At 47.7% G+C, this 57,671-nt stretch carries 48 protein-coding genes, 1 tRNA gene and 2 pseudogenes (1 of these 51 running past the window's edge); 28 read left to right on the forward strand and 23 right to left on the reverse strand.

Translation table 11 applies throughout. The features are described from left to right. Window positions 1-103: pseudogene (locus H6G45_RS17300) on the reverse strand (IS4 family transposase); the annotation flags it as partial. 90 nt (window positions 104-193) lie between these two features. Here H6G45_RS17300 and H6G45_RS17305 point away from each other — a divergent pair. Then, window positions 194-2,314 carry an AAA domain-containing protein gene (locus H6G45_RS17305; RefSeq protein ID WP_199309843.1) on the forward strand — a complete coding sequence of 707 codons (2,121 nt, stop codon included), beginning with the start codon at window positions 194-196 and terminating at the stop codon, window positions 2,312-2,314. Between the two features lie 322 nt (window positions 2,315-2,636). Continuing rightward, on the forward strand, window positions 2,637-4,157 hold the full coding sequence (locus H6G45_RS17310) for a bifunctional metallophosphatase/5'-nucleotidase (RefSeq protein WP_190599639.1): 1,521 nt from the start codon (window positions 2,637-2,639) through the stop codon (window positions 4,155-4,157). Between the two features lie 70 nt (window positions 4,158-4,227). Here the strand turns inward: H6G45_RS17310 and H6G45_RS17315 are convergent, their stop codons facing one another. The 5 genes from H6G45_RS17315 to H6G45_RS17335 all read right to left on the reverse strand — a co-directional run bounded on the left by H6G45_RS17315 (window position 4,228) and on the right by H6G45_RS17335 (window position 9,349). Further along, the gene (locus H6G45_RS17315; protein ID WP_190599640.1) at window positions 4,228-4,743 is read right to left on the reverse strand and encodes a GNAT family N-acetyltransferase; all 516 of its coding nucleotides are present in this window, start codon (window positions 4,741-4,743) and stop codon (window positions 4,228-4,230) included. Window positions 4,744-4,866: 123 nt separating this feature from the next. Next, complete coding sequence (locus H6G45_RS17320; RefSeq protein ID WP_190599641.1) at window positions 4,867-6,606, reverse strand: ATP-binding protein; 1,740 nt, start codon at window positions 6,604-6,606, stop codon at window positions 4,867-4,869. Window positions 6,607-6,740: 134 nt separating this feature from the next. Beyond that, window positions 6,741-8,114, reverse strand: coding sequence for an MlaD family protein (locus tag H6G45_RS17325; protein WP_190599642.1), 1,374 nt, complete (start codon window positions 8,112-8,114; stop codon window positions 6,741-6,743). A 162-nt stretch (window positions 8,115-8,276) separates the two neighbouring features. Next, a complete protein-coding gene (locus H6G45_RS17330) occupies window positions 8,277-9,059 on the reverse strand; it encodes an ABC transporter ATP-binding protein (protein ID WP_190599643.1) in 783 nt (260 codons plus the stop codon). Window positions 9,060-9,076: 17 nt separating this feature from the next. After that, window positions 9,077-9,349 carry a hypothetical protein gene (locus tag H6G45_RS17335; protein WP_041425911.1) on the reverse strand — a complete coding sequence of 91 codons (273 nt, stop codon included), beginning with the start codon at window positions 9,347-9,349 and terminating at the stop codon, window positions 9,077-9,079. A 268-nt stretch (window positions 9,350-9,617) separates the two neighbouring features. On the opposite strand from H6G45_RS17335, the gene H6G45_RS17340 reads away from it, so the two are divergent. Then, window positions 9,618-14,723: a CHAT domain-containing protein gene (locus H6G45_RS17340; RefSeq protein ID WP_347338292.1), complete on the forward strand. Its 5,106-nt coding sequence runs from the start codon at window positions 9,618-9,620 to the stop codon at window positions 14,721-14,723. 143 nt (window positions 14,724-14,866) lie between these two features. Beyond that, a complete protein-coding gene (locus H6G45_RS17345; RefSeq protein WP_190599644.1) occupies window positions 14,867-15,820 on the forward strand; it encodes an NAD(P)H-dependent glycerol-3-phosphate dehydrogenase in 954 nt (317 codons plus the stop codon). A 142-nt stretch (window positions 15,821-15,962) separates the two neighbouring features. Here H6G45_RS17345 and H6G45_RS17350 read toward each other — a convergent pair whose 3' ends face one another. Next, window positions 15,963-16,487, reverse strand: a complete 525-nt coding sequence (locus tag H6G45_RS17350) for a GNAT family N-acetyltransferase (protein WP_190599645.1) — start codon at window positions 16,485-16,487, stop codon at window positions 15,963-15,965. Between the two features lie 210 nt (window positions 16,488-16,697). On the opposite strand from H6G45_RS17350, the gene glnA reads away from it, so the two are divergent. The 4 genes from glnA (at window position 16,698) to H6G45_RS17370 (ending at window position 24,274) form a co-directional block, all read left to right on the forward strand. Continuing rightward, on the forward strand, window positions 16,698-18,119 hold the full coding sequence (glnA, locus tag H6G45_RS17355; protein ID WP_190599646.1) for a type I glutamate--ammonia ligase: 1,422 nt from the start codon (window positions 16,698-16,700) through the stop codon (window positions 18,117-18,119). Window positions 18,120-18,361: 242 nt separating this feature from the next. After that, window positions 18,362-22,723, forward strand: coding sequence for a high salinity-induced biofilm formation sensor histidine kinase Hik14 (gene hik14 / locus H6G45_RS17360; RefSeq protein ID WP_242018231.1), 4,362 nt, complete (start codon window positions 18,362-18,364; stop codon window positions 22,721-22,723). Window positions 22,724-22,725: 2 nt separating this feature from the next. Then, window positions 22,726-23,694, forward strand: a complete 969-nt coding sequence (locus H6G45_RS17365; RefSeq protein ID WP_190599648.1) for a PleD family two-component system response regulator — start codon at window positions 22,726-22,728, stop codon at window positions 23,692-23,694. A gap of 49 nt (window positions 23,695-23,743) precedes the next feature. Continuing rightward, window positions 23,744-24,274 (forward strand): FKBP-type peptidyl-prolyl cis-trans isomerase, encoded by a 531-nt coding sequence (locus H6G45_RS17370; RefSeq protein ID WP_228015925.1) that lies wholly within the window; start codon window positions 23,744-23,746, stop codon window positions 24,272-24,274. 7 nt (window positions 24,275-24,281) lie between these two features. On the opposite strand, the gene H6G45_RS17375 is transcribed toward H6G45_RS17370, so the two are convergent. Beyond that, the gene (locus H6G45_RS17375) at window positions 24,282-24,848 is read right to left on the reverse strand and encodes a 5-formyltetrahydrofolate cyclo-ligase (protein WP_190599650.1); all 567 of its coding nucleotides are present in this window, start codon (window positions 24,846-24,848) and stop codon (window positions 24,282-24,284) included. A 91-nt stretch (window positions 24,849-24,939) separates the two neighbouring features. On the opposite strand from H6G45_RS17375, the gene H6G45_RS17380 reads away from it, so the two are divergent. Together H6G45_RS17380 and H6G45_RS17385 are read left to right on the forward strand one after the other, a co-directional pair. Continuing rightward, window positions 24,940-25,767: an HAD family hydrolase gene (locus tag H6G45_RS17380; protein WP_190599651.1), complete on the forward strand. Its 828-nt coding sequence runs from the start codon at window positions 24,940-24,942 to the stop codon at window positions 25,765-25,767. Window positions 25,768-25,871: 104 nt separating this feature from the next. Then, on the forward strand, window positions 25,872-27,074 hold the full coding sequence (locus H6G45_RS17385) for a class I SAM-dependent methyltransferase (protein WP_190599652.1): 1,203 nt from the start codon (window positions 25,872-25,874) through the stop codon (window positions 27,072-27,074). Between the two features lie 12 nt (window positions 27,075-27,086). Here the strand turns inward: H6G45_RS17385 and H6G45_RS17390 are convergent, their stop codons facing one another. Continuing rightward, entirely contained in the window at window positions 27,087-28,490 is a 1,404-nt protein-coding gene (locus H6G45_RS17390) for a glutamate decarboxylase (RefSeq protein ID WP_190599653.1), read from the reverse strand. Between the two features lie 159 nt (window positions 28,491-28,649). Here H6G45_RS17390 and H6G45_RS17395 point away from each other — a divergent pair, with 159 nt between their 5' ends. Together H6G45_RS17395 and H6G45_RS17400 are read left to right on the forward strand one after the other, a co-directional pair. Further along, window positions 28,650-28,874, forward strand: coding sequence for a DUF433 domain-containing protein (locus H6G45_RS17395; RefSeq protein WP_190599654.1), 225 nt, complete (start codon window positions 28,650-28,652; stop codon window positions 28,872-28,874). Then, on the forward strand, window positions 28,871-29,209 hold the full coding sequence (locus H6G45_RS17400; protein ID WP_190599655.1) for a DUF5615 family PIN-like protein: 339 nt from the start codon (window positions 28,871-28,873) through the stop codon (window positions 29,207-29,209). The genes H6G45_RS17395 and H6G45_RS17400 overlap by 4 nt, the downstream gene beginning before the upstream one ends. Before the next feature lie 122 nt (window positions 29,210-29,331). On the opposite strand, the gene H6G45_RS17405 is transcribed toward H6G45_RS17400, so the two are convergent. The 3 genes from H6G45_RS17405 to psbQ all read right to left on the reverse strand — a co-directional run bounded on the left by H6G45_RS17405 (window position 29,332) and on the right by psbQ (window position 31,834). Beyond that, a complete protein-coding gene (locus tag H6G45_RS17405) occupies window positions 29,332-30,300 on the reverse strand; it encodes a carbon-nitrogen hydrolase family protein (protein WP_190599656.1) in 969 nt (322 codons plus the stop codon). 16 nt (window positions 30,301-30,316) lie between these two features. Further along, entirely contained in the window at window positions 30,317-31,123 is an 807-nt protein-coding gene (locus H6G45_RS17410) for an urease accessory protein UreD (RefSeq protein ID WP_190599657.1), read from the reverse strand. A 261-nt stretch (window positions 31,124-31,384) separates the two neighbouring features. After that, on the reverse strand, window positions 31,385-31,834 hold the full coding sequence (psbQ, locus tag H6G45_RS17415) for a photosystem II protein PsbQ (protein ID WP_190599658.1): 450 nt from the start codon (window positions 31,832-31,834) through the stop codon (window positions 31,385-31,387). Window positions 31,835-32,141: 307 nt separating this feature from the next. Here psbQ and H6G45_RS17420 point away from each other — a divergent pair, with 307 nt between their 5' ends. Next, entirely contained in the window at window positions 32,142-33,038 is an 897-nt protein-coding gene (locus H6G45_RS17420; protein ID WP_190599659.1) for a prohibitin family protein, read from the forward strand. 109 nt (window positions 33,039-33,147) lie between these two features. Here the strand turns inward: H6G45_RS17420 and H6G45_RS17425 are convergent, their stop codons facing one another. Further along, on the reverse strand, window positions 33,148-33,669 hold the full coding sequence (locus H6G45_RS17425; RefSeq protein ID WP_190599660.1) for a gamma carbonic anhydrase family protein: 522 nt from the start codon (window positions 33,667-33,669) through the stop codon (window positions 33,148-33,150). Between the two features lie 78 nt (window positions 33,670-33,747). Here H6G45_RS17425 and H6G45_RS17430 point away from each other — a divergent pair, with 78 nt between their 5' ends. Genes H6G45_RS17430 through trmB form a run of 3 tightly spaced genes read left to right on the forward strand, consistent with a single transcriptional unit; the run spans window position 33,748 to window position 36,420 of the window. Next, window positions 33,748-34,485 carry a dienelactone hydrolase family protein gene (locus H6G45_RS17430; RefSeq protein WP_190599661.1) on the forward strand — a complete coding sequence of 246 codons (738 nt, stop codon included), beginning with the start codon at window positions 33,748-33,750 and terminating at the stop codon, window positions 34,483-34,485. Beyond that, window positions 34,485-35,720 carry an acetate kinase gene (locus H6G45_RS17435; RefSeq protein WP_190599662.1) on the forward strand — a complete coding sequence of 412 codons (1,236 nt, stop codon included), beginning with the start codon at window positions 34,485-34,487 and terminating at the stop codon, window positions 35,718-35,720. The genes H6G45_RS17430 and H6G45_RS17435 overlap by 1 nt, the downstream gene beginning before the upstream one ends. A gap of 58 nt (window positions 35,721-35,778) precedes the next feature. Then, window positions 35,779-36,420 (forward strand): tRNA (guanosine(46)-N7)-methyltransferase TrmB, encoded by a 642-nt coding sequence (trmB, locus tag H6G45_RS17440; RefSeq protein ID WP_190599663.1) that lies wholly within the window; start codon window positions 35,779-35,781, stop codon window positions 36,418-36,420. Window positions 36,421-36,427: 7 nt separating this feature from the next. On the opposite strand, the gene H6G45_RS17445 is transcribed toward trmB, so the two are convergent. Continuing rightward, window positions 36,428-37,216, reverse strand: coding sequence for an Rpn family recombination-promoting nuclease/putative transposase (locus H6G45_RS17445; RefSeq protein WP_190599664.1), 789 nt, complete (start codon window positions 37,214-37,216; stop codon window positions 36,428-36,430). A gap of 8 nt (window positions 37,217-37,224) precedes the next feature. On the opposite strand from H6G45_RS17445, the pseudogene H6G45_RS17450 reads away from it, so the two are divergent. After that, window positions 37,225-37,477, forward strand: a pseudogene (locus H6G45_RS17450) (tRNA (guanosine(46)-N7)-methyltransferase TrmB); the annotation flags it as partial. Here H6G45_RS17450 and cydB read toward each other — a convergent pair. The 6 genes from cydB to H6G45_RS17480 all read right to left on the reverse strand — a co-directional run bounded on the left by cydB (window position 37,474) and on the right by H6G45_RS17480 (window position 42,704). Continuing rightward, complete coding sequence (gene cydB, locus H6G45_RS17455) at window positions 37,474-38,484, reverse strand: cytochrome d ubiquinol oxidase subunit II (protein WP_190599665.1); 1,011 nt, start codon at window positions 38,482-38,484, stop codon at window positions 37,474-37,476. The pseudogene H6G45_RS17450 and the gene cydB sit on opposite strands and share 4 nt — an antisense overlap. A 5-nt stretch (window positions 38,485-38,489) precedes the next feature. Continuing rightward, window positions 38,490-39,950 (reverse strand): cytochrome ubiquinol oxidase subunit I, encoded by a 1,461-nt coding sequence (locus H6G45_RS17460; RefSeq protein WP_190599666.1) that lies wholly within the window; start codon window positions 39,948-39,950, stop codon window positions 38,490-38,492. A gap of 159 nt (window positions 39,951-40,109) precedes the next feature. Next, on the reverse strand, window positions 40,110-40,724 hold the full coding sequence (locus H6G45_RS17465) for a Uma2 family endonuclease (protein ID WP_190599667.1): 615 nt from the start codon (window positions 40,722-40,724) through the stop codon (window positions 40,110-40,112). Window positions 40,725-40,771: 47 nt separating this feature from the next. Then, window positions 40,772-41,428, reverse strand: coding sequence for a signal peptidase I (gene lepB / locus H6G45_RS17470; RefSeq protein WP_190599668.1), 657 nt, complete (start codon window positions 41,426-41,428; stop codon window positions 40,772-40,774). A gap of 45 nt (window positions 41,429-41,473) precedes the next feature. Continuing rightward, window positions 41,474-41,806: a DUF6679 family protein gene (locus tag H6G45_RS17475; protein ID WP_010871811.1), complete on the reverse strand. Its 333-nt coding sequence runs from the start codon at window positions 41,804-41,806 to the stop codon at window positions 41,474-41,476. Window positions 41,807-42,002: 196 nt separating this feature from the next. Then, window positions 42,003-42,704, reverse strand: coding sequence for a class I SAM-dependent methyltransferase (locus H6G45_RS17480; RefSeq protein WP_190599669.1), 702 nt, complete (start codon window positions 42,702-42,704; stop codon window positions 42,003-42,005). Window positions 42,705-42,760: 56 nt separating this feature from the next. Between H6G45_RS17480 and H6G45_RS17485 the strand changes: the two genes are divergently transcribed. The 4 genes from H6G45_RS17485 to H6G45_RS17500 all read left to right on the forward strand — a co-directional run bounded on the left by H6G45_RS17485 (window position 42,761) and on the right by H6G45_RS17500 (window position 45,830). Continuing rightward, window positions 42,761-43,930: a reverse transcriptase-like protein gene (locus H6G45_RS17485; protein ID WP_190599670.1), complete on the forward strand. Its 1,170-nt coding sequence runs from the start codon at window positions 42,761-42,763 to the stop codon at window positions 43,928-43,930. Between the two features lie 7 nt (window positions 43,931-43,937). Next, window positions 43,938-44,435, forward strand: coding sequence for a hypothetical protein (locus tag H6G45_RS17490; RefSeq protein ID WP_190599671.1), 498 nt, complete (start codon window positions 43,938-43,940; stop codon window positions 44,433-44,435). Between the two features lie 90 nt (window positions 44,436-44,525). Then, complete coding sequence (locus tag H6G45_RS17495) at window positions 44,526-44,912, forward strand: thylakoid-associated protein (protein ID WP_190599672.1); 387 nt, start codon at window positions 44,526-44,528, stop codon at window positions 44,910-44,912. 3 nt (window positions 44,913-44,915) lie between these two features. After that, window positions 44,916-45,830 carry a tRNA (5-methylaminomethyl-2-thiouridine)(34)-methyltransferase MnmD gene (locus tag H6G45_RS17500; RefSeq protein ID WP_242018232.1) on the forward strand — a complete coding sequence of 305 codons (915 nt, stop codon included), beginning with the start codon at window positions 44,916-44,918 and terminating at the stop codon, window positions 45,828-45,830. A gap of 23 nt (window positions 45,831-45,853) precedes the next feature. Here the strand turns inward: H6G45_RS17500 and H6G45_RS17505 are convergent, their stop codons facing one another. Further along, window positions 45,854-46,246 carry a response regulator gene (locus tag H6G45_RS17505; protein ID WP_190599673.1) on the reverse strand — a complete coding sequence of 131 codons (393 nt, stop codon included), beginning with the start codon at window positions 46,244-46,246 and terminating at the stop codon, window positions 45,854-45,856. A 71-nt stretch (window positions 46,247-46,317) separates the two neighbouring features. On the opposite strand from H6G45_RS17505, the gene H6G45_RS17510 reads away from it, so the two are divergent. Together H6G45_RS17510 and H6G45_RS17515 are read left to right on the forward strand one after the other, a co-directional pair. Next, window positions 46,318-46,761 (forward strand): VOC family protein, encoded by a 444-nt coding sequence (locus tag H6G45_RS17510; RefSeq protein ID WP_190599674.1) that lies wholly within the window; start codon window positions 46,318-46,320, stop codon window positions 46,759-46,761. Beyond that, window positions 46,688-48,769: a mechanosensitive ion channel family protein gene (locus H6G45_RS17515; RefSeq protein ID WP_199309844.1), complete on the forward strand. Its 2,082-nt coding sequence runs from the start codon at window positions 46,688-46,690 to the stop codon at window positions 48,767-48,769. Before H6G45_RS17510 ends, H6G45_RS17515 begins: the two co-directional genes overlap by 74 nt. Before the next feature lie 179 nt (window positions 48,770-48,948). Here the strand turns inward: H6G45_RS17515 and H6G45_RS17520 are convergent. Beyond that, window positions 48,949-49,021, reverse strand: a tRNA-Phe gene (locus tag H6G45_RS17520). A 157-nt stretch (window positions 49,022-49,178) separates the two neighbouring features. Between H6G45_RS17520 and H6G45_RS17525 the strand changes: the two genes are divergently transcribed. The 5 genes from H6G45_RS17525 to H6G45_RS17545 all read left to right on the forward strand — a co-directional run bounded on the left by H6G45_RS17525 (window position 49,179) and on the right by H6G45_RS17545 (window position 55,529). After that, complete coding sequence (locus tag H6G45_RS17525) at window positions 49,179-50,657, forward strand: leucyl aminopeptidase (RefSeq protein WP_190599676.1); 1,479 nt, start codon at window positions 49,179-49,181, stop codon at window positions 50,655-50,657. A gap of 30 nt (window positions 50,658-50,687) precedes the next feature. Continuing rightward, window positions 50,688-50,978 (forward strand): nucleotidyltransferase family protein, encoded by a 291-nt coding sequence (locus H6G45_RS17530; RefSeq protein ID WP_190599677.1) that lies wholly within the window; start codon window positions 50,688-50,690, stop codon window positions 50,976-50,978. Further along, window positions 50,971-51,339, forward strand: coding sequence for a DUF86 domain-containing protein (locus H6G45_RS17535; protein ID WP_190599678.1), 369 nt, complete (start codon window positions 50,971-50,973; stop codon window positions 51,337-51,339). The genes H6G45_RS17530 and H6G45_RS17535 overlap by 8 nt, the downstream gene beginning before the upstream one ends. 315 nt (window positions 51,340-51,654) lie before the next feature. Then, window positions 51,655-53,418, forward strand: coding sequence for an AAA family ATPase (locus H6G45_RS17540; RefSeq protein ID WP_190599679.1), 1,764 nt, complete (start codon window positions 51,655-51,657; stop codon window positions 53,416-53,418). After that, entirely contained in the window at window positions 53,415-55,529 is a 2,115-nt protein-coding gene (locus H6G45_RS17545; RefSeq protein WP_190599680.1) for a nuclease domain-containing protein, read from the forward strand. Before H6G45_RS17540 ends, H6G45_RS17545 begins: the two co-directional genes overlap by 4 nt. A 237-nt stretch (window positions 55,530-55,766) precedes the next feature. Here H6G45_RS17545 and H6G45_RS17550 read toward each other — a convergent pair whose 3' ends face one another. Continuing rightward, window positions 55,767-57,671, reverse strand: partial view of a Na-K-Cl cotransporter gene (locus H6G45_RS17550; RefSeq protein ID WP_190599681.1) — the 3' portion only. 381 nt of this gene lie beyond the right edge of the window; the window shows 1,905 of its 2,286 coding nt (coding positions 382-2,286); its start codon lies beyond the right edge, outside the window; its stop codon occupies window positions 55,767-55,769.

Genomic DNA, 57,671 nt, shown 5'->3' on the forward strand with positions numbered 1-57,671 from the left:
CTAACCAGATACTCACAAACTTAAATGTGTCTAACACTGGGTAGTCATCTTTAGGAAAATTAGATAGATGAGTTTTGACAATATGTCCAAAATTTGATATCATTGCTTCAATTATTTTAATGTTTCTGCCCTTTATTCTATCATTTTAAAGGGCTTTTTCCTTCTTTATAACTATCGTTCAATACTTCTGCCTTTGACTATTGCTGAATTACCTAATTTTAATTTAGGGGTGGACGATGCTGCCCAGTCAGCAATTGATTTTCTTCGTTTGGATCAACACGTTAAGGTAACAGATTGGATTGCAAATCATTTAATCCCACCTATCTACCGTGTTACTTTAGGGCGAACAATACCTGTAAGAAATGTAAGGTCACAGGGTAATAATCAACTAACAGCAGAAATTAATCTTGATGGTTACAATATTACAACTGAAGTTTTACAAGCTAACTGCACGATTGATATAAACTCTTTCATTAGGCTTATTCCCAGTTCTGAAGATTCACATCAAGGTCAAACTATTAGCCAACTTTTTTCTGGTGGAAGTACTTGTGTTGTAGAAGCAATTAACTGGAATAGTGGAACAATAAATCTTGCAGTTAGACAAACAAATAGCCCAAACCATTATCAACTTCGTGGTCGTTTTCATAGGACACAAGAAGATGTTTATCCTTTTGCCACTATTGATGAAAGTCCTTCAGATTTTGTTGCGGGAAGAGTTGATCAGAAACTACAAAATACTCAAGAAAATCATATTTTTCAATGGTTAGCCCCGCAAAATCCTCAAATCCCAGAACAAATCACGATTTCTAATGATGATCACAACAAATATGGACAATTAATCAGGACTTTACAAATCCCCAAAAAAGAAACACAAGATGATCGTTATCAACTAGATGATAATCAAGTAAAAGCAATAATCAACGGGTTAAACACAAGAGTTCAACTGCTACAAGGGCCACCAGGAACTGGAAAAACAGAGACAACGGCGATAGCTACTTTTCTGAGAATTTTAGCACGTCGCACTAATGGTGACATTGTTCTGATTACAGCTCATACGCACACAGCTGTAGACAATTTACTTTTGCGTTTAGATAGCCTTTTGCCAATTTTGCAACAACACGCTCTTAATTTGAACCTAAATGTTCCATCAATTCAACTTAGTCGAGTTGATTCTAGAAATAATGAAGCTTTTGTAAATACACAGATTACGACTTTTGGTTCTAAACCTTGTGTTACTCAAGTTAATCAAATGCGTTCAAATAGTGTTTTGATAATCGCTGGAACGACTAGCGCAATTTTAAAAATGGTTAATGAACTAAATACAAGGCAAAAATTTTTGAGAGATTACCCCCAAGGTTTTGTAACAACAACTCTGATAGTTGATGAAGCAAGTATGATGGTCTTTCCTCACTTTTTAGCTCTAGCTACATTAGTTGAAAATGATGGTGAGATTATGTTAGCAGGGGACCATAGACAACTTGCTCCTATTATTACTCATGATTGGGACAATGAAGATCGCCCCCCTGTTTTACTTTACCAGCCTTATGTTAGTGCTTATCAAGCCATACAAAACCTTAAAGAAAATTCAGATGTTGAAATACCGAATGAATCAATACTGCGTTCTGCTTTAAATTATACTTTTCGTTTGCCACCTATTATTCGTGAACTGATTGCTCGCCTTTACCGCAAAGATAATATTGAATTACAAGGAAAGGAAAAAGATAGAGATATAGAGAACAATGAAATTACAGGAGCTTGGGAAAGACTTTTACAAGGTAGTGGTGGGCTTTATCTTATTATTCATAATGAACGTGAATCAAAACGTAGTAATCAAATTGAAGTAGACATAATAAAAAAAATCTTGGAAGCTGGGGGAGAACTTCCCGATAGCTCTACTGCTATTCTTACACCCCATCGTGCTCAAAGATCACTGCTCAAAACTGAATTAGCAAATTATTACGAACACTCTGTTGATGTGATTGACACTGTGGAAAAAGTTCAAGGAGGTGAACGAGATAATGTGATTGTTTCTGCAACGGCAAGTAATCCATCAGCAATTGGCAAGAATGTAGAGTTCATCCTTAGTTTAAATCGCTCAAACGTTGCTTTTTCAAGGGTTAAAAAACGTTTGATAGTAGTTTGTTCAAAAACTTTATTGGACTATATTCCTGCAGAAATTGAAAACTATGAAGAAGCTATACTTTGGAAGTCATTAAGATCAGTTTGTTCCGAATTTATTTTTGAAGATATGTTTCAAAATGCAAAAATAGAGGTCTATGCTCCCAAACAAGACTTAGAAAATAAAAGACAATAAAGAAATTTTACTCATGTCATAGTTTATACTAAGATTTTTATGAAAAACAAAACTTTGCCTAAATTTTCTATTGTCTAAATAATGACTTACCACGTAGCTGAATTATCGGCGATCGCCGTCCTATTTCAAAGAAACTTTCTTACATCTAATATTGGTAAATATAGCAGGGTTGAGTGGAGAAAATCTATGTACTTTGTCCTCATTTAATGCTTTTTTCATTGGTCTTTCAAGTCCTGTCAGTGAAAAATTGGGGCGGCATTGAAGACTTTTTGCTTCACAATGGAGGGGTTAAGGCTATGTTGATAAAATTCTTTTCACGATCATGGTTAAAAATCAAAGGGTTTGGCTAACTCGGGGACTGGGGGGCTTACTAATCTGGGGGGCCATGGCCACGGTCTGCCGAGCAGAAACCATTCCCTTTACCCTGCTCCAGCTCAACGATGTGTATGAAATTGCCCCCATAGATAACGGCCGTTGGGGCGGCTTAGCTCGGGTGGCTAATTTACGCCGGCAGTTGGAACAAGCTAATCCCCACACCTACACCGTGTTAGCAGGGGATTTTCTCAGTCCTTCCGCCTTGGGCACAGCCCTCTACAACGGCGATCGCCTGGCGGGGAGGCAAATGGTGGCGGTGTTGAATGCCATGGGGTTGGACTATGCCGCCGTGGGCAACCATGAATTTGACGTTAGTGCCCAGCAATTTAGGCAACGGATTGCAGAGTCGGATTTCCAGTGGTTATCAGCCAATATTGCCGACGGTGCGGGCAATCAGTTTACAGGCATCAAACCCTACGAAATCTTGACCATCCCCGGAGCGGAAGGGGGAGAAGTGAAGGTGGGCATTTTAGCCCTGACCATTGACAGCAATGCGGCTGAATATGTCACCTATAGTGATCCCATTGCCACGGCCCGCCGCTACATAGAAAGTCTGGAGGGAGAAGTGGATGTGTGGGTGGCTCTGACCCATCTTTCCCTAGCCCAGGATTTAGCTTTAGCTCAAGCCATTCCCGAATTAGATCTGATTTTAGGGGGCCATGAACACGAAAATATCCAGCGCAACCATTTAATTATTAAGCCCGACAGTTCGGCAAGTTGTCCCCAGGCCCAAACGCCGATTTTTAAGGCCGATGCCAATGCCCGCACTGTTTATATCCACCAACTGACCTACGACACGGACCGGCAATGTTTAGAAATTGATTCCCAACTCCAACCCATCACTGCGGCGATCGCCGAGGACCCAGCCACAGCCCAAGTTGTTGACCAATGGCAAGAAATTGGCTTTACAGCTTTTCGTCAAGCAGGATTTGAGCCCATGGCGGTGGTAGTTAAAGCCCCCATGGCCCTGGATGCCCTCGATGCCCATGTGCGTAGCAGATCCACCAATCTCACCCGACTAATTACCCGGGCGATGCAGTACGAATATCCAGCAGCGGCCATGGTGATGTTCAACGGTGGCATGGTGCGCCTTGATGACCTACTTAGTGCTGGTTCCATCACCCAATACGATATTATTCGCATCTTACCCTTTGGCGGCCGGGTGGTAACGGTGGATATAAGGGGGGATTTGTTACAAAAAGTTTTGACCCAGGGGGAAAAAAATCGGGGCACTGGTGGCTATCTCCAGCTAGCGGGCTTGGCTCCCGCTGACATTGAGCCAGACAAGGTCTATCGGCTGGCATTGATGGAATATTTGTTAACCGGACAGGAAGTGGGCTTGGATTACCTGACAGAAAATACCCCTGGATTAAAAGTGATTGGCTACGGTCGGGATATTCGTTCCATCTTGGTGGATTATCTACAAAATAATGCCCACCAAGCCTTTACTGATTTGGGAGAACCCTAGGTGGGAGGTCGTGGTCGTGAAGTAATTCCCATTCCAGTTGATCAATACACTAAAACCATCATCCAAGGAACTAGTCTGGGTACCAAAACATGCCCTTAATGCCTTCGGGATCCAGCACAAAGCCCAAACGTCGATAAAAATCCACCACCTGGGGATCGGCGAACAGGGTGATATTACTAATGTCGTAATGGCGTAATTTGCGGATGATATATTGCATTAGGGCCTTACCCAAACCCTTGCTCTGCAGACTGGGGTGAATGACCACGTCCCATACGGTGGCGTTGAAAGCATGGTCAGAAGTGGCCCGGGCAAACCCCACCAGTCGCCGTCGATTGCCCCGCACTTCCCACATGGTAACCACCAAAAAACTGCACTCTACGGCTTTTTTAACTTTGCGAATGGGACGTCGGGCCCAGCCCACCGCATCACATAACTCCTCCAACTCGTAGAGGTCAATGTCCCGGTCAGTGGTGAAAAATATCCGGCCTTTATCACTGTCATCGGTGGGAAATTCTTCTGCCCCCGTTGGGCCCAGGGATGGTGAACTAGTTGAATCGGGATTGAAAAAGCGTTTCCAAAAAACCATGCCGTTGGGCGTTCAAGAACAAGCTGGGGTGGACAAAGGAAAAAGCAGTGGGGGGGATGGAAATGGTGATAATTACTTTCAAACCTTAAGTATAAGCTTTGATCGCATCCCCCTGGTGAATCTCTAAAAGCCTAGATCCTCCCTGGCGATCGCCGCTTCAGCCAATACTTCAGCATCGGTCATGCTCGGCCAATCTTGGCAACCAATTTCACTGTAAAACTGCTGGTCATAGGGCCGGGTACGCACCACCACCGGCATGGGCACCGCATGGCCCAACACCAACGCCTGTTGTTTGGAATCTAGCTTGGCCAAGACGGAACGCAAATTTTGTCCCCCTGCCACCCCGGTAAAAATTGCTTCAATGTCCTTTTCGTCGTTGAGCAAGCAGGTAATGCGGGTACCAATTTGGGACATAACTTCGTTGTCAATGCCCGATGGCCGTTGATCCACCACCAACAGGGTGACAAAGTATTTACGCATTTCCCTGGCAATGGTACCAAAAATGGTCTGATGGACGATGGCGGAGTCTAAAAAGCGGTGGGCTTCTTCAATGGTGATCACCAATTGCCTCGGGCGATCGCCAACGTGTTTAGTTTGGAGAAATTTTTCGGCTTTTTTAACGTAAATGCCATGGATACGTCTGGTGATCATATTGGTGGCTAACATATAGGAAAGCAAATTGGATTGAGAACCAAATTCAATCACCACATGTTTACCTGCTTCCAAACATTGCAAAAGTTGGTCAATGTAGTTGTGGGCGCTAACCTGTTTGAGATACTTTAAATTTTCTAGTCGTTTCAACTTCCGTTGCAAAGACATAATGGAGCCGGGATGGCCCTGTTTTTCTTCACAAAAAACCTTAATTTCTTCATTGGTCATCACCAGTAAACGGGAAATCCAACCAGAGCCAAATTCAGAAAATAAAATATTGGCATTGTCCAACGCCGCCTCCGACAAACCCAACTCAAAACCTACTAAACGAATATCTTCAATTTCAATTTGATCAAAGCTTAAATAGAGTTCCTGGGCTCCCCTCACCCCCCGCCGTTTGGTGGATTCCGCATCGAGGGTAAAAATTTCCACTTCCCCCGGAAATAGTTGCCGTAACCCCTTCACAGTGGAAACAGTTTTGCCTTCCCTCATCGCTTCCCAGCCGTATTCTGAGTGCATGTCAAACATCAAATTGACTGCCGCTTGCTTGTGGATAATGCCAGAAATAAGTAAGCGGGTTAAAAAGGATTTTCCGGTGCCCGATTTACCAAAAACCCCATTACTTCGTTCCACAAAACGGTCTAAATCTAAGCAGACTGGCACCGCCATGTCCAACGGTTCTCCAATGGCAAAATTGCGCCGAAATGGATCATCTTCCCAACCAAACACTAAACGAAAATCCCTTTCACTGGCTTCAAATACCTGGCTAAAGTGGGCAGGAATAGTTTTTACCGGCAACAATTCCACCTCGGCATTACTATTAGCTTGGTAGGAGGCCAGACCATTGCCATTACTCTGGCGATCGCCATGGCCGTTACTTTGTTCAGTTAAACTTTCGCCATAACCTGGTTCCGTGGCTGACTCCGTTAACATCAACATGGGCGCCAATTCTAACGTGCCGTAGGTACCACTGCCGGCCAAGACATCAATTAAAAAATCATCATTAATATGGGGGGGATTGGCCAAAATTCGGGGGTTGGCAGTGCCCAAGGAAACATCGGTAAGCAAACAAAAAAAGCGCGACCGCCTACCCTGAATAACTAAAAATTTGCCCACCCGCATTTCTTCCACAGAAACATCCGCATGAAGACGTACTTCCAAGCCCTTACTAAGGGAACCTTGGGTAACGGAGCCGAGGGCGTGGTCTGGCATAAATTCTGGGGCGGGTCAAAAATGGGGTGCAATTGTTGCCATCGGTTAATACTCAAACCTCAGCGTTGGTACTATTTTGCCACACTGACAACGGAGCGTGGAGAGGAAAAAATGACCAATTTGCCCTGTAAACCTCATTGTTTCCCCTGATTTTCTTGGGGTTGGGAAGACTGAATCTTAGTTGGTTGAGCAAGGGGGTTTGCTGAGGTGGAAACGGGGGTGGGGTTAAGGGTCCCCCATTGTTGATAGTAGGACGCCAATTGCTGTTGATGATCAAGCTGAAAGCGTAATTGTTGACCACTGCGCTCGAGGGTGTGGGCGGTGTAAACCTGGTCTTGGAAATTTTCCGTGGAGGACACCAATTGCCCCAGGCCATCCACCAATTTTCTCAGGTTGTTACGAAAGGCTGGATCGCCAGTTAATTGCTCCACATCGCTGGTGATTTTTTGGGCATTTTCAAAGGTGAGTCGGGCCGCATCCAGGGTTTGCTGGAGGGTCAGCATCAGGGTGGGGTCATTGAGGTCGGCGGAAATTTGCCGGATATTATTGCTGGTGACAGCCGCATTTTCCATCAGCAGGGCCAAGTCGTTGGTTACTTTTTGGGCATCGATCGCCGCTAGGCCATGGTTGACGGTGGCGACGGCGGTTTGGATTTCTCGACCGATGGCCTGGAGGTCCCGGTTGGTGGTTTCAATGCTTTTCAGGGTGAGATTGACCTGGGCCCGATTTTCCCCCACCAGTTGATTGAGGTTAACCATTAACAGGGAAGCTTCTTCGATGGTGCGGTTGATGTGGTCTTGGTTGGTCAGGACCACTTGATTAACTCGACTGGTTAACAGGGAAGCGTTATCGGCGGCCTTGGCGATCGCCTCGGAAGTACGGCCAAAACCCCGCACCTGTTGATTAGCGGTTTTGCTGAGGGCCGTAATTTCAGCGCTCATGGTGGCAATGCGAGCAGCGGCCAGGTTGGCACTTTTCACGGTGGCGTTAATGTCGGCCACAAATTGCGGCTCACTATAGGCCTGGGCTAAACGAGCCATGCTGTTGGTTAATTGAGTCCCCGCTTGCCCCTTCAACTCGTCGCCATTGCAAAGAATTTTGCCACTTTCGGGACAGTCGGCGCTAAGGGGGTCTAAGGCCAGGGCCGCATCGGACAATTGGCGATCGGGAATCATATCAATGGCCGCTTCCCCCAATAAACCGTAGCGACTGATTTCCACCTGCACATCGGCGGGGATACGCAATTGGGTGGAACTAATCTCCAACTGGGCCAAAATTCCGTTACTGCCGGGGATTAATTTGGCCACCCGACCCACGGGCACTCCCCGATAACGCACTGCCCCCCCCACCTGGAGCCCACTGGCATCGCCAAATTGTACCAACACTTCATAGCCTGGATTGCCAAAACCGCCCCCCCGTAACCATAGGACAATACCACCAATAATAAATAGTCCCAACAGGGCAAACAGACCAACGGATCCTTCTTTGATGGTGCGGGGTCTGAGCATACGCAAGGTCTCAATAGGGCCGAAAAATAAAGCGATTTGCCTAGGGGGGGAGGAGTTCCTTGCCGGGAGGAACGTTCAAAAAGTTAGACCAGCCCACCATCGCCTCTTTTTCTAGGAAACGGTCAGGGGCCAACGGGTTCCCCTATCTTACCGCCGTATTGGTTAATCCAAAATGCGAATGGGACCATCCACTTTGGCTTCAAAGAATTGCCGCACCAAGGGGTTATCGGTCTGGTCGATGGCACTGACTGGCCCCTGCCATTGGATTTTGCCATCGTAGAGCAACACCACCCGATCCGCTGTCCGGCGAATGGTACTTTCCTGATGGCTAACCATAATATAGGTTCCACAACCTTCCGGAGATTTTTGTAAGCGCCGCACTAAGTCTTCAATGACGGTGGAGGCGATCGGGTCTAAACCGGCGGTGGGTTCATCGTACAAAATCACCTCTGGATTGTCCTCCGGTTGATGGGGATTGGACATGATCGCCCGGGCAAAGCTAACCCGTTTACGCATCCCCCCCGATAGTTGGGCTGGATAGTAGTCTTCAATGCCCGTTAACCCCACCAGGGCTAGTTTGTGGGCCACCTGCTCCCGGATGACTTCCCTGGATAGGGAGGAATGCTCCAGCAAGAAAAAGCCGACATTTTCCGCCACTGTCAGGGAATCAAACAGGGCTGACTGTTGAAACACCAGGGCGATGCGGATGCGCTCATTGTCGTCCTCCACCAAGCCCCGCCGGGGTTCCGCTTTGATTAGCACCTGCCCATTATCCGGTGGCAATAGTCCGGCGATGATCCGCAAAATGGTTGATTTCCCGGTGCCCGACGGGCCAATCACCACCAATGCTTCCCCCGGATAGAGGTCTAAATCCACATTGTCCAAAATTTGGCGATCGCCAAAGGATTTACTAATGCCCCGGAGTTGAATAAGGGGTTCCGTCATTTTGGATAATCCCGCCCCTAATCCACCCGCTCCAACTGCCAGAGAATTTGGTTCCCTTCCCTTCTCACTCTGGAAACAACCCAGTTGCGCCATGACCAATGATCCCCCCGGCTGGTGACGGCACTGGGGTTAATATCCATCAAATCTGCCAACTCTGAACTGGTGATTAAATACCCCTGCTTGGCAATTTCTTCGGCAGCCCGGAGGGTTTCTACTAAATTACGCACCTGGAGAATGCGTTCTTCCCTCGATAACAGATACTCTTCCACATTGTTGACAATATTTTCCATAGCAATGCCTGTAAATAACACTCCAAGAGCGATCTAGAACCATATTCAGGGGAATTTTCCCTTCCACATCTTAACTAGTTTCCCGAAAACAGATGCTCAAATAAAACACTTTTCGCTTTTCTTGGCTGAACCCAGCGAAAATCAGGGGTTTCATTAGAAGGAGGACAAACAAAAATAATTTACTTTTATTCATAGTTTCCCATGGTCAACTCCACCTAAGGGATGGCTATAATGGACAGGCCAAAAAGTCCCTACCCTGGGCTTTGTCGTGGAAATATCGTTCATTTCGCCCCTAATTGCTGTGTTGCACCATAATTTCCGCCTCTTTTGCCTAACTTTACTAGCCTGTTTGTCTGGTTTTGCCCCCCATGCCCTAGCCCAAAATGTCACTGCGGCGAACGATGGCACTGGCACCACCGTTGATACCCAGGGTAATCAATTCAATATTGGCGGCGGTAGTTTGTCAGGAGATGGGCAAAATTTATTCCACAGTTTGCAACAATTTGGTTTGGATCAAAATCAGATTGCCAATTTTTTATCCAACCCCGATATTCGCAATATTCTCACCAGGATAGTGGGGGGCGACGTTTCGATTATTAATGGTCTCATTCAGGTAAGCGGGGGCAATGCCAATCTATTTTTGATGAATCCGGCCGGCATGATTTTTGGGCCCAATGCCAGCATCAATGTGCCCGGAGACTTTGTGGTTACCACCGGTTCGGCGATCGGTTTTGGCAATGACCAATGGTTCCAGGCGATCGCCGACAATAACTATGGGGCGCTGGTGGGTAGTCCGACCCAATTTGCCTTTGATTTAGCGAACCCCGGTTTAATTATTAATGCGGGGGATTTGTCGGTAACGGAGGGCAAAAATCTCGCCTTTTTGGCGGGCAATGTGGTTAACACTGGTTCTTTGACAGCCCCTGGGGGCAATATTACTGTCGCCGCAGTACCAGGACAAAATCGTATTCGCATTTCCCAGCCTGGTAGTTTGTTGAGCTTGGAAGTGGAAGTTTCTCCCCAGATGAATCAGGGGGGATCTTTTTCCGTGTTGGATCTGCCCACCCTATTAACCCAGGGAGCAGGCAATCTCGATTTGGGTTTAGCAGTACAAGCTGATGGTACCGTGACCCAAAATTCCACGGACACGATGGTTTCCCCCCTACCCGGTTCCGTCACTGTGTCGGGCACCATTGATGCTAGTAATACAAATTCTGTTCTCACCCCTGGTGGGCAAGTGGCGATCGTTGGTAATCAAATAGCACTACAAGGAGCGGCGATCGATGTTTCTGGTAATGGTGGTGGCGGCACGGTGCGCATTGGTGGAGACTTCCAAGGACAACCTTCCCTCCCTACCGCAATCCAAACAGTGGTGGATAAAAATTCGGTAATTAAAGCCGATGGTCTACTCACAGGGGATGGGGGCACCGTAATTGTCTGGGCCGATGACTCTACCCGTTTTGGCGGTGCCATTTCAGCCCAGGGGGGAACCATGGGAGGAGACGGTGGCTTGGTGGAAACCTCCGGTGCCAAAAATTTAAGGGTGGATGACACTGCTAGGGTGAACACCTTATCCACCATGGGGGAAACCGGCACTTGGTTGTTGGATCCGGAGGAATTGATTGTTGGTCTTGTCAATAACCCCGGTGCTGAACCAAGCTTAATTTCTGCTTCAACCGTTCAAGGCAATCTAGTCTCAAGCAATGTTGTTCTCCAGGCAGATAAATCCATAGCTGTTATTCAGCGAATATTTCCCACAGGTTCGTCAAATAATCTTACTTTTGATTCACCCTTAATAACCTTAGATGAACGGGTCTCTATCGGAGACGGTTCAATCACTTTTACTAATACTGGCCCTATTAATACTGGCAATACACTAGTTACCTCATCTATCAACGATTTAAATTTTGAGGACAATGTTGAGCTGAATGCCAACACAACGTTTAGCGCACCAGGCTACGAAGTTGTTTTCTTTGACCCTGTAAATGGCAACTTTGACTTATTAGTCGAAGCAGATGGCATCATTTTTTTTGACGGAGCCGGCACCACTACTCCCCTGAAAAGTATTGGTGTTACCATCACCGCTACCACAGGTTTCAATTCTGGTAAAGCCATCTTTGTACAGGATGATATCCTTACCCAGGGAGATCAAGTTTTCGACGGGCAATTCTTTGCATCTGGATTGAACATGGAGTTTAATCCGATGATTAATTTGACGAGTAGTGCAGGCTCAGTGATTTTCACCGGGGATATTACTCTGACAGATGTAGCATTTAAAGTACAGGCCGCCCAAAATATAATTAGTCCCTCCACTTCTGACCTCCGGTTTTCTAGCCTTACAACAGTATCTGAAGTACTGCTTGATGCCGGGCAAAATGTTTCTTTCGGGAATATCAATACCAGTGGTGGAAATTTAGATATACAAGCTTTGGGCAATATTTCTACCGGATCAATAGTTACATCTTCATTTGCCGTACCTGGAGGAGAAATATTTCTCAATGCTGGTGGAAATCTTACGACTGGTTACCTAGAAACAGTAGGAACTGATGGAGGGAACGTCACTCTATTGTCAGGCGGCGATACCAATACCAGTTACATCGATGCTCGGGGAATTGGAGATGATGCGGGAGTAGGAAGCCTAAGCCTGGGGGGAATCATAGGGAGCCTAAACCTGGGGGGAGAAGTTGTAATCAAAAGTAAAGGAGATATTACCACTGCTTTTATTGATACTGGAGCTTATTCAGAGGAAATTCCAAATGAAGGTACAGGGGGAAATGTTTTTCTCACAGCGGACGGTAATATCACAACAAATTATATATTTACCGCTGGTAAAAATGGGGGTGATATTTTCTTTCAAGCCGGTGAAAATGTAGATATTATCGATTATTTAGATACCTTTGGAAGTGAAACTAGTGGAGATGTATATGTTGAGACACCGCTGGATATTTCAATTGGTTCCTACATATTCACTGGAGGGAATGGGGTACCCGGGAATGTGTTCCTGCAGGCGGGGGGAGATATTTCCACTAGCTACATAGATACTTCAGCGGCCAATGGTGGTGATATTTTTATTCAGTCAGGGGGAGACATTGAAGTTAGTTATTTATTCACCCAAGGGAATGAGGGAACAGGAGGGGACATCTATATTGAGGCTGCTCGTTATTTTCGGGCGATCGATGGCTTCTTTATTGGCCCAGAAGGGCCTTTTAGTATCTACACCGCTGGCGCCACAGCTGATGGAGGTGGAGATGTCTACATTCAATTTGGCGGAACTGAACCTTTCATCGTCGGTAATCCCATTACCAATGGAACCCTGGGGGCAATTAGTTCGGGAGACGACAATACTGTGCAAATTGGCACACCGCCAATTTTTGATACCTTTACTCTGGGCAATATAACTATAACTACTGATTCTGAGCCGGAACCTGAACCCGAGCCGGAACCCGAACCCGAGCCGGAACCCGAACCCGAACCCGAGCCGGAACCTGAACCCGAGCCGGAACCCGAGCCGGAACCTGAACCCGAGCCGGAACCCGAGCCGGAACCTGAACCCGAGCCGGAACCCGAGCCGGAACCTGAACCCGAGCCGGAACCTGAACCCGAGCCGGAACCTGAACCCGAGCCGGAACCTGAACCCGAGCCGGAACCCGAACCCGAGCCGGAACCCGAACCCGAGCCGGAACCCGAACCCGAGCCGGAACCCGAACCCGAACCCGAGCCGGAACCCGAACCCGAACCCGAGCCGGAACCCGAACCCGAACCCGAGCCGGAACCCGAACCCGAGCCGGAACCCGAACCCGAGCCGCCAACTCCTCCCATCCCCGTCGAGCCTCCAACTTCTCCAGATGTTGAAGAAATCGATGATGAGAGGCAGATATCGTTTGACATTGAGAGGTCTACCGTTACTAATACCCCCAGTCTGGAAATCCAGACTCAAGACATAGCTCCGGGTATTAATCTTTTCAATACCAACGTTGGCGTTAACTTCCCTACCAATCAGGTTGTTTTGCAACAACAATTAAATCAAAATGTAGAGGAAGGAATTTCTGCACAGTTCACTACTCACCTTAATTTGAATATTGATATTGAGCTGGTCAGCCCCGTTGATGTTTTACAGGAGTTAAATCTCAATACTGGGGTAAACTCTGCCTTGGTTTATATCTATTTTTATCCTCCGGGAACCGCAGGAGAAAATCTTCCCGAATGGCAATTTTCTTCTAATAGTGGGCTGACCATTCCCCCCTTAGCTTCCTATCCCAAAATAAATCATTGGCAAGTAGCCTCCACTGAGCAACTGGTCATTCCCCCCAATAATGATCCGCAACCGGATGATCAGTTAGTAATCGTGCTAGTGACGGCAGATGGTATTGCTAAGCCAATTCCCCTCAATGTCAGCCGCCGGGAAGTGGTTCGTCAGGTGGAAATTTTGAACCGGAACTTAACTGCTCCAGGGCGGGGAGATGACTACCAAGCTCAAGCTTCCCAGTTGTACGACTGGTTTATCAGGCCAATTAAGCCAATTTTGGAGGATAGGAAAATTGAGAATATCAGCTTTATTCTCGACCGGGGATTACGTTCTTTGCCCATGGCGACAATGTATGATCGCCAATTGGAGAGGTATTTGGTTGAGGATTATAGCGTGGGGCTTATGCCTAGCTTGGCTCTGACCAATCGAGAATACACCCCCGTCCAAGGTTCCCAAGTATTGGCTATGGGGGCAGAAACCTTTGCCAGCCAAAATCCATTGCCAGCGGCGGCGGTGGAAGTGGATACCATTACCAATCAATTGTGGCGGGGTAGTGCTTTCCTCAATGACCGGTTCACGGTGGATAATTTTGTCCAGTCCTTGGCGACCAAAGAATATAGCTTAGTACACTTGGCTACCCATGGTGAATTTTTACCCGGCAATCGCAACAATTCCTTTGTGGTTTTCAGTGATCGGTCTTTAGATTTGGACGAATTTGCCAACGTTGGCTTGGATAAACCCATTGATTTGATGGTGTTATCGGCCTGTCGCACTGCGGTGGGAGATTTCGACGCTGAATTGGGCTTTGCTGGCCTAGCCGTGAAAACCGGAGTCAAAACGGCGATCGGTAGTCTGTGGTACGTCAGCGATGAAGGAACTTTTGCCCTGATGACCAGTTTCTACGATCAACTCCAACCAGCCCCCATTAAGGCCAAAGCCCTACAGCAAGCCCAATTAAGTCTGCTCAAGGGAGAAATTCGAGTTGTGGGGGACAATCTGATCCTTGGGGATGGCACAAATATTTCCCTTGTAGATTTACCATCGGATATCCGGCAACGCTTAGCAACGCAGGATTTAACTCATCCCTATTTCTGGAGCGGTTTCACCCTGGTGGGGAGTCCCTGGTAACAAGAACAGAACTTGGTCGGGCCAGTGCTCCCATTTCCTTTGCTTTGCCGTTAACCCATATCGCCATTTGTAATCGCTAAGGCCACTGGGGGTGCCGATCCGTGGCCATAATGGAGGCGAAGACGAATTACAGAAAAACTACCATGTCCTTTGCCAATGCCAATACTCCCCCCCAAGTTGTTGTGTTGGGGGCCGGAGCCTGGGGCTCTAGTCTTGCCTATGTGTTGAACAATAATGACATTCCTACCCAAGTTTGGTCTCGTCGATCGCCGCAGAGCCTGGAATCCATGGTGGCGGGGGCTGATGTAATTGTCTCGGCGGTTTCCATCAAGGGGGTACCATCGGTGGCGGCCCGATTAGAGGCCATGGACCTCCAGAAGCGGACTATTTTGGTAACGGCCACCAAGGGTTTAGACCCTGAAACCATGGCTACCCCTTCCCAAATTTGGCAAGCCTCCCTACCTTCCCAGCCGATCGCCGTTTTGTCGGGGCCGAATTTATCGAAGGAAATTGACCAGGGTTTGCCGGCGGCAACGGTGGTGGCCAGTAGTGACCAAGCCGCAGCGGAAGAAATCCAAACCATTTTTGCAGCGGACAACTTTCGGGTGTACACCAACAACGATCCCCTAGGCACAGAATTGGGCGGTACCCTAAAAAATGTCATGGCGATCGCCGTGGGAGTATGCGAAGGTTTGGGGCTGGGAACCAATGCCAAATCCGCCCTGATCACCAGGGCCTTGCCGGAAATCACTAGGGTGGGACTGCATTTTGGGGCCCAACCAGACACCTTTTGGGGCCTAGCGGGGTTAGGGGATTTATTGGCTACCTGCTCCAGTATGCTCAGCCGTAATTATCGGGTGGGTTATGGTTTATCCAAAGGCCAACCCCTGGAGGAGATTTTAGCCAACCTAGGGGGCACCGCCGAAGGGGTTAACACCACCGACGTACTAATAAAAATTGCCAATCGAGAAAAAATTGCTGTGCCCATCACTAGACAGGTTTATCGTTTGCTCCACGGAAAAATTACTCCGCCCCAGGCAGTGGAAGCATTGATGGAAAGGGAATTGAAAGCAGAATTTGAAGACTTTGATCTTTGATATGGTCCTGTTCTCCCATCATGATCATGATTCAGGCCGAGTTAGGGGTCTAAACAAGGCGATTTTTTCATTGGGAGCAAAATCAGCTCAAAGCTTCCCCATTGCTAAAGTTGAAGCGGCTCCATGGCGACGGGAGCAACAGTTACCCCGATGAACAACTTTTGAGGCGTAATCCCAAAATCAACAAATCCCGTTCCTGGCCCCCCAACTCCGCCACCTTGGGCAATAGGCCCCACTGCTCAAAACCGTGGCGTTGAAACAAACGAATACTGGGCTGATTGTGGGCAAAAATGTATCCCAGCAACGTTTTTAGCCCCAACTGGGGGGCCTTGGCGATCGCCGTTTTGAGTAAATACTGCCCCAAACCTCGGTGATGCCAGAGGGGGTCAAGGTAAATACTCAACTCCGCAGTGCGATGGTAGGCAGGGCGACCATAAAACCGCTGAAAACCCAACCACCCCACTATTTGCTTGTGCTCCGTTACCAACACCCAGAGGGGATAGGTGTCTGGCCCATGGTCCGCAAACCACTGACGACGGCTTTCCACCGTAATTGCATCGGTATCACCGGTGGCTACATTTTGGGGAATGTTGGCATTGTAAATAGCAACAATAGAATCTAAATCCGTAATGATGGCATCCCGTAGGAAAAGGTCAGATGGGATCACAGCAATATTTTAGTACTTGCGGGGTTGATATAGGCACTAGTCTAAATGTTAATGGGAATTGCGATAGTTTCCGTCATTTCTAGGCGATCGCCAGAACGGAGTCGCAAAAATTGGTAGCGAAAAATACATTTTCTAACTACTTGACTCTTTACGATGGATACTCGACGCAGCGCAAAATTGTAATCTATCTGACTGCACTAAGGAGAAAAAATGGCTAAAACCCCCCAGGAAGTCCTCAAGTGGATCCAAGACGAAAAAATTAAGATTATCGACCTTAAGTTTATTGATACGCCGGGAATTTGGCAGCATTGCTCCTTCTATTACGACCAACTTGATGAAAACTCCTTCACCGAAGGTATTCCCTTTGATGGCTCCAGTATCCGGGGGTGGAAAGCCATTAATGAATCCGACATGTGCATGGTGCCCGACCCAAACACCGCCACCATCGATCCCTTCTGCAAAGAACCGACCTTGACCATGATTTGCAGTATCAAGGAGCCCCGCACTGGGGAATGGTATAACCGGGATCCCCGCACCATTGCTGCCAAAGCCGCCGAATATCTCCGTGGCACTGGCATTGCCGACACAGTTTACTTTGGTCCCGAAGCTGAATTTTTCCTCTTCGATGACATTCGCTTTGGCCAAACGGAAAATTCTAGCTTCTACTTTGCCGACAGCGTGGAAGGGCGTTGGAACACCGGTCGGGAAGAGGAAGGGGGCAACCTCGGTTACAAACCAGGCTACAAACAGGGTTATTTTCCCGTGGCTCCCACCGACACCGCCCAGGATATCCGCACAGAAATGTTGCTCACCATGGCGGCCTTTGGCGTTCCCATTGAAAAGCATCACCATGAAGTGGCTTCCGGTGGTCAGAACGAATTGGGCATCAAGTTCGACAAGTTGGTCAATTCCGCTGACAACTTGATGATCTATAAATATGTGATCAAAAACGTGGCTAAGAAGTACGGCAAAACCGTTACCTTTATGCCCAAGCCCATCTTCAACGATAATGGTTCTGGCATGCACGTGCACCAGTCCCTCTGGAAAGATGGCCAGCCCCTCTTTGCCGGGGACAAATATGCCGGCTTTAGCCAAATGGGTCTCTGGTACATCGGCGGTATTTTGAAACATGCCCCCGCCCTGTTAGCCTTCACCAACCCCACCACCAACTCCTACAAACGACTGGTGCCCGGTTTTGAAGCCCCCGTTAACTTGGCCTACTCCCAAGGTAACCGTTCCGCCTCCGTGCGGATTCCCCTCTCCGGTGGTAACCCCAAAGCCAAGCGTCTGGAATTCCGTTGCCCCGACGCCACCTCCAACCCCTATCTCGCTTTTGCCGCCATGCTCTGTGCCGGTATTGATGGGATTAAAAATCAGATTGACCCAGGTGAACCCTTGGATGTGGACATCTATGACCTCAGCCCCGAGGAATTAGCCAAGATCCCTTCCACCCCTGGTTCCCTAGAGGCGGCATTGGAAGCGTTGGAGAAAGACCATGAGTTTTTGACTGGTACCGGCGTTTTCTCCGCTGATTTTGTGGAAAGTTGGATTGAGTACAAACTCGACAACGAAGTTAACCCCATGCGTCTGCGTCCCCACCCCTACGAGTTCTCTTTGTACTACGACTGCTAAGCCAGTCCATCTCAGCGGGTTTTAGGTAGTAACCAAAATCTGTGTCAACGGCCGGCCCCATGCACCGATGGTGGTACTAACTGGGTTGGCCTAGGACTGATGAAAACCAAATGGCGATCGCCAACCGGAAACTTTCTTTATGGGAAATTCTGGGGGGCGATTTTTCTTTTAGAAAGATTTGTTGAGTCCAATCAATGGTCTGACCAGGGATTTATCATGGTTATAGTGCCACCGTGATGCGAATGAAATCTCCCCTGCGTCGTCTACTACTTTCCCCTCTACTACCACTTCTCATCGGGGCAGGGCTATCGGTAATGACCGTTAATACTTGGTTTTTTCTCCACAACCAAGTTCAACAGCGACTCAAACAAGTTTTGACCAATCGTCTGATTAATATTCACGAACAAATTGAAAATCAACTCAATATTCACATCCGTCAACTGGAGCAAATGGCCGGACGTTGGGAACGATCGCCAACGGGAACGGAGCAAACAGATTGGGCGTTAGATGCTAGGGCCCAGGCGGAAAGTTTCAGTGGTTATCAGGTGATCCAATGGGTGGATTCAAAATTTGTGGTGCGGTGGGTTGAACCATTGCCCGGTAATGAAGAGGAGATTGGCTATGCGAACCACTATCCCCGCCAAATCCAATCCTTAGAATTAGCAGCAAGGCAAAAAACTACCATCCTCAGCAGAGTGGTGGATTTAGATGAGGGAGAGAAGGGGTTTTTGGTGTATGTGCCCCTATTTATCGAAAATAGATTTGACGGTTTTGTGGTGGGGGTTTTCCAACTCAATCAGTTTATCGATGCCGTTCGCCCCCTATCCAGTGAAAAACCAGGCCCAGATGGTAGTCTACGGAGCTTTGGCCTACGTATTTTTGAAGACAATCAACTCATATATGACGATATCCCTGCCCATTGGCGCCAGGATATTGTGGTTAACCAAGAATTAGAGTGGGCCGACTCCTTGCCCCAAGCGGAAGCCATGACTAGCCATTGGCAACTGCAATTAGTGCCGGGGCCAGTTCTGCTAGACCAGTACGGTTCCTTTTGGTCGGAATGGACTTTACTGAGCGGTTTGCTCATGGCCTGGGCGGTGGCGATCGCCGTTCATTATCTGCAAAAAAGCCGTAAACATAGTGAGGAGCTGGGGGAACTAATCAAACAACAGCAAAAAGCTGAAGAGTTTTTACAGTCTACCCTCCAGGAATTAGCTGTCCAAAAAACCGCCCTGGATGAGGCGGCCATTGTGGCCATCACCGATACCGAAGGAGTCATCACCTACGTTAACGATAAATTTGTGGAAGTATCTGGCTATAGTCGGGAAGAACTGATTGGCAACACCCACCGTTTAGTTAATTCCGGTTACCATTCCCGGGAATTCTTTCAGCAGTTTTGGCAGACCATCAGAGCCGGAGAAGTATGGCACGGACAAATCAACAATAGGACTAAAGCCGACAACACCTATTGGGTCGACAGCACCGTTGTCCCCTTTTTAGATGAAGAAGGCAACCCCTATCAATACCTGGCCATCCGCTTTGAAATCACCTCTAGCAAACAGGCTGAAAAAAGTTTGCGCGAAAGTGAAGCCCGGTTTCGGATGATGGCGGACACCTCCCCCATTATGCTGTGGGTGGCGGATCAGGATAAGAAAATGACCTTTGTCAATCAGTCCTGGTTAGAATTCCGGGGGTCTACCCTGGCGGAGGAATTGGACAATGGTTATCTAGAAGGCATTCACCCCGACGATAAAGGCCATTACCTGGGGGTTTATTACCAAGCCTTTGGCGATCGCCGACGTTTTGAATTGGAATATCGTTACCGTAGGGTGGACCAACAATACCGCTGGATTGTCAATGTGGGGGTGCCCCGTTACCTAGAAGACGGCAAATTTATGGGCTACGTGGGCTCTTGTCTGGACATTACTGACCGTAAACAGGCCCAGGAAATTTTGCAGAAAAAGCTCAATCAAATCCTGTTAATGCGGAAAATTAGCCAGGAAATCCGCCGGAGCTTACAACCAACTTTAATTTTCCAAACCGCCGCCCGCCAAGTGGGCAATGTCTTTGCCGTGAGCCGTTGCCTGATCCACAACTACTCGGAAGCTACGACCGTACAGGTGCCCGTGGTAGCGGAGTATTTGGGAGGACAATTTACTTCCCTGCTGGCCGGAGAAATTGCGGTGGAACACGCCTATGACCGGATTATCATCCAAGGTGATCGGGCCATGGCGGTGGTGGATCTAGACCGGGATTTAAACTCCACTGCAAGCAAAGAATTTTACCAACGGTTCCAAGTAAAATCCCTTTTGGCACTGCGGACTTCCTACCAAGGTAAAGCCAACGGCATCATTGCCCTACACCAGTGTGACCGACAGCGGGTTTGGACAGCGGACGAAATTGAGTTGCTAGAGGCGATCGCCGAACAAATGGGCATAGCCCTGGCCCAAGCCTCCCTGTTGGAAAAGGAACGGGAACGTCGTCGGGAATTGGCCCAGAAAAACCTGGAATTGGAAAAGGCTAAATGGGCCGCCGAAGCCGCCAACCGGGCTAAAAGTGAATTTTTGGCCATGATGAGCCATGAAATCCGTACCCCCATGAACGGGGTCATTGGCATGACGGAATTGTTAATGATGACCGATTTGAATTTACAGCAACTGGATTATGTCCAAACCATCCGCCAAAGTGGAGAAACCCTGCTGACCATCATCAATGATATTCTCGACTTTTCTAAAATTGAAGCCGATAAACTGGTGCTGGAAACCCAAGCATTTGAACTAAGACCCCTAATTGAAATGGTGTTGGAAATGTTTGGTCCCATTGCCCGGGCCAAAAATCTGGAATTGACCTATGGCATTGACCCCCAAACCCCCGCCCGCATTCTGGGAGACCAGGTCCGGTTGCGGCAAATTCTCTCTAACTTGATCGGCAATGCTCTCAAATTCACCGAAAAAGGGGAAGTGGTGTTAACGGTAAAAGTGCAGCCCTTTGACCCAGAAGAGCCATACCACACGATTTTGAATTTACCCCACCCCAGCCATCGCATCTGTTTCAGCCTCAGGGATACGGGCATTGGCATACCGCTGGAGCGCCAAGACCGTTTATTCAAATCCTTTAGCCAAGTGGATTCTTCCACCACCCGGAAATATGGTGGCACTGGATTAGGTTTAGTGATTAGCCAACGCCTCACCCAGATGATGGGAGGAGTGCTGACGGTGACCAGTGAACCAGGGGTGGGCTCCAATTTTCATTTCTGCATCCTCACCACGGCCCAGGCCCCCGCCTTGGCCGAAGCCGATTCGGTGCAACAGATGAAGGGCAAACAGGTGTTAATTGTGGATGACAACGAAACTAACCGGCGGATTTTGCAAGAGCAATGCCAGACTTGGGGGTTAGTGTGCCATTGTTTTACCAGCGGGGAATCGGCCCTGGATTGGTTTGCCCGTTGTTCGGACTTGGATGCGGCTATTTTAGATTTACAAATGCCCCAAATGGATGGCATCACCCTGGCTTACCATCTGCGGCAATTTGCCCAGGGCAAGAATTTGCCCATGATCCTGCTTTCTTCTGGGTTGGTGGCTGGTATAGATGACTTATCCCTCTTTCAAACGGTGCTCAATAAACCGGTGCGCCAATCCTTGATATTTGAAAGTTTAGTCAACCTTTTCCAGGGGTCGGTGGATCTGGCGGACTACCCCCTACAGTTTGAGCGGTTGGATTTACCGGAATTTATCCTGGACGGAGATAAGCCCCCCACAGAAGACAACGTCACCAGTCTGCAACCGGCCCTACAAATTCTCTTAGCAGAAGATAATCTGGTTAACCAAAAAGTAGCCCACCAGATGCTCAATAATTTGGGTTACCCAGTGGCGATCGCCAACAATGGCCAGGAAGTGATCCATGCCTTGGAGGAAAAGTTTTATGACTTAATTTTGATGGATATGCAAATGCCGGTGATGGATGGCCTGACCGCCTGCCGTCACATCCGTCAAACCTTACCGCCGGAACGTCAACCCCGCATTGTGGCTATGACTGCCAATGCCATGCCCAGCGATCGCCAAGACTGCTTGAATGCCGGCATGGACGGCTACATTAGTAAACCAGTTTCCATTGCCCAACTACGAAAAGTATTACAAGATACTCCGGTCTTGATGGCTTCCCCCCAAGCTGGGGGAGATGCTGTTACCCCAGAGGTCGATATTATGACCCTAGAAGAACAAACCATCGTCAAACCCACCGCTATGACTGTGTCTCCCCTGGACCCCACGGCGATCGCCTTTTTGCGGGATGAACTCTGTGGCGGCGACTTGGGCCTGTTTAGGGAAATGGTGGTGTGTTACTGCCAGGAAAGCCAAAAGTTAATACAGGAATTGCTGCAAGGGTTGGAGACAGGGAATTTAGATGTGGTCAAACGCGCTGCCCATTCTCTCAAATCCAGTAGTGCCTCCCTCGGGGCCCAGCAATTGTCTGCTTTCTGCCAACAACTAGAAAAGGATGCTGGATCAGGTAAACTAAGTTCAGAGTCTCCCACCCAGTTGGCTGACCATTGTCAACAATTACACACCGCTGTGGTGGAGGCCCTCACTCCCTTCGCTGTTCCCTAGCTATGAATCTGCCTAAGCCAACGGAAACCCCCGCTGCAACCATTTTAGTGGTGGACGATGATGGTTTTATGCGGATGCAACTGCGGGTTTACCTACAAAAAGAAGGACACCGGGTAGAACTGGCCGAAAATGGGGAAGAGGCCCTGGCCAAATTTGCTGAAATCAAGCCAGAAGTGGTGTTAATGGATGCCCTGATGCCCGTCATGGACGGCTTTGCCTGCTGTCAGGCCCTGATGAAAAATTATCAAAACCCTTCTCCATTAGTGCTAATGATTACAGGGCTAGACGATGAAGCTTCGGTGGATCGAGCCTTTGAGGCGGGGGCAATCGACTATGTAACTAAACCAATCCATTGGGCAGTACTGCGGCAGAGGGTAAAACGTTTGCTCTATCAAAGTCGTCTGCAACACCAACTGGAATCCGCCAACCAAATGTTGGAACGGTTAGCCAAAATCGACCAACTAACTCAGTTAGCGAACCGTCACCAGTTGGACTTATTTTTGAATACGGAATGGCCCGAGGCAATCCGAGAACAGTATCCTTTTTCTATTTTGCTCTGTGACATAGATTATTTCAAAAACTATAACGACCATTACGGTCACCAGGGAGGGGATGACTGTTTACAACAGGTGGCCAAGGCCTTAAGCAGAGTGGTGCACCGTCCCAAGGATTTGGCTGCCCGCTATGGTGGGGAGGAATTTTTGATGGCCCTACCCAACACAGACCTCGAAGGAGCTATTCACATCGGGGAAAACATCCAAGCTGAGATTACCAGTCTTGCAATTCCCCACGCTCGATCGGCGATCGCCAACCATGTCACCCTGAGTATTGGTTGTGCCAGCACCATTCCCTGCCTAGGTAGCAGTTGGGAACAGTTGGTGGCGGCGGCGGATAAATATTTGTACGAAGCCAAGGCCCAGGGGCGTAATCGTTTGGTCAGTGGTCGATGGGGGGAAGAAGCCATGGGATAATCAGGCCAACGCTACTCTGAGCTGTTTTTTGATGAAATTTTTTACCGCTATGCGTGACGTTCTCATTAGTCTCACTGTTGTTGCTTTTTTTAGTTTGGTGTTAGTTTCCGTGGCCATTTTTGGTAAATCGTCCCCTCCGGCGATCGCCGCTCCCCAGGAAGTTAACCCAGTCCAAATTGCCCAAGCTTCTGCCCTCCAAACTCCAGAACCATCTCCTATGACTGCCGAAAATTCCGCCAATATTGTCACCACCGAATCTGGATTGCAATACATCGATGAAGTGGTAGGGGAAGGCCCCAGCCCCACTAAGGGCCAAAAGGTAGAAGTACACTACACTGGTCGCCTCACCGACGGCACTAAGTTTGATAGCTCCGTTGACCGCAATAAACCCTTTACCTTCACCATCGGCGTCGGCCAGGTGATTAAAGGTTGGGATGAAGGGGTGGCCACCATGCAGGTGGGTGGTAAGCGTAAACTAATTATTCCACCGGATTTGGCCTATGGTTCCCGGGGAGCGGGCGGTGTGATTCCCCCCAATGCCACCTTGGAATTTGAAGTGGAATTGCTTGGTATTAAATAGTTTTTAATTACCCATCGCTAATCTCAATAATCTGCTTTTCCGTTACTAGGGCTTGCAGAGGGATGTCCCAGGGGTCGTGGGGGAGCTTTTCCCTCAGCCCCGCCTCAAATAATATGCCGGCCTTGGGCACTGCCCGCCAGAGGGGATCGGTAAACAGTCGGTCATAATAGCCACCGCCATAGCCCAAACGGTATCCTTGGCGATCGCCTGCTAAGCAAGGCACCAGCAATAAATCCACTGTGGTCGGTGACCAGATTTCAGTTTGATCGGTGGGGACTTTAATGCCATAGGCTCCGGTGGTTAACGGTTGTCCCCATTGCCAGGGATGCCAAACCAAATTTTTTTGCACGCAGCGGGGAAAGCCCCAATGTTTTGCTTTGCCTAGGCGATCAAACAATGGCTCTAAATCCGCTTCCCGTTGGGTACTGAAATAGGCACAGATCCGACTGCTCTGCTGGAACACTGACCATTGCTGGAGGTTGGCACATAATTCCAGGCTTTGACGTTGCCATTGCACCTCCGACAATTGCCGTCGCTGTTGTAGTAACTTGGTTCGTAATTGAGCTTTGTCCACTAGCCTCCACGGCGGCCCAGAAAGGCAAAGATTGGCGTTGTTGTCCACATATTAGAATTGGGTCGATTGTAGTGGATTGATCCCGCTACCAATGGCCATAATATGGGAATTTTTCGGTATAACCCTGGTTGTACAACTCAGGCGATCGCCGTTTGCAGGAGTTAATTTGGTTAGCATCACCATTCAAAACAAAACTTTTACCCAGATCCAAGCCCTCATTTTTGATAAGGATGGCACCCTGGAAAATTCCAAAGTTTATCTCGAAAAACTCACCGTAGCTAGGTTGGCCCTATTGGAGCAGAAAGTACCTGAACCCAATTTTGGCGATCGCCTGGCTGGGGCCTATGGCTTTAACCGGAGTAATGAACAGTTAGATCCGGGGGGACTAATGGCGGTGGGCAGTCGTCGGGATAACCTCATTGCCGCTGCTAGCTACATTGCCGAACAAGGCCATGGCTGGTTCCAGAGTTTGGAGATCGCCAACCAATGTTTTGACCAAGCCGATCGCCAAATTGTGGCCAATGCCGACACCTGTCCCATGTTCCCCAACGTGGTGAATTGCCTCCAACAGTGGCGCAACCAGGGGGTGAAAATTGCCATTTTGTCCGCCGCCCGCCAAAAGAGTGTGGAACGCTTCATTGCCGACCACCAATTGCAAAACTTAGTGGACGTGGCCAAGGGGTCTGACCAAGGACTTAGTAAGCCCGATCCAGCTTTGTACCTTTTAACCTGCCAAGAGTTAGGGGTGAAACCAGCACACACTTTGATGATTGGGGATGCCCAGGGAGACATCACCATGGCCAAGGGGGCCAATGCCCAAGGGGCGATCGCCATTCACTGGCCTGGCTACCCCAAGGGAAATTTATTGGGAGCCGATGTCACCATCGCCGATTTAGAGCAAATTCAATGCCAGCCCTGAACCGCCCCAACGACCTCGCCCCAGCTTGAGCCAAGACAACAAACGTGGGAAGATAGCCCTGTCTTGCCCAGAGTCCTGGTTTTTAGTTTTTTTGGTTAGCCCCTATGCAGTGCCGTGTTTGTGATTCTACCCGTCTAGATTTGGCGATCGATTTGGGGGAACAACCCTGGTGTAACCATTTTCTCACCCCGGCGGAAGTGGGGCAGGAACCCTATTACCCCCTGCGGGTTTTGTACTGCCAGGACTGCGGCACCGTGCAATTGGACTACACAGTTAAAAAAGAAATCATGTTTGGGGACCACACCTATCTATCCGGTGTGACCAAATCCCTCAGTGACCACTTTGCGCGGGTAGCCCAGGAACTGGACGAACGCTTTTTTGCCGACACCCCAGAAAAATCCGTGCTGGACATCGGCTCCAACGACGGCACCCAGTTAAAGCATTTTCAAGCCCTGGGCTATGACGTGCTGGGGGTGGAATCTTCCAAAACCACCGCTAAAATTGCCAACGATGCCGGGGTGCCCACCCTCAACGATTTTTTCAACCTGGAGGTGGTGCAAAAGTTAGGGCGTAAATTTTCTGCCATTAATGCGGCGGGGGTATTTTTTCATTTGGAAGAACTCCATTCCGTCACCGAAGGCATCCGGGAAGCCTTGGCCGAAGAGGGAGTATTTGTGGTGCAGTTTCTCTACATGAAACGCATTGTGGAAAACTTGGCTTTCGACCAGATTTACCATGAGCATTTGCTGTACTACAACCTCCAAACCATTGAGGTATTGCTCAATCGCCATGGGCTATCCATGTTCGATGCCTACCTCGCCCCCATCCACGGTGGTTCCATTGTCGGTTTTGTCACCCACCAGGGCAAACGGCAACCCTCGGAACGGCTCCAGGCCATGCGCCAGGCGGAAGTGGATGAAAAAAGCAATGATTACCAAACCTACCTCGACTTTGCCCAACGCATTGAAACTATGAAGGCGGAAAACCTCGCCTATCTAGACGAAGCTAAGCAAGCCGGTAAAACCATTTGGGGCTTTGGCGCTCCAGTCAAGGGTAATACGTTGCTCAATTACTTTGGCATCGGCACCCAATATTTAGATTATTTGGTGGAAAAAAATGAACTACGGCGGGGCTTGGTTTCCCCTGGTATGCACATTCCGCTTTTAATTGAAAAAGAGCTAACCAGTTTACCTAACATTTATTACGTTCTCGCCTGGAACTTTAAGCGGGAAATTTTGGCCAATAATCAACATTTAATCGACCAGGGGGTAGAATTCTTCTTCCCCGTTAATCCCCCCGATGCTTGATAAACTAGTTTCCTAATGGCTGAAGTGGGAGCCTTCCTGCTTTGGTTTGTGATCCGGTTGGCTAGCAAAATAGGCGATCGCCCTTTCCATGTCCGTTAATAAAAGATCCGCCATATCCCGACTAAAACCCTCTTTCACGACAATGCGTTGCACCACCAAATCTTCACGATTTTTGGGCATGCGGTAGGCCGGCACTAACCAACCCCGTTCGCGCAATTTATCGGCCATGTCGTAGAGGGTATAAGAAGTATTGGCTAACACTTCGTCCTTGAGCTTCCAGGCAAATACGGGAATATCTCCACCATCGGTGAGCAGTTCAAAGGGACCTAATTGGGCAATTTTGCCGGACAGATAGAGGGCCGTATCCCGACAGGTTTGCTGGATTTTACGATAACCTTCTTTGCCCAGGCGGAGAAAGTTGTAATACTGAGCCACCACCTGGTTGCCGGGGCGGGAAAAGTTGAGGGCAAAATTGGGTAAATCTCCCCCCAAATAGTTGCAGTGGAAAATTAATTCTTCCGGCAATTCTTCTTTATCTCGCCAGATAATCCAACCTACCCCCGGATAAACCAAGCCATACTTGTGGCCAGAGGTGTTGATGGATTTCACCCAGGGTAAACGAAAATCCCACCGGAGGTCCGGGTCTAAAAAGGGCGCAATGAAAGCGCCACTGGCCCCATCCACGTGGAGTGGTACCTCCCAACCAGTTTTTTGGTTCAATTCTTCTAGGGCATCGTTCAAAGCTTCGATGGGTTCGTAACTACCGTCAAAAGTGCTGCCTAAAATACCAACCACACCAATGGTGTTTTCATCCATGAGCTTCACTGCTTCGGCGGGGCTGATGTGGTACCGATCGCCTTCCATGGGTACAAAACGGGGTTCCACTTCCCAGTAACGGCAGAATTTTTCCCAACAAACCTGGACGTTAATGCCCATAACCAAATTAGGGCGATCAGTGGGTTTCCCTACCCCTTGCCTTCGTTGTCGCCATTTCCACTTCATGGCCATGCCCCCCAACATAGCTGCTTCACTGGAACCAATGGTGGAACAGCCAGTGGCTTCAGCGCTGGCCGGTGCATTCCAGAGTCGGGACAAAATATTCACACAGCGCAACTCAATTTCAGCGGTTTGGGGATACTCATCCTTATCGATCATGTTTTTGTCGAAGGTATCCGCCATCAGTTGCCTAGCTTCTGGCTCCATCCAGGTGGTGACAAAGGTGGCCAAATTTAAACGAGAATTACCATCTAGCCCTAATTCATCGTGGATGAGGTTATAGGCGATCGCCGGTAGCATCTCGGTTTCCGGTATTTCATATTTACTGACGGCATTGGCCAAACCCCGGGCCGCATAGGTGGGGGTGAGTAGGCTTTCCGCTGGGCTGAGTTGGCTGAGGTCAATTTTTTTATGGACCATAATGATGATGACGATTTTGCCAATAGGGATTAACTTTCCCTTCAGAGTAACGGTTGACCGACTTTTGATACGGAAATTTTGGCAGGGGGGAGAAAAAATCGAAAAATGCGATGTAGTATAAAGGAATCTTACTTGTATGGAATCAATTCAGTAAAGTGAATGAATAGTCTACTGTCTCGTATTACTCAAATCCCCGGTCAGTGTGGTGGTCGTCCTTGTATCCGAGGAATGAGGATTCGAGTGAGCGACATTTTAGAAATGTTGGCTGAAAATGTTAGCACCTCTGAGATTTTAGAGGATTTTCCAGACCTAGAAATTGCAGATATTCAGGCTTGTCTCGTCTTTGCTGCACGGCGAACTGATTTTCCCCAGTTGACCGCATGAATATTTGGGTTGATGCTCAATTACCCCCAACATTGGCGGATTGGCTGTCCAGTAGTTTTGACTTAGAGGCTGCAGCTTTGAGAGATCTTGGATTACGGGATGCCAAAGACATTGAAATTTTTGATGCGGCACGAGTTGCCAACTCTGTAATCATGACAAAAGACAGCGATTTTGTTGATCTTGTCTGTCGGTTAGGAATACCACCTCAGATTATTTGGCTGACTTGTGGCAATGTTACGAATCGAAACTTACGTCGGATTCTTTCAAGTACCTTGCCAAAGGCTTTAGAAAAACTGCAAGAAGGCGAAATGATTGTAGAAATCAGCAGCCCATAAACAATCCCCTGTTGGTATGCTTCAAAATATGACATGCAGGATCTACCCTAGCTTTCAGCTGAGGTCAGTTTTTTTATGGACCATCGCAGTACTTTGGGTAACTTTTGTGGACTCCCTTTAGGTTAACCCCCAATTTCGTCTATCAACGTCCCATATAGATTCGGCCGGCGATCGGCTAGGTAATTGGTATTTTCCGGATGGGTAGAGCCATAATTTCCCGGTACACAATCAGCGATCAGTAAAGTTTCTTCGTTGCGGGGATGGAGCAGTATGTCCCCGTGGGGCCCGGCAATGACGCTGTTGCCCAAATATTCCCCCACCACCACCGTTTCTCCCTGGGCATTTTGCCTAGTTTCACCACCGGCTCGATTACAGTAGGCGACAAAAATTACATTTTCCAAAGCCCGCACGGGAATAATATTTTGGGACACATCCGGGTAGGGCATCTTGGTTCTTTCGCCAGTGGAAAGCAACGTCCAAACGTCCGCCGCAGTGGGAATCACCACCAATTTCGCCCCCCGTAGGGCAAGGATACGACTCAATTCGGCAAATTCTGCTTCGTAGCAGTTCAACAAACCAATGGGAAAACCATTTACTTCATGGATGGTGAAAGCTTCCCCCTCCTCTTTATGGCAGTGGCCCTGGGAGTAAATTTTGCCTTCGTCCGGGCCCCAGAGATGGGTTTTGCGGTAGGTTTTGAGTAATTTTCCCTGGTTATCAAACAGGTTAATGCTGTCGTAGTAGTGGCTTTCTCCGTTAATAATTGCCTTTTCCGGGTAGGGACAAATGATGGCAATGTCATATTGTTTGGCCAGTTGCCCCACCTGGGCCATAACGTCCCCATCCTTGGCGATCGCCAATTGGTGTACTTCCTGGGGGGAAAGGGCGTAACCGGTGAGATAAAGTTCGGCAAAACTGATCAGTTGGGCACCAAAACTCCGGGCGGCCTGGATCGCTTCCTCCATTTTCCCTAGGTAATAGGCGATCGCCTCGGTATCACCAATGGGGCCCCCTTGATTTTGGTAAATGGCTAGTCTTACCCCCGTGCCTGGAGCGGGCGGTTGGGGCTGGAGGCGGGTCAGATAAATCATGGGTAATAGGGGTAAATTAACAAAACTGACTGAGCTGGGTAAAAATATTCTTTGCTTCTTGGGTGGAATCTCCCCGGTAGCGGGCGATGAGACCCTGGGTAGCGGTCAAACTGAGGCCAAACTGTGGCGATCGCCCCTGGCCATTGATCATCTCCCGTGCTTGATTAACCAAATTCTGGTCAAAGGGACGACTTAAATCCACATAGGTACCTAAACAGGTAAAGCCCGCTAAGGCATTGGGGGATTCGTAAAGTTGTTCAGCGCCGATTAACTGTTGCCTTTCTCCCCAAATCAACCTCTCTCCCTGCCAAATCTCCCAACCCGATCGCCAATGACCTTGGGTAAATTTTTCTCCCCTAGCGGTGCGTCCCAAACGGACAATTTCCCAACCTTTGAAACGGGCTTGCTCCTGGAGCCTAATGGAAAAATTCTGTTGATATCGAGCTTGATCAAAAATAATTGTTTCCTGGGGACACCAAAGCACCGAAGCGTCCACCCCCACCTCTAGGTTAACCCTCTGTTCACTCCAGGGTCCCAAACTACGGTAAATTTTTCCCGCCGAAGCACTGGTAAAGCACACATCACTCTGGGCCTCTAAGACAACGTCGTACCCCAGGCGATCGCCCCCCACCATACCACCGCCGGTATGTAGCAACATGGTCTGACATTGCCCCGTGTCATCTGGATAAAAAGACCGTTGCACCTTGAGGGGAGCCTGTACCAAACATTCAACCATGCGGGTACGATGCCCAGGGCGGTCATAGCGGAGCCAAAGATTGGCTTGCCAAGGGGCAGAATTGTTGACAGTGGTAGCAGTGATCAAAGAATTAAATCGCTGAATTGAACTCAGGAAAAATAGCTAGTCTACTATCAATTTGCAGCCGGTTGGAAAAGTTTAAAAAGGAGGATTAATCTCCCCCTAATTTATCTTATTCAAGAAGGAGATTGACAAAAATTCTTCCTTGGTAAAGTAGGTATAGGGGGATTTCGTATTGCCAAGGCAACTTCTTCAACATTTATTTCACGCTAAAAACCATGGCCGGGAAATTCCCAGCCAATGGGGACGTGGAACATTCAGGGGAACCTAACTAGCCTGGGGCAACAAACTGAGGAAAGCATCAAAATCCGCCAGTGCTTCTTGGTACTGGACTTTAGCTTGGGAACTATTGCGATCCTTCGCCGCCGCATCTAGCCGTTCCAAGTGACCAAAAACTTCCTTGGCTAAGGTGCTGGCCTTGTCTTGATCCTTGGGTAACAGGGAGCTGGCCAGCCCCAACATTTCCCGGCGTAGTTGTCCCAACGGCCCATGGATATAGGTTTGGGTGTCCACCCAATTTTGATCCGCAATCAAACCCTGCAACCGCTCTTCCATGCCTTCCCGGGCCACGGCGATCGGATTAACATAGACCTGTAGTTGGGCAATTTTTTCTGGGCTATAGGTGGTGGGAATTTCCACCTGGGGGCTACTGCAACTAACGAGGATCGTAGTTACTAAAACTAGAACGAGGGAAAGTAACGAACGTAAACGAGACATAAGCTTGGGTTACGGTGTTATTGACATTGACAGCAATTGACAAGGAAAAGTTATTCCCGCAATTTTTTCCAATGATACGTGCTTTTCAGGCAGAAAACGAATACCAGCCCCCAGTGGATGCCCAGGGGGGGATTAACCTACAAGTATATTTGAGTATAAATTACTAAATACCCAGATTATTTGATTGAGCCAACCCAGACGTTAAAAATATTTACAAAAACTTTTCTAAGCCGCCATTGTTTACCGGGTAAACAATCCAGAAAAATGAGCTAGGATGGCCTCAACATGAGCATTAAGTAGGTTAACCATGGGTGCTGTTATTTCGGCGATCGCCGCTTTGGCTAGTTGGACAGTATTTATCAGCGTTAAAAATCCCGATAACCCGAAAATTCCTAAACTTTTACGGCCCCTAGTCTTTTGCATTGCCCTATTAATGTCCGCCTTGTTTTTACAACAAAGTTTGGGAAGGGCAGTGGTGGTTATTCCTGCGGGGGAAGTGGGAGTAATTGAAACTATGGGCACCGTGGACACAGTCCCCCTCACCTCCGGGGTTTATTTCCTCAATCCTCTTTCCAAAGTGGTTACCTACTCCACCCGTTTACAGGACATCAAAGAGACAGTGGACACCTCTTCTAAGGAGGGCTTGAATTTTAACATTGATGTGAGTTTGCAATATCGCCTCAACCCGGAAATGGCTGGGGAAGTTTTTTCTAGTCTTGGTAATGAAGAACAACAGAGGGAAATTATCATCTCCCGCTTCCGTTCCCTAATTCGTGAAAATACCGCTAAGTATGACCTAAGTTCCATTTATGGTGACAAAAGGGCCGAAATTTCCCTCGACCTGGCCCAGTCAATGAAAGAACAACTGGAACCCATTGGTTTTTTGGTGGAAGATGCCCTAATGAGAAATGTAATTCTGCCGGAAAATATCCAAAAAGCCATTCAAGCCAAGGTGGAGGTGGAGCAAAGTAATCAAAAAAAACAATTGGAATTAATTAGTGCCCAAAGGGATGCGGAAAGAAAAATCATCGAAGCCCAAGGGGTAGCGGATTCCCAAAAAATTCTCTCCCAAAGTTTGACCGATCAAATTATTAAATTAAAAGCCATTGAAGCTACCCAGAAACTAGCGGAATCACCCAACACAAAAGTATTAATTATGGGCTCGGGAGAGGGAAATTTACCCATTATCATGTCCGATCCTTAGCTGGAAGTTCTTCGCCCCACTGCCGGAGCGGAACAGGGACGATTACCAGAGTAAAACAGTGGTTTGTTAGCGGTCTTCCCACCCCAACTACTACGAGCCTAACCTGAATTTATTGTTGGCCCAAACCTTCAGCGGCGTGGGCCTTGGCTAGACGAACATAGTTTTGTCCGTGGTCTAGCAGGCCCTGAACTTGGTCTTCACTCAGCTGTTTAATAATTTTTGCTGGTACTCCCATCACCAAAGACCGGGGGGGCACATCTTTGGGGACCACTGCTCCGGCACCGATGATACTGCCGGCGCCAATGCGGACGTTATCTAAAATCGTCGCCCCAATGCCGATCAAGCTACCCCGTTCAATGTGAGCGGCGTGGACTACAGCCCGATGGCCAACGGTGACCCAATCTTCTAGCACAGTGACAATGCCCGGATCGCCGTGGAGTATGGCCCCATCTTGGATATTAGTACCCTGACCGATGGTGATGGCTTCTAAATCTGCCCGCACTACTGCTCCGTACCAAATACTACAATCCTTGCCTAGGTTAACTTTACCGATGACTGTGGCATTGGCTGCCACAAACGCTGCTGGGGACAAATCTGGTGGGGTAAGGTAAATGGGAAAGTTTGCGTCCATGGCGATCGCCGTTATGAGGCTAGGTTTTGAAGTTTAAGATAGGGGAGAACCTGTTGTATTGCCATAGTGCCATTGCCCATGACTGTTGATATTAAGACAACCCTAGTTAATATTCCCAACCAAGATTTGCAAATTGCGGGCTATGTGGCCGAGCCAGTGGCCGTGGGTCAGTACCCCGTAGTGATTGTAATTCAAGAAATTTTTGGGGTTAATAGCCATATCCGAGACGTGGCCGAACGCATTGCCAAAGAAGGTTACGTGGCGATCGCCCCGGCCATTTACCAACGTCAAGCTCCGGGCTTTGAAACTGGTTACACCCCAGAGAGCATTGAAGCAGGCAAAAAACTCAAAGATCAAACCAATAGTGCGGAAATCCTCAGTGATCTAGAGGCGACCATTGCCTATGGGATGACTTTACCCAACGCTAAACCCGGTGGAGTAGGATTAATTGGCTTTTGCTTTGGTGGCTGGATCGCCTACCTAGGGGCTAGTTTACCCACCGTCAAGGCCACCGCTTCCTTTTACGGTGCAGGTATTCCCCATTGGGCTCCAGGGAATGCCGAACCCCCCATTGCTTATACGGATAAGATCCAGGGTACTTTATACGCTTTCTTCGGTTTGGAAGATGCCAGCATTCCCATGGCGGATACGGAGCAGATCGAACAGGCCCTAAGCAAGTATCAGGTTAACCATAAAATTTTCCGTTACCCCGGTGCGGACCATGGATTTTTCTGTGACCAGAGGGCCAGCTATAACGCCGAAGCGGCCACCGATGCCTGGCAAAAGGTAAAACAACTTTTTCAAACTGAACTGTGATGAAATTCCTGATTCTCAATGCCGGCTCCAGTAGCCAAAAAAGTTGCCTCTACGAGTTAGCTGGCGATCGCCTACCGGAAACAGCACCGGAGCCCTTGTGGGAGGCTTTTATTGACTGGACAGTGTTGGAAAATCAGGGGCGGCTAATGGTGGAAACCCCTGGTCAAAAACAGGTGATCATTCTGGAGACTGGCGATCGCCAACGGGGTATAGCCCGAATGTTGGACACTCTGGTAATCGGAGATCATGCTGTGTTGAAAAGTTTGGGGGAAATTGACCTGGTGGGCCATCGGGTAGTGCATGGGGGCACGAATTATGCTGAAGCCACCTTGATTACCCCAACGGTGCAACAGGCCATTGCAGACTTAATTCCCCTTGCTCCGGCCCATAACCCCGCCCACCTAGAAGGCATTGAAGCCATTGGTGAACAATTGGGAGACGTGCCCCAGATCGCTGTGTTTGACACTGCTTTTCACCGCACCATTGCTGCCCCCGCCGCCGAATATCCCATTCCCCAAGCCTGGACTGACTTGGGCATTCGTCGCTATGGTTTCCACGGCACTAGCCATAAATACTGCGCCCAAAAAACGGCGGAGATTTTAGGTAAACCTTTGACAGAGTTAAAACTCATCACCTGCCACATCGGTAATGGTGCCTCCCTAACGGCGATTAAAAATGGAGTCAGCATCGACACCACCATGGGTTTTACCCCCCTAGAAGGTCTGATGATGGGGGCCCGGAGTGGTTCTATTGACCCAGCCATTGTGCTATTTCTGCAGGAAACCCAGGGTTTAACCCCAGCAGAAATCAATGCCACATTAAATAAAAAATCTGGTTTATTGGGAGTTTCCGGGCGATCGCCGGATTTACGCGTCATTTTGCAAGCCAAAGCCGAGGGGGACGAACAAGCCCAATTGGCCTATGCCATGTATATCCATTGTTTTCGCCGTTGTTTGGGGGCCATGGTCGCCTCCCTCGAAGGTCTGGATACGTTGGTGTTCACCGCCGGGGTGGGGGAAAATGCGGCCACTGTGCGGGCTGATGTTTGCCAAGCTTTTCAATTCCTGGGTTTGAAACTTGATCCGGAATTAAACGACCGATCGCCGAGGAATGCCGTGATTTCTACCCCCGATTCCTTGGTAAAGGTGGTGATTGTCCACACCGAAGAAGATTGGGCGATCGCCCAGGATTGTTGGCAGTGGTGGCATAGCCAGGGACCAGGCAAGAAACCGTAAATTGCGAAAATGTTAGAAAATGGCCGTGAAAATAAATGTTGAATTAGGCTAAATTTCCTTGGCTAGAGTCCGCATCCGCCAACACGTTAATCCCCTCAGTCAAAAATATCGGCAGGTGTTGGCCTGTCCCGATTGGGCCACCGTTTACGACGATGTTCGACGACCATTGCACCTAGATATTGGCTGTGCTCGGGGTCGCTTTCCCCTCAAAATGGCCCAGCAACACCCCGACTGGAATTTTTTAGGGGTGGAAATTCGCCAGCCCTTGGTGCTAGAAGCCAACGAAACTGGCGATCGCCTGGGGTTACAAAATCTCCATTACCTATTCGGCAACATCAATGTGGAGCCAGAAAAATTCTTTTCCGCCCTGCCCCCCACTTTGCAACGGGTCAGTATCCAATTTCCCGACCCCTGGTTTAAGCAACGACATAATAAACGCCGGGTGGCCCAACCGGAACTAGTGACGGCGATCGCCAACGCCTTACCCCCAGGAGGAGAAGTTTTACTGCAATCCGATGTGGAGCCCGTCGCCCAGGACATGAGGGAACGTTTTGCTGAAAATGGCAATTTTAGCTTCACCCATGACACCCCTTGGTTAGCAGAAAATCCCCTCGGGGTACCCACGGAAAGGGAAATTGCCTGTTTTAATCTGCATCGCCCTGTATATCGCTGTCTATTACAACTACAACGAATTCCCTAATCGGCCCTTAATTTGATAATTCCAATGTATCTACTTCGGCTGGAGAAAGTCCGGTTAATTCGACGATCAATGACTTTGCCAACCCAGACCCCAGCATATTCAAAGCAATTTGTTTTTTTGCTTCCATTAACCCTTCCTGTAGACCTTCCACTTTGCCCTCCAACTTACCTTCTTCCAAAATGGCTTGATAGATGACAGATTCCTTCATGATGTCGCTCCTGAGCAACCGTTGAATCACTTGCTTGTCCAATGCTAACCCAGAAATGATTTCCGTTGCGGCAGTTAAATTGCGCTGTTGACGACATTCAGCAATGCAGTCAATCCGTTGGGCAATGTCCCGTAGGGTTTGAATCGGGTCAGGGGTTTGGGACAGGGCCGCTAGGGGCATTAAACCTGGATTTTGTAGGAAAATGTCCACCGGCTGTTCCCAGAGGCGAATAACAGTAAATTCATGCCGGAGGTTAGCTAGTTCAAATGTTGTTTGACCAACCAATGGGTCTTGACTAGGCAATAAGTACACCACAAATTGCTGGATCCGTTGCTGGGGATATTTACGGTATAGCCGCAGGTAGTAGTCGGCCATGCGAAAGGGAATGGCCTGATCTGGGCGGGTTTGAAATTCCAGATGGAGGATCACATCTTGGGAGGCTAAAAAGGTGAGGGAGTCGGCTCGAATGGGTTCAGACGATAATTCCCGTGGCTCTAATTTGGTCAGGGCAATGGGTTTCCCCAACAGCCAAGTGGCAAAATCAGCGGGATAGGTTTCGGCGAGGTATTTGCAGGTGTTGTCGTACATTGACCGGGGAGTTGTTTTCGGGCATGGCAGACTCAGTTCCCCCTGATATTAAAGGACGGGGGGGAATTTTTACTGCAATCCGATGTGGAACCCGTCGCCCAGGACATGAAAGACCGATTTGCTGAAAATGACAGTTTTAGCTTCACCCATGACACCCCTTGGTTAGCAGAAAATCCCCTCGGGGTACCGACGGAAAGGGAAATTGCCTGTTTTAATCTGCATCGCCCGGTGTACCGCTGTCTATTGCAACGAATTCCCTAGTCGGTGACGATTTTGCCCCGAAAAACCAGATAGTTATAGATGTTGTAGAACAGTAGGATCGGGATCAGGAAGCCGATGAAGGTCAACATAAACACCAGGGAACTGGGGGCCGCCGCCGCTTCATAGATGGTGACGCTGGGGGGAATAATATTAGGGAAGATAATGAAACCCAAACCGATGAAGGAAATGGAAAACACTAAAAAAGTCCAGATAATGGGGGTATTTTCTTCCCGCAGATACAAACTCCGCAACAGTAGGCCAATGAACAATAATCCCACCAGGGGAATGGTGGCAAAAATGTACACCAACGGAGCGGTAAACAATTGGGCCCTGGCCTCTTCGGAAAAAGCTGGGGTACTAATGGTGATAAACACCGCCCCCGCCAACGTAGTCCAAGTGGCGATCGCCGCCGTTTTGAAATAGGTTTTTTGCAATTCCCCTTCGGTTTTCAAAATTAGATAGGTGGAGCCGATCAGCACATAGCCCTGGATGAGGGTGAGGGCGACAACTACCGATCGCCAAGTCAGCCAATCCCACATGGTGCCGGAAAAATGTCCCTGGGCATCGACAGTAATGCCTTCAAACACACTACCGAGGGCAAAACCCTGGCCCAAAGCGGCGAGGAAACTCCCCACCCCAAAGGTAATGTTCCAAACCAATTTACGATTAGCATTTTCCCGAAACTCAAAGGACACAGCCCGGAGAATTAACCCCACAACCATAATTACTGCCGGTAGATAGAGGGCATTCAAAATGGTGGCGTAGGCCAAGGGAAAAGCGCCAAATAGGGATCCCCCCATCAACACCAGCCAGGTTTCGTTGGCATCCCAGACATTCCCCAAACTGGTCATAAGAATGCTACGCCGTTCCTCTGTGGAAGCGGTGAGGGATAAAATACCTACCCCCAGGTCAAAGCCATCTAGCAGGACATAGAGAAAAAGGAAAAGCCCCAAAATGAAAAACCACACCTGGGGTAAAAAATGTTGTAACGGTTCTAAAGGTTCCATGGTTCCTACTCCTTAATCTCGGCAACTTCGGCAATGTCAGCGGGGCGGCGGTTCGTGGCGTGCTTGGTAATGTTGCCCCAGAGAGAGGCTTCGGAACCCCGGGGAGCAGCCAAAGTTAAATCTGGGCCGTTGCGAATAATCCGACTACCAAAGTAGAGAGTGGTAATTAAAAAGACAATGTACATCACACTCAACCCCGTCAGGGAAAAGAGAATTTCGCCGGGGGGCAAATTGGAAGCGGATTCTGCTGTACGCATTTCTCCGTAAACGATCCAGGGTTGCCGACCTACGCAACGGACAATCCAACCCGTTTCCACGGCTAAGTAACCTAACGGAGCGGCGAAGACCCAGGCCCGCAATAACCATTTTTGTTGGCTAATGGTTTCTGGGCTCAGTTTACCCCGTAGCCATTGCCCCACCGTGACCGTCATCAAAGCGGCAAAGAATAGGCCAATGGCCACCATAATGCGAAAAGAATAGTAAATTAAACCCACCATGCGGGGGCGATCGCCTGGGGCCCATTCTTTCAAGCCCTGAATGGGTTTATCCAGTTGGGGTTTGAGTTCCAAAATATAGCTCAATGCTCCGGGAATGCTCAGTTCCCAGTCATTTTTCTCAGCTTTATCGTTGGGCAAGGCTACCACACTCCAGGGCGCTGGGGTTTCCGCTGGCACCGTTTCCCAGAGGGCTTCCATGGCGGCAAGCTTGGCCGGTTGATGCACTGATACCTGCTCCGCACTTAAATGGCCAATGAAAATTTGTAGGGGAGCCACCGCCATCACCACCACCAAAATTACCTGCAAAGAGCGGGCAAAAAATTGCGGTTGACGACCGGTGAGAATACACCAAGCACTGATGCCCCCAATGACAAACATAGAGGTTTCTAACGTGGCAAAAAACATATGCAGGAAACTGTTGACCATAAACGGATTGGCGATCGCCGCAAAATAGTCCTGCACCACAAATTTTCCGTCGACAAAAATGCCCCCGGCGGGGGTTTGTAACCAGGAATTAGCTGAGAGAATCCAAAAGGTAGAAAGATTTGCCCCAATGGCTACCAAAATAGTGGCAAGGTAATGAATTAATGGAGGAACCCGGTCCCAACCAAATAGCATAATGCCCAAAAAGCTAGCTTCGAGCATAAAGGCCATGGTGCCTTCAAACCCAAGCACTGTACCGAAAAAATCCCCTACGGATTCCGAAAAAGGGGCCCAGTTCAGACCAAATTGAAACGCCATGGGTAAACCGGTGGCCACCCCAATACCAAAATTTAAAACGTAGAGCCGAGCCCAAAATCGAGCATGGTGATAATAGTCTAAATTACGGGTTTTGAGCCATAATCCTTCGATAATTACTAAATAAATGCCCATACCCGTGGTTAATACCGGCCAGAGCATATGAAAAATGGCAGTGACGGCAAATTGTAGCCGCGACAACGCCACCGTATTACTCAAAAAATCCTGCATTGGCAAAAAGCACTCCTAAATGGTTTTCTGATAGTTAGAGTTTAAAAAAAATAGAGGGTTTTGCCCACTCTATCCCCTGCCCAAAACTAACAGAAACCAATGGGAAAGTCTCTGTATTATCAGCTACATTCCCCTTTTTTTGAATTACTGTTGCCAATATTAAGCGTTGAAAATTTGCTCTGGGGTTAGCACCAATTCCGAGAAAGTGGGCGAGACGAGGTTTTGTTGGCCTTGGAAAGCTTGGCGATCGTAAACGCCTTCGCCATTGAGGGTATAGATGAAAACGGTGGGTTCCTTCGGTTCCCCCAAAATGTCCCGACTGCCGATCGCCAGATAGTCAACAATCCAGTATTCTTTGATGCCAAGGCGCTGATACTCGTCCAATTTATCAAAATAATCCGTTTCCCAATTGGTGGAAACCACTTCCACTGCCAACTGAATCGGCTCGGTTAAAGCCCCCAAGGTGCCACGATTGGATCGCCACTGGTCTCGATCAATCACACTTATGTCTGGTATACGCCCCTGGGTTTTGCCCGTTGTTAGGGGAGTGCGGATATAAACCTCTTGGCGGACAACGTAGTTGAGGTTTAGTCGATCCACTTCCCGATCAAGCATTTTGGTTAGAAAGGCGGCAACGTCAATGTGTTCGCGAGTGTTAACCATTTCGATGATTTCTCCATGGACCCATTCAAAGCGGCCTTCCTCGGGGCACTGCCTCAAAAATTGCTCGAAGGTTTGGATGGCAATGGTTTTAACTACGGTGGGGGTAACCATAATGATCTGATTCTCTCCGCACAGTGCTGATTTTTCCTTGTCCTAATCTAACGACCCTGGGGCACGGCCTGGGGAGCAATGGCCGGACTTTCCGATGCTTGGGGACTAATCTCCACCGGCTCCTGTCCTGGGTCATCCGTGAGCAGACCCACACGGGGTACGGGCCAAAAACGGACAAAGGCACGGCCGAGCAATTTGTCCCGGGGGACAAAACCCCAGTAATGGGAGTCGTAGCTGTTGTTGCGATTATCCCCTAGTACCAAATATTGATCCTCTGGCACTTTCACTGGGCCGAATTCATAGCTGGGGGGGGCGGCAATGTAATTTTCTTCCAACATTTCGCCGTTGACGTAAACGTTACCTTGGGAAACCTTAACTTCGTCCCCTGGTAAACCGATGATGCGCTTGATGAAGGCATCATGGAAATTTTTTGCCTTGAGGGCGTCGGTGGGGTTAAACACGACAATTTCCCCCCGCTCCGGACTCCGAAATCGATAGCTGACCTTTTCAATGATCAGGCGATCATTAATCTGTAGGGTAGGCTCCATGGAGGAAGAGGGGATGTAACGGGCTTCGGCCACAAAAGTCCGAATACCGATCGCCAGAATAACCGCGGTGACCATGGTTTTGCCCAATTCTAGCCAGGTATTTTCCGGGGGGCTTTCCTTTTTTTTGGTGGTTTCGCGGACGATATTTTCGGTCATAGGGGGGCGGGAAAAGTGGCGAGATTTATCTTAACCTGTTCCAGTCTAGTCGCAGTCTTCCTCTTCTTCCTCTTGGTGAGACTTTGGCGATCGGGCCAGCAACTGTTCCGCTTCTGGGCAATCTTCAGAAATTAATAATTCATGACCGAGACGGGAAACGGAGGCCAATTTACGGTTAACGGAGCCGATACTCTCCAGGCGCACCATTTCTTCCCAGGCACAGACTTCATCCTCTTCTTCGGTTTCATAGCGAAAAGTGACTAAATCCCCTTCCAGTGTCAGAATTTTGGCATTTTCCACCCACCTTTGTTGGTCCCTTAGGTAAAGGCTGACTTCGTGGCCATCGGTACAAAGTTGATAGATTTTTCGGTGTAGCATTGGCAAGCTCCTAGATAGCAGTGGGGGGACGGGACACGGCAAAACAAGGCCTTAGGGGATCCGTCTGGGGGGGTACTGGTGGGAGGTTGGTGCCGGATGGGCCAAAAAAAGTAACATATGGATCAAGAGAAAAATCCCTAGTGGGGAAAGCTTACGAGAATTTTAACGCAAATTAGTAGAAATCTGAGTCTAGGAGCTAGTTCCCTGCTATGGGGCGATTTTGAAAGGCCTTCTCCATGGTCCAATGGCGATCGGAGGATTGGTAAAGGTGTAGTCCGAAATCTGTATCCTCGTCATCAACCCAACCTAAATGCTGGAGATATGCCTGCACCTCTGTCATGGTGAGGGAAGCCTGGAGGGAGTCAGCAAAAAGTTTCCTCTGTTGATCATTGTAGTCGGAGCCGATCGCCGTTACCAGAGCAGCCAAGTTTTCTGGGGATTCGGGGCGAATTAAATCCCTAATTAATAAAAAACCGTGGGGCTTGAGTACCCGTTTCACTTCCCGTAAAAAATCCAGGGGCTTTGGTAAATGGTGACAGAGGCTATTAGCAATAACTCCATCGAAGGAACCATTGGCATAGGGCAATCGTTTCGCATCAACAAATTCTAGGCAAATTTGAGTTTCACACCCCGCCGCCACGACATTTTCCTTGGCGATCGCCAACATGGAACGGGCAAAATCGATGGCGGTGATTTGCCATGCAGGACGTAACTGGGCGAGTAGAATGGGGATACGGGCCGTGCCAGTACCGGCATCTAACACTGTGGCTTTGGTGGGGCCGAGTTGGCAAGCTCTCTGGGCAAAGGCCAGATTAACCGCTTGAAAGTCCATGGCATCGTAGTCCATTGCTTCTGCTTCGGTGTCCATCACCTCTGGCTCCAGGATTCTTTCCAACATCGGTCAATTACTCCAACTGGTTGCCCTGTTATTGTAAACACCCCACCCCACCACCAATGGCTAATTCTCCCCCCCCCAGTAGCGCAGGTAAGTCAGTACCGATTTTGTTCTATGCTGGGGAAGCCCTAGGACAAAAAGGTCAGGGAGCGGCGGTGGCCATTTTGCTCTTGCCCACGGGGAAAAGGACCAGCGTCAAACAGTTACTTGCCTCGGTCACCAGCGCCGAAGCATCCTATCAAGCTTTGTTAATTGGTTTGCAAAAAGCGCGGCAATTGGGCATCCACGAGATTGAAGTCAAGGGCCACAACGAAAAGGTCTTTAACCAGGTGAACGGGTTAGAAGAAATTGACCAACTGCCCCTGCGCCATCTCCATCGGGAAGTGGTAACGGTAATGAAGCAATTTGAGCGGGTGATGGTGGAATGGATTCCCCTCGATCAAAACCGTCCCGCCTACCAGACAGTGCAAAAATGTTTGGCAACGGCGGCAGCAGCACCCAAAATTAATGGATTGCCCCGACCGATTGCCCCGGAAATTGTGCGATTAGTCAAATTAGGCCATCGGGCCACAGCCAGGGATTTTCAGGCGTTACAGAGTCAACTCGACGAATTTTCCCGGCAATCCCTTGCAGCGTTGCGCCGCCGCATCCCCGTGCAGATACAGGATAGGTTGGCTCTGCAATGGAATGGTGATGAGTCCCAATTGGCAGAGATGTACCGCTGGTATTTAAGGGGACTGCCCCCCGACTTCATTGTCCGCAAATTTCAATTAGAAGCCCCAGCCCCCGGCCAGAATCAAAAATTACCCTGGGAAGACCAGTTACTGAGCCAGGTTGCTGTCCAGACCTTTACCGATGCCAGGGATGAACTTGGCCATATTGAGTTTGCGCCCCCTCCACCGCCACCATTTTTTGCCGCCACAGAAGGCAGGAATTTGCCCCCTAGGGAAGGTTTTTCTCCCACGGAGCCTGGTCTTGGTGAACCGGCCATGGCTTCCACTGCCCCCGATCCCTTTGCCACTGACCACGACGATCTTTACCAAGAGCAGCTCAGTCGAGCCAAAGATACATTGCCCACAGTGGACCAAGTCCAACAAATTGTTAGCATGATTATGGACTTGTCCCCAGGGGAAAAAACTAGGCTAGTGAAGGATTTAGCCCAGTTGCCTGAATTAACCAATCAGTTCCTCACGGCGATCGCCGACCGCCTCAAACCTTCTGGAAATTGAAAAACCTATGAGCTTGAAAAAATTTAAGGAAGAATTCCTGCAACAGTCCCAGCAAGCGGAAGGGACCAGGGAAGAGAAAAAAGTGGTGCAGTTGGTGATGACTCCTCTGTTTGAGGAAATTGGCAAAAAGCTGAATGTGGATAAGCTTTATATTTGGACTGGTCGCCACAATGACAATCTAGTCAAACTCACCCTAAGCGATAAAAGGGGGAGTAAAACTGCGACGGCCATATTTTGCTTTGATAATAAGCAGGATGCCCAAAGACATCCCAATTTTTCCAAGGAAGAATATCAAATTCAGCCCATTGACATTTTTAATTTACTGCTCCACTTTGCCACCCTGCCGGAGCTTGATTTGTTGCTGGTCTACAACCAAAAAGGTCACCTGAATAAGTATTCTCAAATTGAGCGGAGTGGGTTGCTCAAGGATTTCCAGAAACTCTGTTGGGAAACTGGCTTGGTGCCCCGTCCAGTGGCGGAAACAGGACATTTTGGTTTAGCTTAGGGTCAAACGTGGTTCATCCACGGGGTTCTTGTTCAATTCAACGGCCATTAACAACTCAATCCTGACCTTAATTTATCCAACGTTGTAACAATGACTACCAACAACAGCACTTTGTTAGATACCATCCAGCAAGGTTTTCGGATTACGGTGGGGGCCACCGCTACTTTGGTGGAAACATTGCAGGATCCGCAAAAACGCCAGGGCACTTTCCAAGATTTGCAACAGGAATGGGACCAACGGGCCAGCCAATGGGCCCAAAAGGGTACTACTACGGAGACGGAAGCCCGTCAGTACGTAGATCAACTGCTAGACCAATGGCGACGTTCCATGCCCGGTCCCCTTGCTAAAACCACTGACACTGCTTCCAATAAAATCATTGACTTTGCCACCGCCAAAAAGGAACTTGATCGCCTGACGGAGGAAATTGCCACCCTGAAAGGGGAACTAGCTCAGGATCGTCCTGGCCAGGGGGGCTAATTCTTGACCGAGGGCACTTGCTTTACTCCCCAGTTGACGGCGGATGGATCTTTTACGTTTTATTCGCCCCAATTTGGGGAAACGTTCCATTCCCAGCGGGGAGCGAAGGCGGAAGCAGAGGAAAAATTCGTTCATCCCTGTCTTTTGCCTCAGTTGGCAGGGGGACACTCCCACTTAACTATTATTGATGTCTGCTATGGCTTGGGCTACAACACAGCGGCGGCCCTGACAGCCATTTGGCAGGTTAATCCCCATTGCCACGTCACCCTCTACGGCTTGGAAAATGACCTCCAAGTCCCCCGTCAGGCGATCGCCAATGGACTCCTCCAGGGTTGGCCGGAATTAGTGCAGGGAATTTTACGGGATTTGGCCCAGAGTCAACGGGTCACCAGGGAATTTCTGACGGCCCACCTGGCGATCGGGGATGCCCGGCAAACCTTGCTGTCCGTTGTGCCCCGGCAGATCAACGCCGATGCCATTTTCCTCGATCCCTTCTCGCCGCCCAAATGCCCCCAACTCTGGACGGTGGAATTTTTACGTCATCTTGGCGATCGCCTGGCCCCAACGGGCCGTTTAGCTACCTATTGCAGTGCGGCGGCGGTGCGGAGTGGTTTGCAACTGGCAGGACTCCACCTGGCCACCATGGGGGACGGCCAACTGCCCCATCCCCGTCGTCGGCCCCTGGGCACCCTGGCTAGCCCCCAACCTCTGCCCCCTTCAGACTTTGCCCCCTGGGAAATGGAGCATTTACAAACTAAAGCGGCCATCCCCTACCGTGACCCCCTGGGCACAGACCCGGCGGCAGTAATCCTGGCCCGTCGTCGGGCAGAACAGAGCCAGAGCGCACTGGAGCCCACTAGCCGTTGGAAAAAACGTTGGCTCAGTCCCGACCCGGAAACAATGGCCAGTACCCTTTGATTGCCATACCTGAAAACCGGGGATTAATCTTGATCAATGCCCAGAATTTCCTTCGCTTGGGCCAATAAATCCCTAGGGCGAAAGGGTTTAGTCACATAGCAATCCGCCCCCACCGCTAACCCGGCCTGGCGATCGAATTGTTGCCCTTTAGCAGTGAGCAAAATCACCGTAGTGCCCGCTAGATCAGGATTTTCCTTAATTCCTTGACAAACCGCCAAACCACTAATTTTAGGTAACATCACATCCAAAATCACCAATTGGGGTTGATGTTCCACTGCCAAAGCCAGGGCTTTTTCCCCATCCATGGCGGTCAATAACTCCACCCCGTAATCTTCTTCTAAAAGCTCAAACACCTCTTCCAGGAGAATTACAATGTGGGGTTCATCGTCAACAATTAGGATTTTCAGTTCAGACATTGGTAAGGTTGTAGTGAATTGAGCGTCGCTGAAAAGTTAATTCCCCCTTAACTCCCCCAGCATAGAGCATCATGCACCATATTTCTATTCGTACTGCTAATATTCATCGGGCGATCGCCTTTTATGAACTATTGGGTTTTACCATGGGAGAAAGGTTCACCACTGGTTATACCCTAGCCTGCTGGTTGACTGGCCTGGGGGGACGCATTGAATTAATGCAAATTCCCCAACCGAAACCAGCCCCCGATGCCTTCGCCGATGAACATTATGTGGGCTACTACCATATCTCTTTTGATTTAACAGACCAGGTGGAAAGTTTACCGGAATGGTTGACGAGTCTCAGTCAGAAATTCAGCCAGACCCATCAAACCAATCCGGAACAAGTTGAGCCATTAAAAATTCTTTTGGCTCCCCAGCAACAACAAATCGGTGATCACATTTATGAAGTTACATTCATTGCCGACAGTGATAATCTCCCTTTGGAATTTATTCGTCGTCAGACTTCATCTAAGTAATAACAAAGGTTATATTCGTTGGCATCAAGGACTGAATTTGCTCAAATTAATTACCATTACTCTCCTCGTCTTTTTTTGTACCATAGGTACAGCCCAGGGACAAAATTTTTTCAGCCAATTACCAGATGCAATCAATCAAGTAGAACCCATAGATCTTAATTCTCCCGTCCAAAATAGGCCTTTTAGTTTGGGTTTCGATCCAAATTTGTCCGGTAGCATTGGCAACCTAGACTACACCACTGTTAGGGTGGATGGAGAGCCAATTTTTCTAATTGCTGTACCCACGGGTAACACCGATAAAGAAGGAGGCTCCGCCCTAAGTCCGATTGTTTATCGTCAACAACGAATTGAAAGTAAATTTAAAGAAATTATTCAACGGGGCTTTGATCCAGACACCTTAAGCGTTGCTAGTTCCATTCTCAATGGGGCGATCATTATTCAAATTAGCGATGACAAAAATCTCCGCCCCCAAATTCTCCGCACCATTACCAAAGCCGATGCTGACTTATACGCCCTCACCCCGGAAGACCTAGCTTCGGAAACCGTAGACCAGGTGCGTAATGCTCTACTGCGTGCCCAGCAAGAACGCCAACCGGAAGCTCGAAGAAAACAAACCAGAGTTGCCTTGGTGATTGTCTCCGTTGTGATCACAGTTTCCCTGACAGTACTATTTATTTATCGTTGGTTAGGCCATAGAATTTATCTGATCAAGATGGCCATCAATTGTTTGATTAAAGCCGAGGAGAAAAACCCTGATTTTGACTACAATCACATTGACCCGGCCATTTTCAACGATATTGTCACAATTCCCCGTTACTCCTTCGCTTTTCAAGTCCTAGACCGGATAGCCATTTTTCTTTACTATTTGAGCGCCTATTGCAAGGCCATATTATTTGGCGACATTAATCGGGGAGATAGCAAAAAAAATCCGCCGCTTAATTTTTCCTTAGATAACCAAAAGATTTTTGAAAATATTCTCGAACTTTTTCAAGGCAAAGATTTTTACGATTTTCTTAAAAATCGCCTCAAACAAGTGGTATTCAGCCGGAGATTATTGATTTTTTTCATATTTATTATTTGGATTCGTGGCAGTGCTTTTTTGTTGCAGGTTTTTCCTGATAGTAGAAGGTTGGGTAAACAATTATCCGGCACCCCCATTTCCCTCACTTTAATTTGGTTATCCGCCATAATTTTAATTAGAATATCCGACTTTCTAATTGAATCTTTTTTCCATACCTTGGAAAGTGACTATGCCATTTTACAAACTGCTAAATACACTAGACGCAAAATCAGAATTAACACCATCAGTAGCGCCGTTAGGGGCATTAATTTAGTGGTCTGTATTTTTACAGCTTTAGTTTTTTCCCTCAGTTTATTCGATGTGCCGGTGGCGACGGTGTTAGCAGGGGCCGGGATTATTGGTTTTGCGGTGTCTTTTGGTTCCCAAAATTTAATCAAAGATTTAATTGCTGGCATTTCCAATCTGATGAGCGATGCCTTTGCCATCAACGACTTTGTGCTAATCGGCGAATTTGAAGGGGTGGTGGAAGATACAAATTTATTTGTCACCCGCATCCGTTGTCCGAACGGGGATTTAGTCACCATTCCTAACGGCGCCATCGGTACAGTGTGTAATCAGACTAAGGATTGGTCCAGGGTAGATTATTCCGTTATGGTGGCGGCTGATGCTGACCCCAAAAAGGCGATCGCCGTTTTGCAACAGGTGGCGTTGGGTTTATATCACGATCCATGGTGGCATCCCAAAATGCTCCAGGCACCAGAACTAAAGGGCATTGAAGAAGTTTCTCACCAGGGCATTCGGATTCGTATTTGGCTTAAGACTCTGCCGGGGGAACAGTGGGACGTGGCCAGGGAATTGCGACTAAGGGTAAGGGTAGCTTTTGAATCCCAAGAAATTGCCATTGGGGTGCCCCAACAACAGTGGTTAATGGCAGGGGCTTCTTCCTTCGACGAGAAAGAAAGTGCCATTACGGATGGGGAAAAATAGTCCCGACAATTCAGCCGTACAAAACTTCAGAATAGGTATGGCTCCCTGCATCTGTAGATTGCCAACAGTGCCAAAACCCAAAAAAGTCGAACGCCCAGACTAGTTTGGCGTCAAACCATAGCCTCGTAACAAAAAAGAACTTACGAGCTAAAACCCTTGCTGTATCTAGTGTTTTAATATGCCAGGAGGCGGACTTGAACCGCCGACACGAGGATTTTCAGTCCACTGCTCTACCAACTGAGCTATCCCGGCTTTTTTAGTGCATTAACAACATACCAAGAAGTATCACCCTTGACAAGCTCTTTGGTTAAATCCCCTGGCCGTGGTATTGACTACCCCGATCGCCAGCCGTTATGGGAGTGTGGCAAAATAGAGGGCGGACAATCCCTCAACAGAGAAACAAACAGTGATGCAGATCCGTGGAACCGACTACACAGCTTTGACTTGGCAGGGGGATGCCCTGGCCCTAGGATTTTTTGAAAATGCGACGGAAATCAGCGGTGATCTGGCCCAATTGGACGATCGCCTGGAAGGGGTGTTGCGGGAACTGATCGATGAAAAAGAATTTAAGGGTAAGGCGGGACAAAAGTTGGTGGCCCGGGTGGGGAGTAAAACCCCAGTTAAAAAGCTAATCCTGGTGGGACTGGGGGAAATCGAAAAATTTAACAGCCAGGTTTTAGCAGATGGGGCGGCGGCGATCGCCCGGTTAGCAAAGACGGAAAAGGTTAAAACCCTGGGGATTAGTTTGCCCCACCGGGAGCATGATCCAGCGGCCACAGCGGCTATTTTAACGGAAGGTATTTTGTTGGCCCTACATCAAGACAATCGTTTCAAATCCGATCCTGAAGATAAGGAAATTAAGCTCACCACAGTGGAATTGTTAGGGCTAGGGGAGCAGGCAACGGCCATTAGCAAGGCGGAAAAAATTGTCTCTGGGGTCATTCTGGCCCGGGAAATGGTGGCGGCGCCGGCCAACGAAGTCACCCCCCTAACCTTTACGGCAATTGCCACCGAGTTAGCCCAAACCTATGGCTTGGAGTTGGAAGTGCTGGGGCAGTCGGAATGCGAAGCCCTGGGCATGGGGGCCTTTCTGGGGGTAGCAAAAGCCTCCGATTTACCGCCCCAATTTATCCACCTCACCTATCGCCCTGCTAACCCGACCAAAAAGCTGGCCATTGTCGGAAAAAGTCTGACCTTTGACTCCGGCGGTTTGAACATTAAAGGGGCCGGCAGTGGCATTGAAACGATGAAAATGGATATGGGGGGCGGTGGTGCTACCCTGGGGGCGGCCAAGGCGATCGCCCAGTTAAAGCCCAATGTGGAAGTGCATTTCATCTGTGCCGCCACGGAGAATATGATCAGCGGTAAGGCGATGCACCCAGGGGATATTCTCACTGCGTCCAACGGAAAAACCATTGAGGTGAATAACACCGATGCGGAAGGTCGTCTCACCCTGGCCGATGCCCTGGTATTTGCGGAAAAATTAGGCGTAGAGGCGATCGTTGATCTGGCCACCTTAACCGGAGCTTGCATTGTGGCCCTAGGGGATGACATTGGGGGGTTGTGGAGTCCCAACCAAGAGTTGGCCGATCAACTGAAAACGGCGGCGGATAAGGCGGGGGAAAAGTTCTGGCAAATGCCCATGGAAGCCAAATATTTTGAAGGTCTCAAATCCCCCATTGCTGATATGAAAAATACAGGGCCTCGGGCTGGTGGTTCCATTACGGCGGCGCTATTTTTGCAACAGTTCATCAAGGAAACCCCCTGGGCCCATTTGGACATTGCGGGTCCGGTATGGACGGATAAACCAAATGGGGTACACAATGCCGGTGCCACGGGTTATCCGGTACGAACCCTGGTGCAATGGGTATTGGGATTAGTGGAATAGTTCCTCAGTGGGTAAAGTTATCTATGTACAATGAAACGCCAATCTGTCCTGCAATTACTGAATCAAAGTAAGCCAGATTTACAATCTCGTTTTGGTGTTACACAGTTGGCACTGTTTGGTTCCACCGCAAGGGATGAAGCTGGTCTCCATAGTGATGTAGATATTCTCGTCAGCTTTGATGGGCCTGCCACATCCCACCGGTATTTCGGAGTCCAGTTTTATCTAGAAGACTTATTAGGTTGTGCCGTGGACTTAGTAACAGAAAAGGCCCTCAGACCAGAATTACGCCCCTACATCGAACAGGAAAAAATAGATGTCTAAATTTCCTAACCGGGAATGGCATTTCTACATTGATGACATGATTTGCTTTGCTAGAAAGGTGCTGGCCTACACCACAGGAATAGATCAGGAAACCTTTATCGCTAGCGAAATGAACTACGATGCTACTCTACGAAATCTAGAACTAATTGGCGAGGCGGCCACCCATATTCCTAACGAGATACAAGCCACACACCCAGAGGTCCCCTGGCGACACTGGCGACAGATCATTGCCACCCGCAATCGTCTTATTCACGGTTATTTGGGCATTGATAACGATACCGTCTGGAGCATTATTCGGGACAATATTCCCAAATTGTTATCCCAGCTTGAAACAATTCAGACAGAAATCGATAATTGCTAAATTGAACACGGGAGGTTGACCTAAGCCAATCAGCATGGGCGGGTTTGGATCGGTAGACAACCATGTTAGTCGGCCAGTCGTCCCGATAGTCTTGGAATTGATGTTGGAGTTAGGCGTAAATTTTCTTTACTAATCTTTATATTCGCATTTGGCCAGCGAATCTATGATGGTTCCCAGGAGGGCATGGTTTGTGTAGTACCTTTGCCTATTTTCGGTGAAAGCCTATGTTTTTGTCGTCCTGGAAGAGTTTAGAGGGAAAATGTCTGGGCGGGAATTATGTCCTGCAGACTTTGCTGGGAAATGGGAATTTTACCTATGAAAAATGAGTTAAGAGAAATATTAGAAGAGCTTGGTAATCCTCAATGGATTTTATCCTTTCTCCCCAGAGAAATACCAGGTAAAATCATAAAAAAATTGAGAAATAATGATTATTTTATTGAACCTCTAATTCCCTGTCCCCTGGAGAAGGGTGAATTTGCTGATCAGTTTTATCTTCCTCCAATTTCGGAACCTGAACTCAAAGAGAGTGACTTTGTATTTTTTAAATGGGAAAATTTAGGGAAAAACGACCAAGGCGATCCAAGTAACAAAAAAAGAAAGCGAAATCCAAGAGCAAGACTTTTGAGAAAAATCAGCCAGGATTCAATAGCTCAGATAGAGGAATCAATTGCAAAATTTGGGCAAGATATACAGTCAGATTATTTACTACAAGTCAATGAATACTTGTCTGGTGTCGAAAAACTTCAAGTAGATCTAGAGCTTCGAGAAAAAGACTTAGAAGCCGGGAAAAAAGAGCTTGATGATCATAAAGCGCAAATTGATAATCAACTAAAAATCATTGAACCTTATCGTCGATTCTTGCCAATAAATGAGGATGAAATAGATCTGGATATTCCTGACTTTCCAGAAGATTTAAACACATCTTGGATAAGAGCTTTATCTCAAAGTGGAATATCACCCTCTCAATCAAAAGCATTGGAAACAAGTTATTTAATATCACTTTTGTCTGCGGCCTATTCGGGCAGTTTGGTTTTGCTTAATGGTTCTGTCGGTGTCGGCAAAACAAATATTGTTAAAAAGTCAGCTCAAATTCTGGCAGGAAGAGAAGCTGAAATTATTCCCGTCCGTCCTGGCTGGTTAGATCCCAGTGACTTACTCGGTTTTTTTGATCCAATCAAAGAAGTTTTTAGACCATCCCCATTTTTGACTGCGCTTAAGAATAGCTCTTCCAATAAAAATAGATTTTCCTTAATTTGTTTAGATGAGTTAAATTTAGCCAAAATAGAAAACTATGCTTCTGATCTACTGTCGGCACTTGAATATTCACAAGCTGAAAATGCACAAGGAATCTTGTTATATTCAGAGGATATTCAGGATGATCTACTCAAAGAATGTGGAAACCTAGCATCAGTAGAATCTGAATCATTATCTCCAAAAGAAAAGATAAGACTAGAACAGTTGACAAGACTTCTTAACGACTATCGTGCCCATTTTCGAATACCTCCAAATATATGTCTTTTGGGCACGTTAAATTCTGACCAAACAACTTATGAGTTGAGTCCCAAAGTTATTGACCGTGCTTATGTCATAAACTTCCCACCTGCCATTTTAGACTCAAGTGATATAAACAAAGACAGTGATCCAGAGAAAATCAACATTACTCCTCAATTATTAAGAGAGAAAATTAACGCACAAAAGGAAGTAATTGATCGGGAAAAATTGAGAAAATCATGGAAAATTCTATGTGAATGGAATGAAAAATATTTGAAAAAACTGGTGGGTATTCCTTTAGGACATAGAGCCAGAAGGGATTTTGAAGTATTTTGGAGTATTACTGAATTAATTAAAATCAAATCAGATGTGGGGCAAGGAGAAATTCCCCCAGCGTTAGGGCACTTCATTTTTACTAAAGTTTTGCCGAGAATTGTTTTTAATATTGATGACACAAAAAATAATCTTTTTCAAGAATGGTTAAAGGAATTGTCGGAGTATAAATATTATGATCCTGGCAATGTTTTGGAACAGCTAGAAAGCAAACAAAATAATAGGTATGTTATTAGTTACTGGAAAAATTCATGATTTATCCCACCATTAAATTTATTAATTTTGCTGGTAAACCCCTTCCATTAAATGACGACAAGATTCCCTATGTTGAGCAATATGGAGAAAAATGGTTTGTTGATCTTGGTGTGGAATGGTCAGGCGGTGTTGCCATTGAAGGTGAAAAATTATTTCAACTCAAGCGACAACTTAAGAGGCATTTATGGGCACCAGATCCATCATTATCAGGGGACATAACTCGCCGATCTGGTGAAATAACTGTTTTTCTTACTGACGAGCATGGCAAGATCATTGAAAGTAGTAAAGAAAAATTAAAAATCTATCCTGCAAATATTACTGAAGACCAAATGAAGCAAATGCTTCGTGAAATTGGAACTTTGGCTTTAACCACAACATGTTGTGTTAGAAGAAAAATTGAAGCACCCATTATAAGAGAGAATTTTGTTGAAGCTCCATGGCTTAACTCCTACTTAGCAACTGCTCAATCACTTATTGAATTGGCAGAACTAATTAAAGATTTATGGTCAGATATTGAGAAACGCCCCCTAAAAAGCATTATCTCAACTGTGGATAGACTTTCTGTCAATGAAGCTAGCTACTCTCCTCAGCTTTTAATACAAAAAGCACTTAAACCTGGGAAAAAGTCATTTTTGGGATTTACCCGTGTGGAATCTTTACAATGTGAAGAGAATGAATTTCTTTGTTATGTTTTTGACTATTACTTAGGGCATTTAGCTTTTAGCATACAGGAACAACTTAAATCAGTAGAAATAAAAATGCAAAAAAACAAGAATAAATTTTCCCTTGAAAGTTGTAGAAGAAAAGATCAAGATTTTCTAGAGTTTGCAGATCGAGTACTGAGCAGTCAATCAAAGAAAGAAATAGTTATCGAAAAAGTGGAGGAAGTTATCAAAGACTTAGAAAAAGCCATACAATGGTCAAAAAATATTAGAAATTCTTCTTTTTTAAGTCAGATTCAAACCCCTGACAGGTTAAAGTTTTCTTCTCAACGATTAACTGAATCTTATACTTATGGATCAATTATAAAAAAATTATTATTTATTTATAATGAAGATTATACGAAAATAAATATACTTGAAAAAATTTTTGAAGTTACTCAAAAAATATTCTATGGACGGGTAAAACCAACTTGGGAAATATATGAGATTTGGTGTTTCATCAAACTATACAGTGCTTTTATTTTAAATGTTGGATTGAAACCAATTAGTGATCAAGATAATATTTTTCTATATTTATTCAATGACTCCTCTACGTTAGACTTGCCGAAAAATAAAATATTTAAGCTTGCTGGACATATAGAAGATATTGCTCAATATGAAGTTGAATTTACTTACGAATCTCAATGTCGCAATATTAATAACGAATTAAGAAAGCCAGATATTTTTATTAAAATTAGAATTGATGGACAAGAAAAAAACTATGTGTTTGACGCAAAATATAGGAACTATAAATCTCAGGATGCCAAATATAATAAAAAGAGTGGTGAAACTTTTCGAGAAGATGTAATTGATACGGCAAAAAATAAATATTTGGAAGGATTGGGTTTAACAGCCAGTTTCATTCTGCACTCAGATCCAGGCTTTGACTACTGGGGTGAAGTCCCCTTCTCTAACTATATTCAAGAAAAATTTCAAGAAAATATTTATCATGATTCTCGTTGTGTTGGACACAAATATGGAGCGATTCAATTTATCCCAAACTCTGACAATTCTGACGATAATAATATACAATTAGAAAGAATTATTCGATTATTATTACAATACCATCAGGATATTCATTTAGACAAATGTATTTTTTGTGGCTACAAGCTAGAGTATGGCAAGGACATTTTAAATCCTGGAATAAATAGTCTTAGAAAATTTGAAAAAGAATCAATCGATGGAATTTTTTATCAAAGTAATTTTTCTGGAAGAGTTTTTTGTAGTTGTCCTCAATGTAGTGACTTTTGGATAATTCAGAGATGCTACGGAAAACATCACAAAATTTTGAAATTTGATCATACCTTTCATCGACACTCTGATTGGCCTGAATACAAAGGAAAATGGATGTTTATTTGTCCGGAATGTGGTAGTGATCCTCGATCTCAAGATTTAATCAATCGATCTTGAAGTTGTCAATTTCATCTTAGCTTAAAGGAGTTGTGGTAGTTAGATGTTCAAGCAACTCGTCAAACTGAAATGGGAAACAAGCTTCCGACAACCCAACAAACTGGGCAATTTCTGTGTAGTTATTGACCTAGCCCCAGGGTACTGATAGCTGCCGATCGCCTTTTGCCTGAATCTCTGTAATTATGCCTTCGCTAAAACTGTCGATTACTAAGATTAGTGGCCCGGATGCTATCCAACCTAAGTTTTTTCGAGTAACTGGGCAAAATTCAAATCCTCTGATGCGAGAACAAAGAGAGTTGGGGGAAGGTGCTGGGTACGCCCATGGAGTTGTTGATAATAGTTTGCGTAGGAACTATCAGAAGAATCAGCAAACATTGGGTCATCGGGCCTAGCTAATCCAAGCAAAACAAAGTCTGCATCCTGGGAAGATTGCAAGAGAATGTCAGCAAAGGGCTTACCCTCAGCGTTGATAATTTGAGGTGTGGCTCCGATGCGTAAACGTTGAACCAAGGCAACCAAGTTGGACTCGGCTGACTGCATGGCATTGAGATCCGGTACGACTAGCTTCAGACAAATTTCTGTGTTATGCCACTGCCAACTATTGCGGAGGAGATAGGCCAAAATCAGCATTAAGCCACCATTAGATTGCAGTCCGCCCCACCAGACATCGATCCGTTTGGGCGCGTGAAGTTTGTCAGGGGAAACTAGGACACTTTCTAGGGGAAATTTTTCCGATCGCCGATGGTTTGTTCCGTCCCGCAAAATAATCACGTTGCGCTGACTCTGATGACAGAAGGTTAAAAATTGACAATAGCGGTCTATTTGTAATTCATTGGGATGGCCAATTAGTACGGTATTAGGAATCAGGGGGCCAAGGCCATAGGTTTCCACCAATTGTTCCATGCCTTCATAGAGGTCGGGGGCAGTTTTGACCCGAAAAAATGCTTGGATATTGGCCTGGTCTAGGTCTGCTTGGGCGATCGCCGTGAGGTTATCCTGGCGCTGGGGATTGCTAACATCAAGGGGCAAAATATTAAAAATTGAGACTAGGCCACGGTTATGGGTTAATGTCGCCGCCAATTCAACTAAATGCCAGCGTTTAAGATGATTACCCGCAAATACCAACAGGTGAGGTCGCCAATTTTTAGGATCGGGGATGGTGGTCATATTCATCAGCCCACTCCGCACCAACGTCATCCACATACCTTGGCGCACATCTCCCCAGGTGCAGGCCAGTTCCTGCCGTTCTAGCCATAAATAAACTCCCAGAACAACCACGGCGGCCAAAATGGTGGCGGTGATATTAATTAAAAACATAACCCCAATACAGCCCACTGCTCCCGCCAAGGAAAAGCCCCAATGAACTTTAAAACTAGGGCGGAAAGAAGGACTTTGTAAGAAGCCCTCGACCCCGGCGGCAATGTTTAACACCATGTAAGTGGTCAAGAAAAACATGGTCAGAATGGGGGCCAGGAGATTCAAATCCCCAATGCCCACGGCGGCCAAGGCAATGCCCAACGTAAATAGGGTTCCGAGGCGGGGTTCATCTTCTGCTCCTTCCCCCCGGCCCAACCACCGTAGGGGAGAAGGGAGAATATTATCCCGGGCCAGGGCCTGAAGAATGCGGGGAGCGCCCATAATACTGCCGATGGCACTGGAAAGGGTTGCGCCCCAAACCCCGAGTAAAACACTGTCTCCCCAGAGGGCAATGCGCCGCATCACTAAAGGATCATTCAGCAACGTAATCGGATCAGCCCGGAAATAAAGAATGACGGGAATAATTAAATAAATGCCGTACCCCGTGGCGATCGCCGCCAATGTGCCCCAGGGAATTGATTTTTGGGGATCTCGCAAGTCCCCCGACATATTGACCCCGGCCATAATGCCCGTGACCGCCGGAAAAAAGACTGCTAAGACGGCCCAAAATCCAGCACTGTGGGGTTCAATCTCCACGGTTCCTGTATAAGGCGCCGCCGGATGGCCAAAAACTAAACACATTAGCGATATGGCGATCGCCGCCATGATCACATACTGAGCCCGGATCGCAATCTGAGCAGATTTTAAAGCTAGTAGCGTCACCCCGATGGTGGTAATGGCGGCCACTAGGGTTAAATTCCAGCCCGGCATCACCCGCACTACACT

The organism is Synechocystis sp. FACHB-383 (assembly GCF_014698605.1).
GTDB classification, from domain to species: domain Bacteria; phylum Cyanobacteriota; class Cyanobacteriia; order Cyanobacteriales; family Microcystaceae; genus Synechocystis; species Synechocystis salina.

What these genes read in the sequence shown, in the direction of transcription:
- H6G45_RS17365 (WP_190599648.1), top strand. Translation starts at nt 22,726, where the DNA reads ATGAATCTGCCTAAGCCAACGGAAACCCCCGCTGCAACCATTTTAGTG.
- H6G45_RS17530 (WP_190599677.1), top strand. Translation starts at nt 50,688, where the DNA reads ATGAAACGCCAATCTGTCCTGCAATTACTGAATCAAAGTAAGCCAGAT.
- H6G45_RS17335 (WP_041425911.1), bottom strand. Translation starts at nt 9,349, where the DNA reads ATGGAAAATATTGTCAACAATGTGGAAGAGTATCTGTTATCGAGGGAA.
- H6G45_RS17395 (WP_190599654.1), top strand. Translation starts at nt 28,650, where the DNA reads ATGAATAGTCTACTGTCTCGTATTACTCAAATCCCCGGTCAGTGTGGT.
- H6G45_RS17445 (WP_190599664.1), bottom strand. Translation starts at nt 37,216, where the DNA reads ATGTACGACAACACCTGCAAATACCTCGCCGAAACCTATCCCGCTGAT.
- H6G45_RS17400 (WP_190599655.1), top strand. Translation starts at nt 28,871, where the DNA reads ATGAATATTTGGGTTGATGCTCAATTACCCCCAACATTGGCGGATTGG.
- H6G45_RS17460 (WP_190599666.1), bottom strand. Translation starts at nt 39,950, where the DNA reads ATGCAGGATTTTTTGAGTAATACGGTGGCGTTGTCGCGGCTACAATTT.
- H6G45_RS17345 (WP_190599644.1), top strand. Translation starts at nt 14,867, where the DNA reads ATGTCCTTTGCCAATGCCAATACTCCCCCCCAAGTTGTTGTGTTGGGG.
- H6G45_RS17385 (WP_190599652.1), top strand. Translation starts at nt 25,872, where the DNA reads ATGCAGTGCCGTGTTTGTGATTCTACCCGTCTAGATTTGGCGATCGAT.
- H6G45_RS17525 (WP_190599676.1), top strand. Translation starts at nt 49,179, where the DNA reads ATGCAGATCCGTGGAACCGACTACACAGCTTTGACTTGGCAGGGGGAT.
- H6G45_RS17310 (WP_190599639.1), top strand. Translation starts at nt 2,637, where the DNA reads ATGGTTAAAAATCAAAGGGTTTGGCTAACTCGGGGACTGGGGGGCTTA.
- H6G45_RS17330 (WP_190599643.1), bottom strand. Translation starts at nt 9,059, where the DNA reads ATGACGGAACCCCTTATTCAACTCCGGGGCATTAGTAAATCCTTTGGC.
- H6G45_RS17505 (WP_190599673.1), bottom strand. Translation starts at nt 46,246, where the DNA reads ATGTCTGAACTGAAAATCCTAATTGTTGACGATGAACCCCACATTGTA.
- cydB (WP_190599665.1), bottom strand. Translation starts at nt 38,484, where the DNA reads ATGGAACCTTTAGAACCGTTACAACATTTTTTACCCCAGGTGTGGTTT.
- H6G45_RS17315 (WP_190599640.1), bottom strand. Translation starts at nt 4,743, where the DNA reads ATGGTTTTTTGGAAACGCTTTTTCAATCCCGATTCAACTAGTTCACCA.
- H6G45_RS17435 (WP_190599662.1), top strand. Translation starts at nt 34,485, where the DNA reads ATGAAATTCCTGATTCTCAATGCCGGCTCCAGTAGCCAAAAAAGTTGC.
- H6G45_RS17420 (WP_190599659.1), top strand. Translation starts at nt 32,142, where the DNA reads ATGGGTGCTGTTATTTCGGCGATCGCCGCTTTGGCTAGTTGGACAGTA.
- H6G45_RS17510 (WP_190599674.1), top strand. Translation starts at nt 46,318, where the DNA reads ATGCACCATATTTCTATTCGTACTGCTAATATTCATCGGGCGATCGCC.
- psbQ (WP_190599658.1), bottom strand. Translation starts at nt 31,834, where the DNA reads ATGTCTCGTTTACGTTCGTTACTTTCCCTCGTTCTAGTTTTAGTAACT.
- H6G45_RS17475 (WP_010871811.1), bottom strand. Translation starts at nt 41,806, where the DNA reads ATGCTACACCGAAAAATCTATCAACTTTGTACCGATGGCCACGAAGTC.
- H6G45_RS17535 (WP_190599678.1), top strand. Translation starts at nt 50,971, where the DNA reads ATGTCTAAATTTCCTAACCGGGAATGGCATTTCTACATTGATGACATG.
- H6G45_RS17405 (WP_190599656.1), bottom strand. Translation starts at nt 30,300, where the DNA reads ATGATTTATCTGACCCGCCTCCAGCCCCAACCGCCCGCTCCAGGCACG.
- H6G45_RS17370 (WP_228015925.1), top strand. Translation starts at nt 23,744, where the DNA reads ATGCGTGACGTTCTCATTAGTCTCACTGTTGTTGCTTTTTTTAGTTTG.
- H6G45_RS17380 (WP_190599651.1), top strand. Translation starts at nt 24,940, where the DNA reads ATGGCCATAATATGGGAATTTTTCGGTATAACCCTGGTTGTACAACTC.
- H6G45_RS17430 (WP_190599661.1), top strand. Translation starts at nt 33,748, where the DNA reads ATGACTGTTGATATTAAGACAACCCTAGTTAATATTCCCAACCAAGAT.
- H6G45_RS17325 (WP_190599642.1), bottom strand. Translation starts at nt 8,114, where the DNA reads ATGCTCAGACCCCGCACCATCAAAGAAGGATCCGTTGGTCTGTTTGCC.
- hik14 (WP_242018231.1), top strand. Translation starts at nt 18,362, where the DNA reads ATGAAATCTCCCCTGCGTCGTCTACTACTTTCCCCTCTACTACCACTT.
- H6G45_RS17320 (WP_190599641.1), bottom strand. Translation starts at nt 6,606, where the DNA reads ATGCCAGACCACGCCCTCGGCTCCGTTACCCAAGGTTCCCTTAGTAAG.
- H6G45_RS17390 (WP_190599653.1), bottom strand. Translation starts at nt 28,490, where the DNA reads ATGGTCCATAAAAAAATTGACCTCAGCCAACTCAGCCCAGCGGAAAGC.
- H6G45_RS17425 (WP_190599660.1), bottom strand. Translation starts at nt 33,669, where the DNA reads ATGGACGCAAACTTTCCCATTTACCTTACCCCACCAGATTTGTCCCCA.
- glnA (WP_190599646.1), top strand. Translation starts at nt 16,698, where the DNA reads ATGGCTAAAACCCCCCAGGAAGTCCTCAAGTGGATCCAAGACGAAAAA.
- H6G45_RS17545 (WP_190599680.1), top strand. Translation starts at nt 53,415, where the DNA reads ATGATTTATCCCACCATTAAATTTATTAATTTTGCTGGTAAACCCCTT.
- H6G45_RS17490 (WP_190599671.1), top strand. Translation starts at nt 43,938, where the DNA reads ATGAGCTTGAAAAAATTTAAGGAAGAATTCCTGCAACAGTCCCAGCAA.
- H6G45_RS17485 (WP_190599670.1), top strand. Translation starts at nt 42,761, where the DNA reads ATGGCTAATTCTCCCCCCCCCAGTAGCGCAGGTAAGTCAGTACCGATT.
- lepB (WP_190599668.1), bottom strand. Translation starts at nt 41,428, where the DNA reads ATGACCGAAAATATCGTCCGCGAAACCACCAAAAAAAAGGAAAGCCCC.
- H6G45_RS17465 (WP_190599667.1), bottom strand. Translation starts at nt 40,724, where the DNA reads ATGGTTACCCCCACCGTAGTTAAAACCATTGCCATCCAAACCTTCGAG.
- H6G45_RS17480 (WP_190599669.1), bottom strand. Translation starts at nt 42,704, where the DNA reads ATGTTGGAAAGAATCCTGGAGCCAGAGGTGATGGACACCGAAGCAGAA.
- H6G45_RS17515 (WP_199309844.1), top strand. Translation starts at nt 46,688, where the DNA reads ATGAAGTTACATTCATTGCCGACAGTGATAATCTCCCTTTGGAATTTA.
- H6G45_RS17540 (WP_190599679.1), top strand. Translation starts at nt 51,655, where the DNA reads ATGAAAAATGAGTTAAGAGAAATATTAGAAGAGCTTGGTAATCCTCAA.
- H6G45_RS17495 (WP_190599672.1), top strand. Translation starts at nt 44,526, where the DNA reads ATGACTACCAACAACAGCACTTTGTTAGATACCATCCAGCAAGGTTTT.